The following is a 57,671-nucleotide window of genomic DNA, read 5'->3' as shown; positions in this document are numbered from 1 at the left end:
ACGCCTGTACGAGGAATCCAAGCAGCGGCCGTTGTACCTGGTTGACACCTGGCAGCCCCCGATCGTGGCAGACTCGGCCATGCATCCCATCGGTGGAGAGCAACGAGATGACCACGGTACGACAGCTGTTGGACGGCAAGTCCCCTGAGGTTTTCGCGGTAGGCCCGGAATCGGCGGTGATCGACGCGATCCGCCTGATGGCCGAAAAAGGCATTGGCGCCGTGCTCGTGATGGAGGGCCGGCAACTGGTCGGCATCCTGTCCGAGCGCGATTACGCGCGCAAGATCGTGCTGCATGAGCGGTCGTCGCGGACCACGCGGGTGAGCGACATCATGACCCCCAAGGTAGTGACGGTAGCGCTGTCCGAGCAGGTGGAGCACTGCCTGCAACTGGTGACTGATTACCGGATCCGGCACCTGCCGGTGGTGGACGGCGGCAGCGTGGTGGGCGTGATCTCGATCGGTGACCTGGTGAAATCGGTCATCGACGAGCAGGCGCAGAAACTGGACCAGCTGCAGCAGTACATCGTCGCGGGGTAAGCAAGTGCGGTTGGCGCGTTGCTGGCACGTGGCTGAGCCCATGGGCAGGCCGGTGCAGGACACGCCGTGAACCCATCCGTGGGGGCTCGTGGGCGGCATCCATGCCACCCAACGGTCCTGCACCGGCCTGCCCACGGGCTCTGGACAGTTCTCGAACGCGCGGTTGGAAGAGGGGCGGAGCGTGTCGACCAACGGTCGACACTACCTTGTGCGTAGTCCGGTCGCGCGATACACGCGCGATCAGGATGTCCCGATACACGCACACCGCTACCGGTAGGTACCGACCGGTGGTCGGTACGCTGACCTGGACGCACTCACTTGGCGTAACGACCGCCGCAGTTCGAATCCTTGCCCGGGCCGGTTTCAATGGTGGCCAGCAGCGCGGCGGGCGGGGCGATGCTGCCCAGGGTCAGCGCGATCGCACCGCGGATGCCGAGCGCCTTGAAGTCGGGGCGGAACGACGGGTCCTTGAAGCTGCCGCCGATGCGCAGCGGCGAGCGCAGGGCGAGGATGCTGATGTCCTTCGGCCGCGGGCGCAGCAGCAGGTCCAGCTGTTCCTGTTTGAGGTCCACGGTGCCCTCGCCGACGATCAGCGTGTCGGTGGTATCGAAGGCAAGCGCGCGCGAAGTCATCACCCCGTTGGCCACGCCGAAATCACCGAACGCGCAGCGCAGCGGAATCTGCTTGTCGCCGGTGAACAGGAACTTCAGCGATTCGGCCACGTCCAGCCCGGCCAGCTCCATGATCAGGTTGCCGACATGGCCGCGGCCGATGCCCACGGCGACGTTGCCGTCGGAACTGCCCAGCATCGCCGCGACGGAGTTGCCGGTGCCGGCCAGGGTCAGGTCGCCGCTGATACCGCCGGAGGCCTGTTCGGCCAGTTTGGAATCGGGCATCAGCTTGCCGAGCTGGATCTTGCGCAGGCTGGCCTGCAACTGGGTGGCGATGGTGTCCTTGCGCGCGTCCATGCGGATGGTGCTGCGGATGTCGCCGCCGGCCACGCCGAAGTTCAGCGGTTCCAGGCGCAGCAGGCCGGCCTCCAGCTTGAGGTGCGCGTCCATGTCGTCCAGCGGCAGCACCGGCGAGTTGATCCGCTGCGCCTTCCAGCGCACATCGGCGTCCATGGCGCGCAGCTTGGTGAGGTTGTACGGGGTGTCCGGCAGCACCTTGGCGCGCGCGGCGAGGGCGGCGGCCTTGGCCTTCTGTTCGGCGTTGGCGGTTTCGCCGGCGCCGGTCTTCGGGGGCGCGCCGATGAAGCCGGCCAGATCATCGAAGTCCAGGCGCTTGGACACCAGGTCGGCTTTCAGGAACGGACGTTCGCCGCCGACGTCGATCTGCGCGGTGCCGCCCAGGTCGCTATCGCCGGCGGTACCGGTGAAATTCTCGTAGCGCCAGATGTCGTTGTTGCGCTTGAGCCGGCCCTTCAGGCGGTACGGCGGCGTGGAGGGCATGGCCACGCCGATCAGCGGGAACAGGTCTTCCATGTCCTGCCCACTGAGCATCAGTTCAAGATCGAAGGTGCGCAGCGCGAAGGGGTTGGTCAGGGTGCCGCTGGCGATGGCATGGGTACCGCCGGCGCGCCCGTCCAGGTGGATGCGGAACGGGTGGTCGCTGTTGGTCAGTTCGAGCGGCGATTCGGTGCTGCCGTCCAGGGAGAACGGGTTGCCTTTCCAGCGGCCCTTGCCGTTGACCAACAGGGGCGGCGCGCTGTCGGCGCTGCGCGGTTTGCCGCTGTTGAGGGCGACCAGGATGTCGGTGCGTCCGGCGGCATCGAGGAACTTGAGGCGGCCATCGTCGATGAGCAGGCGCTGCAGTTGCGGCGGGTTGCCGGTGGACGGGCCGAGGAAATCCCAGTTGCCGGGGGTGTCCTTGCCGGGACCGGTTTCGAGCAGCAGGTCGGGGCGGGTGAGGCGGACTTCGGGGATGTGGACCTGGCCGCGCAGCAGCGGCCAGACGCGGATGGCGACTTCCGCGCGGTCGGCGCTGGCCATCTGCGGGGTCTTGGCCCAGCTGGCATTGGCGAAGGTGAGGCGGTCGGCGCGGACGGTGGTGGTGCGGCCGAGGTCGACGTCGAGATCACCGTTGATATGGAATTCGCGCCCGGTTTTTGCCTGGACCGCGCGTTCGACGGGGCCTTTGAACCAGTTCCAGTCCCACAGCGCGATGAGCAGGAGGACGGCGGCGAAGAGGAAGACGAGGATCGCCAGCCAACGCTGTCCGCGTTTGCCGGGACGACGCCAGCGCCAACGGCGCGACACGGGGGATGGGGCAGGGGAGTCGACAGTGTTCACGTGCTCCATCCTTGCCTGTTCATCGTGCAGGGGGTGCGAAGCATTGGTAAGGATGGTGTCAGGGTTGGGTGTTTTTTCTTTTTTAGAGGCGTTGGAGCGGGATCAAGAGCAAGTGCAACTGCAAGCGCAATTGCAACAGCATGTGCAACTGCAACGGCCATGGGCTGCGGGTTTCGCTGGTTGGCGCGGCGCGGGTGGGTTTACGGGACACGCTGCAAGTACGTCCATGTAAGCTCGGGAGCGCCATCCATGGCGCCCAACGGTCCCGTAAACCCACCCGCACCACGCCCCGACACGCCCCGGTCTGCCACGGTAGAGCCACCCCATGGGTGGCTGTGCCTGATGGATCTCGAGATGCCTGGGTCGTCGATGCTGGGTCGGGAATTTGGGGGGGTTAGGGGGAGAGGAAGAGATGAGGGGCGCCGGCCGCTGCCTCGCCGTTGCTCTTGCACCTGCCCAGTGCCGACCTCCGGTCGGCATGCCCTTAACCCCTCCCACCCCAGCGGCAATAGCTCAGCTCCGCTCCACCGCTTTTTACCAAGAGGCCCACAAAACTGTCAGGGGGCGGGGCGGGTGGGTTTGCGGGACCCTGAGGCGCATGGATGCGCCGACGGAGCCTACAGGGGTGAGGGCGCATTGCTTGCGAGGCACTGCCTCGCATGCGTCCGAACGCACAGCCGCCAGCGGCTGGGCCGGGCCGCGGAGCGGGACTTGCGGCGTGTCCCGCCAACCCACCCGCCCCGACCCAGCCCGACAGCACGGACCAACCGGCTTCAGCAGTTGAAGTTGAAGTTGAAGTTGAAGTTGACCTTGACCTTGACGTTAAAAAGCCGCCAAAAAAACTAACACCCTCAAAGAATCTGCGCAGTCACCGCAACGAAATGGCACACGCTGCCGCCGATCACGAACAGGTGCCAGATCGCGTGCGAATAGCGGATCGACTCGCGGTGGTAGAAATAGGTGCCCAACGTATAGGACAGACCGCCGGCCAGCAGCCAGCCCAGCGTCCAACCATCGATCGACGCCCACATCGGCTTGATCGCCACCATCACCATCCAGCCCATCGCGATGTAGATGATCGTCGACAGCAGCTTGAAGCGGCCGGTGAAGAACAGCTTGAAAATCACCCCGGCCAGCGCCAGCGCCCAGATCGCCGTGAACATCCCCCAGCCCCACGGACCGCCGCGCAGCCCGATCAGCGTGAACGGCGTATACGTGCCCGCGATCAACAGATAGATCGCGCAATGGTCGAACACCTTCAGCCGCCCCTTCGCCACCGGGTGCTGGATCGCGTGATACAGCGTCGACGCCGTATACAACAGCAGCAGCGCCACCCCGAACACGATCGCGCTGGCCAACTGCCAGCCGTCGCCGTAGATGGCGGCAAGGGTGATCAGCACCGCACTGGCGGCGAGTGCGGCAACCGCGCCCAACCCGTGGGTCAGGGCGCTGGCGATTTCTTCACGAACGGAAGCAACTGTAGTCATGGCCATCGACAGTGCGGGGAGGGGGACCCGCTCCCCCCTATCATCGCCGCGTTGGCACGCGCATGCACGCGTGCCTGTTCAGCCGGTGTCTCAGGACACCGAAATGCTGTGTGCCGCCTCGCGCGTGGCCGCGAACCGCACGTCCGGCGCGCGCTCCTGCGCCAGCTGCAGGTTGACCCGGGTCGGCGCGAGGTACACCAGGTGGCCGGCCGCATCGATGCTCAGGTTGCCCGCGTTCTTCTCGCGGAACTCCTCCAGCTTCTTCTCGTTGCTGCAGCTTACCCAGCGCGCCGTGGTCACGCTCACCGGCTCGAAGGTGGCTTCCACCCCGTACTCGTCCTTCAGACGGTAGGCTGCCACGTCGAACTGCAGCACACCCACCGCGCCCAGGATCAGGTCGTTGCTCATCAGCGGACGGAAGAACTGGGTGGCGCCCTCTTCGGACAGCTGCGCCAGGCCCTTCTGCAGCTGCTTGAGCTTCAGCGGATCGCGCAGGCGTGCGCGACGGAACAGTTCCGGGGCGAAGTTCGGGATGCCGGTGAAGCTCACCGCCTCGCCTTCGGTGAAGGTGTCACCGATGGAGATCGTGCCGTGGTTGTGGATACCGATCACATCGCCCGGCCACGCCTCGGCGGCGATCTCGCGGTCGCTGGCCATGAAGGTCAGCGCGTTGGCCAGCTTCATCTCCTTGCCGGTGCGCACGTGGAAGGTCTTCATGCCGGCCACGAAACGCCCCGAACACACCCGCATGAAGGCCACGCGGTCGCGATGCTGCGGGTCCATGTTGGCCTGGATCTTGAACACGAAGCCGGTCAGCTTGTTTTCCTGCGGGGCGATCACCCGGCCCGTGGTGGCGCGCGGCTGCGGCGAAGGCGCGTGCTCGACGAAGAAGTCCAGCAGCGGCTGCACGCCGAAGTTGTTCACGCCCGAGCCGAAGAACACCGGAGTCTGCTTGCCGGCCAGGTAGGCCTCCAGGTCGAACGGATGGCTGGCGCCCTGCACCAGTTCCAGCTCGTCGCGCAGGTCGGCCAGCATGCGCTCGCCGATCTTTTCGGCCAGGCCCGGCGAATCGATCGACGGGAAGATGGTCGAATCCTGGCGGGTGAAGTTGCGGCCCTGCTCGTACAGGTGCACTTCGCCGCTGATCAGGTGGACCACGCCCTTCAGGCGCTGGCCCATGCCGATCGGCCAGGTCACCGGGGCGCACTGGATGCCCAGCACGCTCTCCACTTCATCCAGCAGATCGATCGGCTCCTTGCCTTCGCGGTCCAGCTTGTTGATGAAGGTCATGATCGGCGTGTCGCGCAGGCGGCACACTTCCATCAGCTTGATGGTGCGCTCTTCCACGCCCTTGGCCACGTCGATCACCATCAGCGCCGAGTCCACCGCGGTGAGCACGCGGTAGGTGTCCTCGCCGAAGTCGGCATGGCCGGGGGTGTCGAGCAGGTTGACGATCTTGCCTTCATACGGGAACTGCATCACCGAGGAGGTGACCGAGATCCCGCGCTCCTTCTCCAGCGCCATCCAGTCGGACGTGGCGTGGCGGGCAGCCTTGCGGCCCTTCACCGAACCGGCCATCTGGATCGCACCGCCGAACAGCAGCAGCTTTTCGGTCAGCGTGGTCTTGCCGGCGTCAGGATGGGAAATGATGGCGAAGGTACGGCGGCGCGCAGCTTCGGTAGCGACTTCGGACATGGCGTGACGCGCCCGCCCGGGGCGCTTTTCATGGAGATAAGCCGCCCAGTATAGCGGGGGTGGGGGGCGGCCGGGGTCAGGGCTGCCCGGCGTCGCCGCCGGCGGCGGCCTCGCGGGCGAAGTGCAGCTCGCCCTGCGGGGTCACGATGCGCACCGGCACCGAGCGCAGTTGCATGCCGCTGTTGGCCTGCACCACGAAGTGAAGGTGCGGGGCGGTGCTGTAGCCGGTGTTGCCCGACACCCCGATGCGCTGGCCGGCTTCCACCCGCTGGCCGCTGCGCACCAGCACGCCATTGGCCTGCAGATGGGCGTAGACCGCCATGCTGCCGTCCTCATGCAGGACCCGGATGAAGTTGGCCCGGTCGCGATCGCGCTGCGGGTCCAGGCCGTGGTCGACGAAGTTGCCCTGCACCTGCATCACCCGGCCGGCCCGCGCGGCCAGCACCGGGGTGCCCTCGGGGAGGGCAAAGTCGATGGCATCGCGGTTCTCGGCATCGCTATGGCTGAAGCGGCCCTGCGGGGCCTGGCTGACCTGGAAGCGTTTGGCGTCGAAGGGCAGCGCGTACGCTACGTCCTGCGGGGTGGCGGTCGGGTCGCCCGGCACGGCGTCCAGCAGCAGGTCCAGGCGGGGCACGTCGCCGGGCAGCTGCAGGCGGCTGACCACCACGCTGGCCGAGCCTGCCAGTACGGTCTGCAGCGGCAGCCCAGGCAGGGCGGTTGCCCCGGCCGGCTGGCGCAGCGCCACCTGCACCGGCCCCAGCAGGTGGTTGTCCACCCGTGCCTGCCAGCGACTGCCGCCGCCCTCCAGCCTGACCGTGGCGATGCCTGCGCTGACCGGCGCCGCGGGGGCGTTGGCCGGAGGCGTCCCGACCAGGCCCCAGCCGGCGCGCCAGCCCGCGCCGCCGGGCACGGTGGCGGCCTGCAGGGCCAGGGGAACAAGCAGCACGGTCAGCAGCAGGGTACGGCGCATGGCAGGCATCCAATGACGATGGGCGCGACTGTACGCAACACGGTTCATTCAGGAAAGCTGCCGCTGCTGGAGGGCCTGGAGGACTGATGAGAAAAAACTATATCGCTTCATCCCGATGAAAGGATTGACATGCCCCGAAAGGGCTGGCATCGTGGCTCCACCATCGAGACCGGCAGAGGGACAGGCCCTTTGAAGCCGGGGCAGCCCGCAGACGCGCAAGCGACCTGCGTAGGTGCCAAATCCTGCGGAGACCGTTGGCGTCTTCCGAAAGATGGTTCGAATCGTGCACCGTGCGTGCGCTTCGAACGCGAGCTCCGCGAAAGCTCGATGGCCGTTTTCCTACTTTGGATACCGCCATGGGTTTCGCCACTGCCGCCGCTGTTGCCACCGACTCTTTCGCCCCTGTCAGCGTCCCGCTCGACGCCGGATTGCACGCCGTGCGCGGCGAAATCGCCGCCGTGCTGTCGATGCGTCACAACGGCCCGCGCCCGGTGCGGTTGCGCTATGAACTGGTCGGGCGCGGCGATGCGCCGGTGGTGGTGCTGGCCGGCGGCATTTCTGCGCACCGCCACGTGGCCGCCAATGCCGAATTCCCGGAAAAGGGCTGGGCCGAGGGCCTGGTCGCGGCGGGGCGCGCGCTGGATCCTGCGGTGCAGCGCATCCTGGCGTTCGACTTCATCGGGGCCGATGGCGCACTCGACCTTCCGATCGACACCGCCGACCAGGCCGACGCGCTGGCGCTGCTGCTCGATCACCTCGGCATTCCCCAGCTGCAGTGCTTCGTGGGCTACTCCTACGGCGCGCTGGTAGGGCAGCAGTTCGCCATCCGCCACCGCCAGCGCCTGCTCAAGCTGGTGGCGGTCAGTGGCGCGCATCGTCCGCATCCTTACGCCGCCGCGTGGCGCGCGCTGCAGCGCCGTGCCGTGGCGCTGGGCCAGCTGCAGTGCGCTGAAAGCCACGGGCTGGTACTGGCCCGCCAGTTCGCGATGCTCAGCTACCGCACGCCGGAAGAATTCGGCGAGCGCTTCGATGCGCCGCCGGAAGTGGTCAATGGTCGCGTACGCGTCGCCGCCGAAGACTACCTGGATGCCGCAGGCGCGCAGTACGCCGCGCGCACCCCGGTGGACGCCTACCTGCGCTTGTCCGAATCGATCGACCTGCATCGCGTCGACCCGGCCGCCATCCGCGTGCCGACCGTCGTGGTGGCCGTGGAAGGCGACCGCCTGGTGCCGCTGGCCGACTGCGTCGGCCTGGTCGAAGGGCTGGGTCCGCGCGGCAGCCTGCGCGTGCTGCGCTCGCCCTACGGGCACGACGCCTTCCTCAAAGAAACCGATCGCATCGACGCGATCCTCGCCAACGCCATCCGTTCCCTGGGAGAAACCGCATGAGCCTGTCCACCGGTACCGAGCCGTCCTGTAGCCGTGTCACCGCCGCCGTGCGCGCCGGCATCGACCGCGACACCGCCCACGGCGCGGTGACTCCGCCCATCGTGCTGTCCTCCAATTTCAGCTTCGATGGCTTCGGCAACAAGCGTCAGTACGACTACACCCGCAGCGGCAACCCGACCCGCGACCTGCTGGGCGAGGCATTGGCCGAACTGGAAGGCGGCGCCGGCGGCGTGATCACCTCCACCGGCATGGGCGCGATCAACCTGGTGCTCAATGCGCTGCTGCAGCCGGGTGACACGCTGGTAGTGCCGCACGATGCCTACGGCGGCAGCTGGCGCCTGTTCAACGCACTGGCGAAGAAGGGCCACTTCGGTCTGATCACCGCCGACCTCACCGACCCGCGGTCGCTGGCCGATGCGCTGGCGCAGTCGCCCACGCTGGTGCTGGTGGAAACCCCGTCCAACCCGCTGCTGCGCATCACCGACCTGCGCTTTGTCATCGATGCCGCGCACAAGGCCGGGGCCAAGGTGGTGGTGGACAACACGTTCCTGTCGCCGGCCCTGCAGCGGCCGATCGCCTTCGGTGCGGACCTGGTGCTGCATTCCACCACCAAGTACATCAATGGCCACAGCGACGTGGTCGGCGGCGCGGTGATCGCCCGTGACCCGGCCGTGCACGAACAGCTGGTGTGGTGGGCCAACGCGCTGGGCCTGACCGGCTCGCCGTTCGACGCGTTCCTGACCCTGCGCGGCCTGCGCACCCTGGGCGCACGCCTGCGCGCGCACCAGGAAAACACCAGCGAGGTGGTCAACCTGCTGGCCGCCAGCGACGCGGTGGCCAAGGTCTATTACCCGGGCCTGGCCGACCATCCTGGCCATGCCATTGCCGCCCGCCAGCAGGACGGCTTCGGCGCGATGCTGTCCTTCGAACTGGCCTCCTGCCCGGGCGACGATCCGCATGCGGCGGTGCGCGCGTTCGTGGACGGCCTGCGCTGTTTCACCCTGGCCGAATCGCTGGGCGGTGTGGAAAGCCTGGTGGCGCACCCGGCCACCATGACCCACGCGGCGATGACGCCCGAAGCGCGCGCGCATGCCGGCATCAGCGAGGGCCTGCTGCGCCTGTCGGTGGGCATCGAATCGCCGGAAGACCTGGTGGCCGACCTGCAGGCCGGGCTGGAGCGCGCGCAGGCGGTGCTCGACCTGAACGCCCAGGCCGTGGTGCGCAAACAGGTGGATGCATGAGCGCGGTCCTGACCCTGGCGGCCGCCCCCGCACGCCGCCTGGCGCTGCTCGGTACCGGCACCGTGGGCACCGCGTTCGTGCAGCGCTACCAGTCGCTGCAGGCACGCGGGGTGGCCTTGCCGGCGTTCTCGTGGCTGGCCAATTCGCGCACCGCCCGTGCCTGCGCGCAGGCACCGGACCATGAACTGCAGCAGGCCAACCTGGCGGTGCGCGGGGCACCGGCGCTGCAACCGTGGGCGGAAGCCGAAGGTCTGCAACGGGGCGACGTGGTGGTGGATGCCACGGCCAGCGACGACGTGGCCAACTGGCACGAGCACTGGCTGGCGCGCGGCGTGCACGTGGTCACCGCCAACAAGCTGGGCCAGGGGGCGCAACTGGCGCGGGCGCAGGCGATCACCGACGGCCGGCTGGGCGGCGGTGCACAGTACGGGGACAGCGCCACGGTGGGTGCCGGACTGCCCCTGCTCAGCAGTCTGCGTGCGCTGGTGGCCGGCGGCGACCGCATCCACCGCGTGGAAGGCGTGCTGTCTGGTTCGTTGGCCTGGCTGTTCCACCACTACGACGGCCAGCGCGCCTTCTCAGCGTGGGTGCGTGACGCGGCCCGCGCCGGGTACACCGAGCCGGATCCGCGCGTGGACCTGTCCGGCGAGGACGTGCGCCGCAAGCTGCTGATCCTGGCGCGGGCCAGTGGCATCGCACTGCGCGGTGAGCAGGTGGCGGTCACCTCGCTGGTGCCGACGGCACTTGCCGCGCTGCCGAGCGATGCCGCGTTGGCGCAGCTGTCGTTGCTGGATGCACCGCTGTATGCGTTCTGGCGGCAGGCACAGGAACAGGGCGGCTGCCTGCGGTTCGTGGGCGGCTTCGACCATGACGGTGCAACGGTGGGCCTGCGCATCCTGCCGCTGGACCATCCGCTGGCCGGTGGCGGGCAGACCGACAACCGCGTGGCCATCCACAGCGATCGGTATCCCGCCCAGCCACTGCTGATCCAGGGGCCGGGCGCAGGCGCGGACGTTACCGCCGCGGCATTGCTGGATGACGTGCTGGCGATCGTCCGACCCCGGTAGAGCCGACCGTTGGTCGGTTGCTCTTGAGGTCGTACATCGCGCGCATGGCAGCCGACCAACGGTCGGCTCTACCCGGGGCGGGCGCAGAGCGGCAGCCGACCAACGGTCGGCTCTACCGGGGCAGCGAATGGAAGCCGACCAACGGTCGGCTCTACCGGTGTGATCAGGGCGTGGTGGACAGGGCGTTCAGCAGCGCGGCGTTGAACCGTGCGGGGGCTTGGACCTGCGGGGAATGGCCCAGGTCGTCGAAGGTCACCAGGGTGGCGCCGGGGATGGCGGCAGCTGCGGCCTTGCCCAACGCGGGATAGTCGCCGAGGGTGGCCTTGAGTGCCGGGGGCGCGAGGTCGCGGCCGATCGCGGTGCGGTCTTTCTGCCCGATGAAGAGCGTGGTGGGTACGCGGATGTTCGGCAGTTCATGGACCACCGGCTGGTTGAAGACCATGTCCGAAGTCAGGGCCTGGCTCCAGGCCACCGCCTGTTTGCCGGGGCCGTCGTACATGCGCGACTGCATGCGCGCCCACTGCTCGTACGCCGGCGTCCAGTCGCCGTTGTAGTACACATCCAGCTGGTATTTCTTGATGCTGTCGAAGGTGGTCTTCAGTTCGCCCGCATACCATGCATCCACGCTGCGCCACGGCACGCCCTTGGCCTTCCAGTCCTCCAGTCCGATCGGATTGACCAGCGCCAGCCGGCGCAGCTGCTGCGGGTACATCAGCGCATAGCGCGCGGCCAGCATGCCGCCCATCGAATGGCCGACCAGGTCGACCTGGGCCGCCTCCAGGCCCAGGTGGGCGAGCAGCGCGTGCGTGTTGGCGGCCAGTTGGCCGAACGAGTACTGGTAGCGCTCGGGCTTGCTGGATTTGCAGAACCCGATCTGGTCCGGCGCGATCACCCGGTAGCCGGCCGCGCTGAGCGCGGTAATGGTGTCTTTCCAGGTGGCCGCGCAGAAGTTCTTGCCGTGCAGCAGCACCACCGTACCGACCACCGCCGTGCCGGCCGGTGGGACATCCAGGTAGGCCATCTGCAGCGGCTGCCGCTGCGACTCAAGGTCGAAGGTCTTGACCGGCCACGGGTAGTCGAAGCCTTCCAGGCGGGGCCCGTAGGTGTCGGCGGCAAGCGAGGTCAGTGGCAGGCAGGCAAGCAGGGCGGCAGCCAGGATGCGCATGGCGGTCTCCGGAACAGGGGAGTGACGACTGTACGGGAGGTCGGGTGCCGGTGTCGCGCCACTGTCGTGGTGCTGTCGTGGCCTTTCCGGTGCCCGGGGCGGCACACTGGGGCCCTGTCCATGCAGGAGCAAGGCGATGGCGATATCTGCCGCGAAGGTCAAACAGCTGCGCCAGCAGCGCGGTTGGTCACAGGAACACCTGGCCAGTGTGGCCGGACTGAGCGCGCGTACCGTGCAGCGCCTGGAAGCGGACGGGCGTGCGTCGGGCGAGACCGGCATGGCCGTCGCCGCCGCGTTCGAGCTGCATCTGGATCAGCTGACGGAGGATCCACCGGCGCCGACGCCGGCCGGCAGCGATCTGCTGACCATCCTGCTGACCCTGTTCATCGTGATCATGTTGATGCTGGCCGGTGGGTACCAGGTCGGCAAGGATCTGGCCGTGCGCGACAACGCGCGTGCGTCCAGCGGCCGTTGAGGCGGCCGCTGCAGTCGATCAGCATTCGATGACGTTGACCGCCAGCCCGCCGCGGCTGGTTTCCTTGTACTTGTCCTGCATGTCGCGGCCGGTGTCGCGCATGGTCTTGATCACCTTGTCCAGCGAGACCTTGTGCTTGCCGTCGCCGCGCATGGCCATGCGGCTGGCGTTGATCGCCTTCACCGCGCCCATCGCGTTGCGCTCGATGCAGGGAATCTGCACCAGTCCGCCGATCGGGTCGCAGGTCAGGCCAAGGTTGTGCTCCATGCCGATTTCGGCGGCGTTCTCGATCTGGCTGGGGTTGCCGCCGAGCGCGGCGACCAGGCCGCCGGCCGCCATCGAGCAGGCCACGCCCACTTCGCCCTGGCAGCCCACTTCGGCGCCGGAGATCGAGGCGTTTTCCTTGTACAGGATGCCGATGGCCGCCGAGGTCAGCAGGAAGTCGAAGATGCGTTGTTCATTGGCGCCGGGGCAGAAACGGTCGAAGTAATGCAGCACCGCCGGCAGTACGCCGGCCGCGCCGTTGGTCGGCGCGGTGACCACGCGGCCACCGGCGGCGTTTTCTTCATTGACCGCCAGCGCGTACAGATTCACCCAGTCCAGGGTGGTCAGCGGGTCGCGCATGCCCGCTTCGGGCTTGGACGACAGTTCGCGGTACAGCGCCGGGGCGCGACGGGACACATGCAGGCCGCCCGGAAGGGTGCCCTCCTGGCGGATGCCCCGGGCCACGCAGGCCTGCATGGCGCTCCAGATCTCGCGCAGCTGCTCGCGGATCTCGTCTTCGCTGCGCCAGCACTTCTCGTTCTCGAACATCATCTGGGCGATGCTCAGCCCGCTGCGCGCGGTCTGCGCCAGCAGTTCGTCGCCGCTCTTGAACGGGTAGGGCAGCGGGGTTTCATCGGGCACGATGCGGTCGTCGGCGGCATCGTCCTGGTTGACCACGAAGCCGCCCCCGACCGAGTAGTAATCGCGCGTGGCGATGACCTGTTCGTCGGCGTCATAGGCGGTGAAGCGCATGCCGTTGGTGTGGTAGGGCAGCTTCTGGCGCTTGTTCAGGCCCAGGTCGCGCTTCTCGTCGAAGGCGATCTCGTGGGTGCCCATCAGGCGGATCCGCTTGCTGCCGCGGATGCGCTCGAGGGTCTCAGGGATGATGTCCGGGTCGATCAGGTTCGGGCGCTGGCCCTCCAGCCCGAGCAGCACCGCCTTGTCGGTACCGTGCCCGCGCCCGGTCAGGGCCAGCGAGCCGTATACGTCGGCGCGGATGCGCACCACGTCCTGCAGGCGGCCCGGGTCCAGCAACCAGCGGTGCACGAAGCGTTCGGCGGCCTTCATCGGTCCCACGGTGTGCGAGGAGCTCGGGCCAATGCCGATCTTGAAAACGTCGAACGTGCTGACAGCCATGATTGCCAAACTGCGGGTATCGGATGGAGTACTATTCTATGCTGTCGCAGCCGCCAGCCTTGAGTGCGGCGCAACATTTCCCAAGGCGGGTGGGCCGGTGTTTACCTTGTTCCAGCGTGATGACTGCCATCTGTGCGACCAGGCCCTGGCGGTCCTGGCCCAGGCCCGGGTGCCCGGCCTGGACAGTGTGTTCGTCGATGACGATGCGGCCCTGGAGGCCCGCTACGGCCTGCGCGTGCCGGTGCTGCGCGACGCGCAGGGGCGCGAACTGGACTGGCCGTTCGATGTGGCCGCGGTAGAAGCCTGGATCCGGTAGAGCCGACCGTTGGTCGGCTGCGCGGGGGATCATCGTTGCGGCAGCCGACCAACGGTCGGCTCTACCTGTAGCCGGCGCGGCTTATTTTGCTTTCAGTACGACCTTGGTGCTGATCGCGGTTTCGTTGGGGATGGTCTTGGTGTCGGCCCAGTCGCCGCCGCCCACGCCGAAGTCCAGGCGCTTGACCGTGGCCTTGCCGTTCAGCACCGGCTGCGCCCCCGGGGTCCAGGTGAAGGTGAGGGTGACCGGCTTGCTGATCCCGCGCAGTTCCAGGGTGCCGTCGGCGGCGTACTGGTTGTTGCCCAGCGCGCGGAACTTGCTGGCGCTGTACTTGGCCTGGGCGAACTTGCCGACGTTGAAGAAGTCCGCGCCCTGCAGGGTCGAGTCGCGGTCGCTGTTGCCGCTCTTGGCACCGGCCAGCGGGATGGTCACTTCCAGCTTCGATCCTTCCAGCTTGGCCGGGTCGAAGCTGAGCTTGGTGTCGAAACCGGGGAAGCTGCCGGTGAACACTTCACCGTCGTACTTGGTGGCAAACACCAGTACCGAACCGGGGGCCTGCACGTAATCGGCGGCCAGCACCGGCGCGGTGGCCATCAGCCCGGCCAGGGCGGCGGCCACGGCCGCGGGAGTGGAGAGCTTGATGTTCATGGTCAGTCCTTCTGGGGGGAGGCAAGCCAGCGCTGCGGCAGCATGCGCGCAAGGGTGGCATCGCGTTGGTAAAAATGGTGGTAAAGCGCGGCGCCGGCGTGGGCCAGCACCACCGCGATGAGCAGCCAGAAGCCCCATTCGTGGATGGCATGGGACAGCTGGGTGGTGCGTTCATCCGGACCGCTGAGCTTGGGCACGTTGACCAGCCCGAACCAGCGGAACGGGCGCAGCCCGCTGGCCGAGTCGTACAGCCAGCCCGACAGTGGAAGGGCGAACATCAGCACGTACAGCAGCCAATGCGTGGCCGAGGCGATGCGCTCCTGCCAGGTCGGCGTGCCGGGCACCGGGGCGGGGGCGCCGGCGTACAGGCGCCAGCCCAGCCGCGCCACCACCAGTGCCAGCACGGTGATGCCTACCGACTTGTGCAGGGTGTAGATCCAGAAGTACTTGGGTGTCTTGGGGAACTCGCCCATGGTCAGGCCCAGGATGCCCATGGCCAGGATCAGCAGGGCGATCACCCAATGCAGGGTCTGGCTGACGCCGCCCCAGCGGGTCGCGGTGTTCTTGGCAGTCATGGCGTGGTCTCCTCGACCGGCTGTGGGGATGGAACCTGGGAGTCGTCGCGCGGCGGCGGAGTTCCCGTGGCGTCGACCGGCGGCGTGTCGGCCGGATCGGCGGCATTTCTGTCGCGAACGGCTTCTGCTTCGATCCGCAGCTCCACCGCGTCGCCGATCATCGACGGCCAGCCGGATACCCCGAACGCGCTGCGGCTGAGCGTGGCGGTGGCGGAGAAACCGGCGGTGCGGCGGAACGGGGGCAGCGGGTGACGCTTGAGTGCATTGAGGGTGACCGCCAGGGTGACCTCGGCGGTGACGCCATGCAGGGTCAGCTGGCCGGTGACGTTGGCGTGGGTGTCATCGATGGGCTCGACCCGGGTCGAGACGAACCGCGCCTGCGGGAAGCGTTCGGCATCCAGCAGGTTGCGTGCGAGGGTAGCCGTGTTCCATTTTGCATCGCCCAGGTCCAGCCGCTGGATCGGCACGCTGACGCTGAGCGTGGCGGTTCGCCAGTCCTGCGGATCGAACACCAGCACGCCTTCGCTGCCGGACACCGTGCCCAGCGCGTGGGAGAAGCCGGCATGCTCCACCGCAAACAGCACGCGGGTGTGGACCGGGTCCAGGCGGTAGGTATCGGGCGCGGCCTGCGCTGCCCACGGGGCGGTGCACAGCAGCAGGGCGAGGGTCAGGCGCAGGATCATGGCCGGGCTCCGGGAAGGTCAGGGCCGATCATACGCACAGCACCGTCACCGGCAGCAGTGTCATGGCTGCAACAGATCGTGGTGCAACTTTCCGTCGGCGGCGGCCCAGAGGCTGCGTCGGGCCGCGCGCGGCCGCAGGGGCTGTGGGACAATCAGCGGCTACAGGGAGATCTGGATGGCGATGGGAACGCGTGGCTGCTGCGCGGGCATCGTGCTGCTGGTACTGGCAATGTGCCTGGTGCCGGCGGCGGCATGGGCCGCAGGAACAACGGCAGGTACATCGGCAGAAACGCCGCGCATGCGCCGCCTCGGTGCCGCCGACGGCATGCCGTCGCGCATGGTGCTGGCGCTGGCGCAGGATCGCCAGGGGTACATCTGGGCGGCCACCGACGACGGCCTGGCACGCGTGGATGGCGTGGGCCTGCGCGTATGGCGGCATGACCCGGCCGACCCCGGCTCGATTCCCGGCAATGAAGTGGAAACCCTGCTGGTGGACCCGATGGACCGGGTCTGGGTGGGGGTGAACGGGGTCGGTCTGAGCATGCTGGCCCCCGGGCGTGCAGCCTTCCAGCATTTCACCGACCTCAATGCCCGCTGTGATGGCCAGTTCTGGTCGCTGGCCTATGCGGCCAAATCGCTGTGGATCGGCACCAACCGGCACGGCATCTGCCGGCGGGGGGAAGACGGCAGCCTGGTGCAGTACCACGCCGATCCCAACGACCCGACCAGCCTGCCCGACGACACCATCTATGCCTTGCTGGCCGACCCGACGGGGCAGGTGTGGGTGGGCACCGGCAGTGGCGTGGCGCGCTGGGACGGACAGCGCTTCCATCGCATCGCACCGGCGTTGCTGGGCGGCAAGAGCGTGTTCCGCCTGACCCGCGAACCCGACGGCACCCTGTGGGCCGGTACCGAAGGCGGCCTGTTCCGCATTGGTGCCGATGGCAGCGTGCGCAAGGCGCCGTGGACGCTCAGCGCCGATGTGCGTGCGGCCACCGTCATCCATGATCGCAACGGCGGCTACTGGCTGGGGACGGCCGATGGCCTGTACCGCGGCGACGATGCCGCGGTGCATCTGCTGGCCGGTGATGCCGGCAGCGGCTTCCTGACCGCGCGCAGCGGCGTGCTGGACATGCTGCAGGACCACGAAGGCGGCTTGTGGGTGGCCATGCTCACCCAGGGGCTGGCCTATCTGCCGCCGGGATGGAAGCGCTTTTCCACCTGGTACCAGCTCGACGGCAAGCCGCTGGACAGTGTGTACCTGCTGAGCGCCGCCGCGGCCGGCAACGATTTCTACATCGGCGGTGCGCACGGCATCTACCGGCTGGACACGCAGGGCACGCTGCGTCAGATCGCCGATGACAGGCAGTTGGGCGTGGGCGCCATCTGGTCGGTGCTGCCGCGTGCCGATGGCGCGTTGTGGATCGGTCGGGGCGGGCGGCTGGGCCTGTACCAGCCACACACCGGCCAGCTGCGCGAATGGAAGATCGGGGGCGGTTCGGACGTGCGCCAGCGCATCGACCTGATCCGTCAGGCACCCAATGGTGAGTTGTGGATGTCGGTCATGAGCCTTGGCATCCAGCGGCGCGATGCGCAGGGCAACCTGCTGGACACCATCCGCATCGAAGAAGGCCGCGGGCTGACCGAGAACCCGGTCGAGCAGATGCTGTTCGACCCGCGCGGGCAGCTCTGGATCATGGGCGGCATGGGCCTGCTGCGCTGGACCGAGGACCGCTTCGAGCAGGTCCCGGGCATTTCCCGCGGCAGCATCTACGACCTCACCTGGACCAGTCCGAATGAGCTCTGGCTGGCACGCAACGGCGCGCTGGAGCGGTACAGCTGGGACGGTCTGAGCATGACCCTGCGCGAGCGGGTGGGCGCTGCGCAGGGCCTGCCGGCGGTATCGATGGGCGGGGTGGTCACCGGCCGTCAGGGCCAGGTCTGGGCCACCACGCCGCGCGGGCTGGTGCGCTGGGATGGCGCGCTGCGCCGGTTGCGCGTCTATGGTGAGCGCGACGGGTTGCCCGATGTGGAGTTCAGTGGCCGGCCGCCGGTGCGTGCGGCCAACGGGCGGATGCTGGCGGTGACCGCCACCGGGCTGGTCGGTTTCGACCCGGATGCCGCCGATGTGCCGCTGCCGCCCTCGCAACTGGTGATCGACAACGTGCAGGTTCGCCGCGACGACGCCGAAGGCCAGCAGTCGCTGCCGCCGGATGCACCGATCGTGCTGGGCCCGCAGGACCGCGACCTGATCATCACCGCACGGCTGCTGTCGTTCGCCAACCCGCAGGGCAACCGCTATCGCTATCGCGTGTCCGGCTATGACCAGAACTGGGTGATGCAGGCGGCCGATGGCGAACGCCTGCTGTCGCGTCTGCCCTCGGGCCACTATGCCATCGACGTGCAGGCGGCCACGCCGCAGGGGGCGTGGACGCCTGCACGCACGCTCAGCGTGGAAGTGCTGCCGCCGTGGTGGCGCAGCAGCTGGGCGATCCTGGCGTACCTGCTGCTGTGGCTGCTGCTGGTGGCCGTGGTGGTGTACGTGGCACGCGTGCGCCTGCGCCGCCGCCAGCAATGGCAGCTGACCGTGCACAAGCAGCAGATCGCAGAGCAGGCCTCGCAGGCCAAGAGCCAGTTCCTGGCCACCCTGGGCCATGAAGTGCGCACGCCGATGACCGGCGTGCTGGGCATGAGCGAACTGCTGCTGGCCACGCCGCTGGATGAACTGCAGCGTGGCTATGCGGCCTCGATCCAGCACGCCGGCACCCACCTGCTGCGGCTGGTCAACGATGCGCTGGACCTGGCCCGGATCGAAGCGGGGCGACTGGAACTGGACATCCGTCCGTTCGACCTGATGTCGATGCTGGCCCAGGTACAGGCCCTGATGGAGCCGATGGCGCACCACCGTGGCCTGGCGTTCGAGCGCAGCTTCAATCTGCCCGGCCCGATCCTGGTCAGTGGCGACGAAATGCGCGTGCGGCAGATCCTGATGAACCTGCTGGGCAATGCGATCAAGTTCACCGAACGCGGGCACGTCAGCCTGGGGGCCGAACTGCTCGATGGCGGCATGGGAATCATCTTCGAGGTGGCCGACACCGGGCCGGGCATCAACACCGACCAGCAGCAGCGCCTGTTCCATCGCTTCGAACAGGCCGATGGCCCGCGTACCGCATCGCGCTATGGCGGAAGCGGGCTGGGCCTGGCGATCTGCCAGGAGCTGGCGGTGGCGATGGGCGGGCGTATCGACATCGACAGCCGTCTTGGCCACGGCGCACGTTTCAGCGTGCAATTGCCGCTGCCGTGGACGCAGCAGCAGGGAAACTTCGCCAGCCACGCCTCGGACACCGCGCGGATCCAGTTGCCGCCGTTGCGACTGCTGCTGGTGGAAGACGACCCGACCGTGGCCAATGTGATTGCCGGCCTGCTGCAGGCGCGTGGTCACGAGGTGGTGCACGTGCTGCACGGATTGGCTGCGTTGTCGGAAGTGGCTGCCGGCCGCTTCGATGTGGGGCTGCTCGATCTGGATCTGCCCGCATTGGACGGCATCGCCATCGCCGGCCAGCTACGTGCAATGGGCTATGAGTTGCCGCTGATCGCCGTCACGGCCCGGTCGGATGCCTACGCCGAACAGCAGGTGCTTGAGGGCGGTTTCGACGGCTTCCTGCGCAAGCCGGTCACCGGTGATCTGCTCATCGATGCCATCGCCCAGGCGCGTGCACTGCGCCAACGAGAGAGTTGAATGCCGTTTGTGATTGATCGCATCAGTCGATAAGCGCCATTCGATCCGATCTGGAATTCTCCAGACTGTGATCTCGCAGCAAAGCCGGCGCTGTGTTCCGGCCGCCGCGGCTTTATTGTTCCCGCGATGAATTGGTTGCCGTTTGATTGACAGGTGCGTTGGAGCAGGACAGGGCGGCGCATTGGCGGCCGCTGGCTGGCGGCACTGGTGCTTGGGTGCTGGCCATGGGCCGTGCTGGCCGCGGTGCTCGATCTGCCCTGGCCCCGTCAGCTGGGGGTCATCGATGGCCTGCCGACCACCGGCATCCAGGCCATCGCCGAAGATGCCACCGGCTATCTGTGGATGGCCAGCAGTGAAGGCCTGCTGCGTTTCGATGGGCGGCGGTCGCGGGTATGGGGAGACGAAGACGGGTTGCACGACACTACGCTGCGCGCGCTGCATGTCGATGCCGCCGACAGGGTATGGGTCGGCACCACCTCGCAGGGGCTGTTGATGCTGGGAGGCGACCGTCGCCGCTTCGAGCGCGCCGGTACACAGATACCGTTGGCCGTGCGCAGTGGCACCATCCACGCCATTGTCGGCGGGGGTGGCAGCCCGCTATGGGTGATTGGATCGGATCATCGCCTCTACATGCTGCCGGCGCTGGAGGCGCACTGGCAGGGGGTGGATGCCGCTGCGGACACCATTACCGCCCTGGCCATCGACCATGCCGGGCGTCTGTGGGTGGGAACATCGCAGGGGCTGCGCCGCTTCGCCGACGGCGGCCTACAGCGCGCCGGTACCGCCCCGGACGCCGACGGCCCGATACAGGCCTTGTGGCCCGATCCCCAGGGAGGCATCCATGCCAGCAACGGCGTGCGTACCTGGGCGGAAGGCATGGGCACGCGGTCGGGCACCGCGCCGGGGACCGGCCGACCGCTGCTGCGCAGCGCCGATGGAGCCTTGTGGACCCAGCGCGGCACGGGGTTGTACCTGGCGCGCGGAACGCGCAGCCAGCGCGTTCCGCTCCGGCCCCTGCAGGGGCCGTCAACGCGCGCGGTGGAGATGTACGCGGCGGTGCAGGATCGGCATGGCGACATCTGGTTCCTGAGCAGGGCCCACGGCGTGTGGCGGCTGCCGGCGCGGTGGCGTGAGTTCACGGCGTTGCCGATGGCGGGCGAGGGACTTCCCGGCCTTCGCAGCCACGACGCGCTGGCCCTGGCCGGGGCGGCCGATGGCCGGCTGTGGGTGGCGGGCAACCAGGGCCGGCTGCAGCGGATCGACCTGCGCACCGGCGCCAGCAGCGATCATCTTGACCTGCCCCACGCCGGGTCCGGCACGCAGCCAGTGGGCATGGCAGAGGACCGGCAGCAGCGTCTCTGGATCGCCAGTGGCGGGCAGTTGACGCGCTACGATCCTGCACGTGGCGAGGTGCGTCGATGGCCGCTGCGCTGGTCATCGACCGACGCTGCCCTGCATCTGCAGGTCTGCCCGGATGGCACCGTGTGGTTGGCCGATAGCGGGCAGATCCAGCAATGGTCGGCGCAGGGCAGGCAACAGCGGGCGCAATCGCCGGACAGCCTGGGCCTGAGCGCGTCGATGCCGCGACGGCAGCTGTTGTGCAGCCGCGACGGCGTGCTGTGGGCGACCGATCGCGACGGACTCAAGACATGGGATGCACCCCGTGGCCGCTTCGTGGCGGCCGAAACCACGGGCGGTGCAGTGGCGGCGATCGCCGAGGCCGACGATGGAAGCCTCTGGCTCAGCCGCCAGGACGCGCTGGAACAGCATCGCTGGGACGGACGTGCGCTGCAGCGGCTGCGCCGGTTCGATGATGCGCACGGCTACCCGCTGCTGCGCGCCGAGGCACTGGTGGTGGATGGCCAGGGCGTGGTGTGGGCCGGCGCCGCGCGCGGCATGGTGCGGCTGGACCCGGCGGAGGGTGGGGTGCGCGTGCTGGGCAGCGCCGAGGGCCTGCCGGTGCAGGAGGTCCTCGCGCACCGGCTGGTCCGGCTTGGCACCGGGGCACTGGCCGCCGCCGTGCGCGAAGGCGGCCTGCTGCTGATCGAGCCGGCCGCCGGGGTCGCGCGTGGCCCGCCGCCGGTGTTGGTGGTCAACGCGGTGCGCGTGGAGCGCAACGGCACCCCGGTGACCGTGCGCGCCGGTGGCGGGAACGTGCCGTTGGCCAGTGGCGACCGCAACATCCAGATCGCGGTCAATCTGCTGGGCCTGGGCGATGCGGATCGCATCCAGCATCGGTTCCGTCTGCACGGGCATGACCGGGACTGGGTGGAGACCGGGCCGGTTGCGCTGCGCACCTTTGCGCGGCTGCCGGCGGGCGAACACCGTGTGGTGGTACAGGCACGGCATGGCGACGGCGCGTGGTCGGCGCCTGCCGAGCGGCGGCTGCAGGTTGCGCCGGGATGGTGGGAGACGGCCGCAGGCAGAAGTGTGGTGCTGGTGACCGCGGTGCTGATGGTGGTGCTGCTGGGGCGGCTGGTCACAAGTGGATTGCGGCAGCGTGCCGCGCTGCGCGAGGCACGCGCCCAGCGTTGCCTGGCCGAGCAGGCATCGGCGCGCCGCACGCGGTTTCTGGGGCGCCTTGGCGGGCGCATCCGCATCCCGATGACGATCATCGCCGGCTGGAGCGAACTGCTGCTGCAAGGACCGCTCTCGGCGCAACAGCATGCACAGGCCGACAGCCTGCGCCGCGCCGGGCTGCACCTGGTACAGCTGGTCGATGACGCCCTGGATCTGGCCAGTATTGAAGCCGGGCGCCTGCAGCTGGACCAGGTGGCGTTCTCGCCGGCGCTGTTGCTGCACGAGCTGCACGCGCTGATGGCGCCGGCAGCCGATGCCAAGCACGTGCAACTGCAGTGGTGCAGCCACCTGGACCCGCAGCGGTGGCTGCTGGGCGATCCGCGCCGGTTGCGCCAGATCCTGTTCAACCTGGTCGGCAATGCGGTGAAGTTCACCGCGCGCGGCAAGGTCGAGGTCTCGGTGCACGCCGGGCCGGGAGGGACGGGTCTGCAGCTGGTGGTCGCCGACACCGGGCCGGGCATGACCGCAGCCCAGGTGCAGCGGTTGTTCCAGCGCTTCGAACAGGCCGATGGGGCCGCGACGATGGCGCGCCATGGCGGCAGCGGCCTGGGCCTGGCGATCAGCCGCGAACTGGCCCAGGCGATGGGGGGCGATATCACGGTGGACAGCCGACCGGGCCTTGGCACCCGGTTCGAGGTGCACCTGCCGCTGGCAACCACATCGCAGCCGGCACTCGTGCCGGCCACGGACGCGCTCGCCGGCGAGGCGGTTCTGGCAGGAATGAGGGTCCTGGTGGTGCTGCCGGATCCGGACATCGCCGAGGTGGTTGCGGCGCTGTTGCGCGCGCAGGGCTGTCGGGTGGTCGTAGGCAGTGATGGTGCGCCGGACCTGCCAGGCGGACCGGACGTGCCTTGGCACCTGTTCGCAACCGATCCGGATCTGCGGATCGGGGATGTACTGGCCGGCGCGTGGCTGGCGCGGCACTGGCCCGGGGTACCGCGGCTGGCGCTGACCGCGCGTGCGGATGCCGAGGCAGAACGTGATGCGATGGCGGCCGGCTACGCGGCCTTCGTCCGGCTGCCACTGGGCGATGCCGCCCTGCGTGCGGCGCTGCTGCAGTGCCGGACAGGACGATGATGCGACGGTCGGCATGCCGGTGCATGGTCCTGTTGCTGCTGGCAGTGATCGCATCGGCCGCGGCGGCGCGCTTGCCCGAGGCCGCCCGTTTCACTACCGCCGATGGCCTGCCGTCCAACGCCGTGCACCAGGTCGTCCAGGATCGGCAGGGGTACCTGTGGTTCGCCACCGACGACGGGCTCGCGCGGTTCGATGGACGTCAGTTCCGCCTCTGGCGCCGCGAACAGGGATTGGCCGACAACGCGCTGCTCAGCCTGGCCGTAGACACCCAGGACGAGCTCTGGATGGGCACCGGCTACGGCACGCTGATGCGGATGTCGGCCGACCGCAGCCGGATCGACCGGTTTGGTGGCGGCAGCCATCCGGCCCTGGCCGGGGTGCCGATCAGCGCGGTGCTGCCCGATGCAGAGGGCGGGGTGTGGTTCGGTACGCGTGGCGCGGGACTGTTCCGGCTGGACCGGCAGCAGCGCATCCGCCATTTCCTGCCGACCCAGCGCGATGACGGCGTGCCCGCGGGGGATGTCGGGTACCTGCTCGACGATGCCCGCGGCACGGTGTGGATAGGCACCTCGCATGGGCTGGCGTGTTGGCGCGGCGGGCGCTTCCATCGGCCGCCCGATCCACGCCTGGCGCACGCGTCGGTCACCGGATTGAACCAGGACAGCGCGGGCGTGGTGTGGGCCAGCACGGCCGCGGGCCTGTGGCATGGCACGACGTGCAGCACGTTGCAGGCCGTACCGGTGCCGTTACAGCGTCGCCTGCTGGGCATCGGTTCGGATGGAGCGCACTGGCTGGCCGAAGCCGACCGGATCTGGCACCAGCCTGTGGACGGCGGAGCCGCAACGCCGGTGTCGCTCGCCGCGGTCGGGCGCGGCGCACCGCCCCGCCTGCGAGGTGTCTTCGAGGACCGGGACGGCGGCGTGTGGCTGCTGGGACGCCGCCTGGGCATCTGGCGCTTGCCGCCGCGCTGGTCGCAGTTCCCAAGGCAACCGGCGCCAGTGCGGCGGTTGGGGCTGGACGGTTTTCTGCCGGCATCGGCGCTGGCAGGCGAGGAACTGGCCTGCGACGACGCGCGCTACTGGCGCATCCACACCGGCATGCTGGAGGGCCGCGGACCGGCGCGGCGCCGCCCGGTGCGGTGGCCGCTGCAGGGGGTCGGTCAGGCACCGCTGCGCGGGCCGGTGTCGCTGCACTGTGCCGACGACGGTGGCGTCTGGCTGGGCAGCCGCGATGGGTTGATGCGCTGGAACGGCGCGCAACTGCAACCGGTCGCCGGCGCCCCCGCGGCGATCAGTGCGTTGCACGTTGCCGCCGATGGGCAGTTGTGGGTGGCCAGCGCGGGCGCGCTTCATCGCTACCAGTGGCAGGACGGACGCCTGCTGCGCAGCCTGCGGCTGGAGGAGCGCGACGGCGTGCCGGCACAGGCGGTGCATGCATTGGCCACCGACGCCGACGGCGTGCTGTGGGGCGTGTCCAGCCATGGCCTGTTGCGGGTTGCGGCCCCTTGGCGCGAGGTGCGCATGTACACCCGCGACGACGGCATCCCGGCCGCGCTGCTGAAGGGCCGGCTGCAGGCGCAGGGGCGGCAGATGCTGGCCATCGATGCAGAGGGCGCGATCGCGTTCGATCCGGCCCTGTTGGCGCACCCGCCCACGCCGTCGGCGCTGGTGATCGAGCGGGTGCAGCTGCGGCGCGACCAGCGCCTGCTCACGCTGCCACCGGCGGCGACGCTGCAGCTGCATGAAGGTGATCGCGAGATCCAGATCACCGCCAGGGTGCTGTCGGCCCAACTCGACCGGGGCCAGCAGTATCGGTTCCGGCTGCGCGATGGCAGCGGTGGATGGCATCGCACCCGCAGCCGTGGGACGGTGGACTTTCCGACGCTGGCGCCGGGTCGGCATGTGCTGGATTACCAGGAGCGCAGCGGCGAGGGGCGTTGGTCGGCCGTGCAGAGCCTGGTACTCGACGTGCAGCCCGATGGCTGGACCTACCGGCAGCTGTCGGTGGCGCATGCCGCCAGCGGGGTCGCGATGCTGGGGCTGCTGGCCTGGCTGGGCGGGCGCAGTCTGGCGCGTTCGCGCGCGCGTCGCGCCGCGCTGCAGCGGCACGCGTGGGCGCAGCAGTCGGCGCAGGCCAAGGCGCATTACCTGGCCACGTTCGGGCACGAGGTGCGCACGCCGTTGACGGGCGTGCTGGGGATGACCGAACTGCTGCTGGCCTCGCCGCTGGACGCGCAGCAACGGCAGCGCCTGCAACGGATCGACCGGGGCGGCCGGCAGTTGCTGGCGATCGTGAACCAGGCGCTGGAGGACGCGCGCATGGATGCGGGCCGGTTGCCGCTGCAGTGCGGCGAGGTGGATCTGGCCGCGCTGCTGCAGCGCTGGCGGCAGTGCGCGCAGCTTGACCTGTGCGCGCAGGGCAGCAGCCTGGCAGCGTGCGTGGACCTGCCCGGTGCGGCGCGCGTGCATACCGATCCGGAGCGCGTTCTGCAGGTGCTGCAGCGGGTGGTGGATGTGATGGTGCAGACGCTGGGCGCGTGCAGGATGTCGATGCGCGCCAGCTGGCTGCCAGGGCGCAGCGGCGTGCTGGTGGATATCGACGCGTTCGCCACCTTGGCAGCGCCGCTGCCGCCCACACTGGTATCCGGCGACGCACTGGCGTCCGCGCAGGCCGGCGCGCACGCGTTGGGGGGACGCGTACAGCTGGTCAGCGCCGGGGGCGGGTCGGGTGGGCGCGTGCTGCTCAGCCTGCCGATGTCGGCGGGCACCGCATGCGCCACCTGCACGCCGGCCCGTTCCGGCGCGGCCGAGGACACGCCGAAGGTGTGCCCCGGTGAGCGGGTTCTGCTGGTCGAAGACGAGCCATTGGTGGCCGACGTGCATGCCGGCCTGCTGGCGGCCGCCGGCGCACAGGTGGTGACCGCGGCACATGCGCTGGCCGCATTGGGCGAACTGGCGGTGGCGCCGTTCGACGTGGTGCTGCTGGACCTGGACCTGCCCGGTGTGGACGGGTGGCAGCTGCTGGACATGCTGGGCGCACAGGGATGCCCGGTGCCGGTGGTGGTCTTCACTGCGCGCCGCGACCCTGATCTGGCCCAGCGGTCGGCGGCGGCAGGCGCTGCAGGATGGCTGCACAAGCCGGCCAGCGGCCAGCAGTTGCTGGCAGCGGTGCGCGCCGCGCGGCAGGCCTGAGCGGATCGTCGCCGCGTAACGAACCGTTTACCATGCGGACTGGCCCAGGATCGGCGCGCCGGCAACACCGCGCGCCCATAGCCCCTGGGGTGCATCCATGGACGATGGGGAGATCCACCAGTGATGTCATTGCGTTGGCTGCTCCTGATCGGGATCGCATGGCTGTGGCCGACCGTCGGCCTGGCCCAGCCCGTGCCACCAACGCCACGCCAGCTCACCGTGTTCGATGGCTTGCCGTCCAACACGGTCAACCGCATGGCCGAAGATGGCTACGGCTACCTGTGGATCGCCACCAACGACGGGCTGGCCCGCTACGACGGACGCAACTACCGGGTCTGGCGCGCCGAGGACGGGCTGCGCGACAACCACGTCTGGAGCGTGCATGTGGATGCGCGCAACCAGCTGTGGATCGGCACCGAGAATGCCGGCCTGGCGATGATGTCGGCCGATCGCCGCGAACTGCGCTTCTTCGACCGGGCCAGCCACCCGCAGATCGGCAGCAACACCATCTGGTCGATCACCTCCACTGCCGATGGCAGCGTGTGGTTCGGCACTTACGAAGGGGGCCTGCACCGCCTGGACCGTGACGGCAAGGTGACCCGCTTCATGCCCGAGCGCGGTAACCCGCGCAGCCTGCCGGCCGCGTCGGTGACCCAGCTGGCCACCACCCGTGACGGCAGCCTGTGGGTAGGCACGCAGGCGGGTCTGGCACGCTGGACCGGCACGGATTTCGAACGGGTGCCCAGCCGCGACGTGCCGGCGCAGGTAATCAACGGCCTGACCGCCGAGATCGATGGCAGCCTGTGGATCGGCACCAATACCGGCGTACTGGTTCGTCGACCGGATGGGCGCTTCGAACCGGCACCGTGGAAGGTGGCCGCCGGCGACCAGGTGCTGGGCATGATGCTGCGCGACGAGCAGGGCGGTTACTGGCTGGACACCCGGTCCGGGCTGGGGCGCGCCTACGACAACCAGTTCCAGCAGGTGCCGCTGTACAGCGCGGTGGCGCGTGGCCAGGTGCGCCCGAACTGGACCGGCGCCTATGAAGACCGCGAAGGCGGAATCTGGCTGGCCAGCGTCAATGGCGGGTTGTGGCACCTGTTGCCGCGCTGGTGGCAGTTCTCGGTGCTGTCGCGCCTGGAGGACGATCCGGCGTCGCTGCGCAACGGGTACGTGCTGGGCATGTCCGCCGCCGCCGACGGCGGGGTCTGGGCAGTGGGCACACACGGGGCGCTGGACAAGTTCGATCCGGTCAGCGGCCGTGTGACCCAGCATCGGACCGGTGTGGACGGGACGCAGTGGCTGCAATCGGTACAGGAGGACCCCCGCGGCCAGGTCTGGATCGGGTCGGCGTCGGCCTTGCTGCGCTATGACCCGCGGGATGGATCGATCCGCCGCTGGGGGCACGATGCTGCCGTCGACGCGGCGATGGAGGGTCAGCTGGAGTCGTTGGTGGTCTGCGATGGCCAGCGCCTGTGGAGCGCGGCGTCCACCGGGCTGCAGCAACGCGACCTGGACGGTCGCGTGCTGCACCGGGTGCCGGCCGGGCATGCCGGACTTGCGGCCGGGCAACTGACCCTGGACCTGCTGTGCGGACCGGACGACACCCTGTGGGTGGCCACCAACCAGGGCCTGCTGCAGTGGATGCCGGGCCGTTCCCGATTTGAGCCCGTGCCGGGCGGGCCAGCGGCGGCGATCCACGCGCTGGCGCGCGCCGACGACGACAGCCTGTGGCTGTCCGAAGAAGGGCGGCTGAGTCAGTACCGATGGCAGGACGGGCGGCTGTTGCTGCAGGCCGTCATCGGCGGTGGCGCCGGCTATCCGGAAGTGTCGGCGACCGGACTGGTGGTCGATGCGCAGGGCGTGGTCTGGGCCGCCAGCGCACGTGGCCTGATCCGGGTCGACCCGCAGATGGGCAACGTGCGCCTGTATGGCGTGCACGATGGCCTGCCCAGCCAGGAGTTCCGTCGCAGCACGCTGAGCCGCACCGGCAGCGGCCGCATCGTCGGCGGCACGCCGGCGGGCGTGGTGGTGTTCGACCCGCGCCAGGTGCGGCCGTCCAACCGGCGTGCGCCGCTGGTGATCGAGCGCGTCGAGGTACGCCGTGGCGACCGCGTCGCCGACCTCACCCACCTGACTCCGCTGGAGGTGGCCGACGCCGACCGCGACCTGCGCATCGTGGCGCGGCTGTTGTCGTTTGCCGATTCGTCATCCAACAGCTACCGCTACCGACTGGCCGGCTACGATCCGGACTGGGTGGAAGTGGGGCCAGCGGGCGAGCGCGTGTTCTCGCGGTTGCCGCCGGGCCGCTACCGGTTGGAAGTGCAGGCACGTTCGGCCGACCAGGTGTGGTCGCGGGTGCAGTCGCTGGAATTCCGGGTGATGCCGCCGTGGTGGCGGAGCATGTCCGGGCTGCTGGTGCTGACCTCGATGACGCTGCTGTTGATGAGCCTGATTGCGTGGTTGTACCGGCGCCGGTTGCAGCGGCGGCATGCCTACCAGCTGGCCCTGCAGAAGCAGGAACTGGCCGAGCAGGCATCGGCGGCCAAGACCCGCTTCCTGGCCAACCTGGGCCACGAAGTACGCACGCCGATGACCGGCGTGCTGGGCATGAGCGAGTTGCTGCTGGGCTCGTCGCTGGACCCGCAGCAGCGCAGCTGGACCGCGTCCATCCGGCATGCCGGCGAGCACCTGCTGCACCTGGTCAACGATGCGCTGGACCTGGCGCGCATCGAGTCCGGACGGTTGCAGCTGCAGTCGCAGCCGTTCGACGTGCACAACGTGGTGAGCGATGTCTGCACCTTGATGGCCGCGCTTGCCGAGCAGAAGCACGTGCGGTTCGTGGTGGACAACCAGCTGCCGCCGGGCCTGGCCAGCGTGGGCGATGCGGTGCGCGTGCGGCAGATCCTGCTCAACCTGCTGGGCAATGCGGTGAAGTTCACCACGCATGGCGAAGTGCGGCTGAAAGCCACCACGCTGTCGTCCGAGCGCGGCCTGCATTTCGAGGTATCCGACACCGGGCCGGGCATCAGCAGCGACCAGCAGCAGCGCCTGTTCCGGCGTTTCGAGCAGGCCGACGGCGCGCGCACGGCGGCGCAGTACGGTGGCAGCGGGCTGGGCCTGGCGATCTGCCGCGAGCTGGCGCTGGCCATGCAGGGCCAGATCGGGGTGGAGAGCCAGCTGGGCGTGGGCACGCGCTTCAGCGTGAGCCTGCCGTTGCCGCTGCACATCGCCGCGCTGCCTACCGGCGGCGAGCCGGGCAGTGAGCGCGCGCGCCTGCCACCGCTGCGCATCCTGCTGGTGGAAGACGATGAAACGGTGGCCAGTGTGATCACCGGTCTGCTGGGCGCGCGCGGGCATGACATGGTGCATGCCGAGCACGCGCTGGCGGCCCTGCGCGAGGTCAGCGGGACCCCGTTCGACGTGGCGCTGCTCGACCTGGACCTGCCGGGCCTGGGCGGCATCGAGTTGGCCGGGCACCTGCGCAACCAGGGCTACGAGATGCCGATGATCGCGGTGACGGCGCGTACCGACCCGGGGATCGAGCAGCAGGTGCAGGCAGCCGGTTTCAGCGGATTCCTGCGCAAGCCGGTGACCGGCGATCTGCTGGAGGAGGCGATCGCGCGGGCGCTGCGGCAACCCCGCGGGTAGCAGCGCACCGTGGGTGCGCTGGGCTGGGTGGTGATCGCACGAACCAGGTAGAGCGCACCGTTGGTGCGCTGTTTGATCATCGGACCAACGGTCCGATGCCACCCGGAGGTCGCCTATTCGGCGACCTCCTCTACGTCGCGCGGGGACGGGCGGGTGTCGGGCAGCTGCCAGAAGATGAGCGTGGAGGTCAGGGTGATGGCGCCGACGCAGACGAAGGTGGCGTGCAGGGCGGCGGTGGCGCCGTGCAGCTGGTCCAGGTGCGCGAAGGCGGCCAGCAGGCTGCCGGCCGCGGCAGCGCCGAAGCCGGTGGCGAGCATCATCACCATCGACAGCAGGCTGTTGCCGGCGCTGGCGAAGTCGCGGTCGAGGTCGCGCAGGGTGACAGTGTTCATCACGGTGAACTGCAGCGAGTTGACCGCGCCGAACAGGGCCAGCTGGACGACGCGCACCCACAGCGGCTGGCCGGGGGTCATGAAGATGAAACTGGCCATGGCCAGGCCAACCAGCACGGTGTTGACCATCAGCACGCGGCGGTAGCCGAAGCGTTCGACCAGTTTGACCGCGTAGCGTTTGGAGACCATGCCAGCGGCGGCGACCGGGATCATGAGCAGGCCGGCATTCATCGGGCTCATGCCCATGCCCACCTGCAGCAGCAGTGGGATGAGCAGCGGCATGGCGCTGCTGCCGATGCGCGAGAACAGGTTGCCGAGGATGCCGATGCGGTAGCTGGGGACATGGAACAGGGCCAGCGAGAACAGCGGGGCGGTGGAATTGGCGGCGTGCAGCCAGTAGCCGACCAGGGCGGCCAGCCCGGCCACGGTCATGAGCATGACCAGGGCGTGCGGGGTGGCCATGCCGGAGATGCCGTCGAGGGCGAGCGACAGGACGACCATGCCGAAGGCGAGCATGAGGTAGCCGGCGATGTCGAAGCGGGTGCGGTGTTCGGCGTAGTGGTCGGGCATGACCTTCATGGCGGCGATGTAGCCGATGACGCCGATGGGGAGGTTGATCAGGAAGACCCAGTGCCAGGAGGCGACTTCGACGAGCCAGCCACCGAGGGTGGGGCCGATGAGGGGGCCGATGAGGGCGGGGATGGCGATGAAGCTCATGGCGCGGAGGAATTCTTCGCGTGAGACCGAGCGCATGACGGCGAGGCGGCCGACGGGGAGCAGCATGGCGCCCCCGATGCCCTGCAGGACGCGGGCGCCGACGAGTTGGTGGAGGGTCTGGGCCAGGGCGCAGGCGAGCGAGCCGAGGGTGAACAGGATGATGGCGACGAGGAAGGTGCGCCGGGTGCCGAAGCGGTCGGCGATCCAGCCGGAGGCGGGAATGAAGGTGGCGACGGCGAGGGCGTAGCTGAAGACGACCGACTGCATCTGCAGGGGGCTTTCGCCGAGGCTGCGGGCCATGGCGGGGAGGGCGGTGTTGACGATGGTGGAGTCCAGCATCTGCATGAAGATCGCCAGCGATACGAGCCACAACAGGGGCCGGATCGAGGCGTAGCTGCTGGTCGTCATCGTGGGTGCCTTCATCAACGAGGCGCACATGATCGCCGATGTGGGATCAGGGTGCGGTCAAGAGGCGGTTGTGGACTGGATGGGCAAAGTTTTTTCGGAGGTGGATGCAGAGCTAGAGCCAGAGCCAGAGCCAGGGCCGAAGCCGAAGCCGAAGCCGAAGCCGAAGCTGTTGATGTGGTGGTGACCTGGCTGGGCTGGCGTGGGTAGGTTGGCGGGACACGCCGTGAACCCGTCCCTGGGGGCTCGTGGGCGCCCTCCATGGCGCCCAACGGTCCCGCCAACCCACCCACGCCAGCCCCCGACACGGTGTCGGTGCGCATGGCAACAGCGGTAGAGCCGCGGCATGCGTGGCTGATGGTTTTTTGGGGTTGCGTGCAGCCACCCATGGGGTGGCTCTACCGGTTGCGGGGTGGTCGGGTGTGACCGCCGGTTGCGGGGTGCTTGGGGGGTAGAGCCGACCGTTGGTCGGCTGCCCTCCACGCCGGTTGATCAGCGCTTGCTCAAGCGGTGCACGGCGTCGACGAGGACGCCTACGTGGTCCGGGTTCATGTCGGGGGACATGCCGTGTCCGAGGTTGAACACGTGGCCTTCGCGGGAGCCGCCGTTGCCGTCGGCGTAGCTGTCGAGCACGCGGGCGGCGGCGCGTTCGATGGCCTCGGGGTTGCCGTACAGGGTGGCGGGGTCCAGGTTGCCCTGCAGGGCAACCTTGCCGCCGGTGCGGGCGAGCGCGTCGGACAGGTCCAGGGTCCAGTCCACGCCGAGGGCGTCGGCGCCGGTGTCGGCCAGTGCGCCGAGGTGCAGGCCGGTGCCCTTGCCGAACAGGATCAGCGGGGTGCGCTCGGCGCCCTGGCCGCGTTCGAGTTCCTGGGCGATGCGGGTCAGGTAGCGCAGCGAGAATTCGCGGTACATGCCCGGGCTGAGCACGCCGCCCCAGGTGTCGAAGACCTGCAGTACCTGGGCACCGGCGGCGCGCTGGGCGGCCAGGTAGGCGATGACCGCGTCGGTGACCACCGACAGCAGCTGGTGCAGGGCGGCCGGCTCGTTCAGGGCCATCGCCTTGATGCGGGCGAAGTCCTTGCTGCCGCCGCCTTCGACCATGTAGCAGGCCAGGGTCCACGGGCTGCCGGAGAAGCCGATCAGCGGCACGCGACCGTCGAGTTCACGGCGGATCACGCGGACTGCGTCCATGACGTAGCGCAGTTCGGTTTCCATGTCCGGCACGGCCAGTCTGGCGATGGCGGCGGTGTCGCGTACCGGGTGGCGGAACTTGGGGCCTTCGCCATCGACGAAGTACAGCTCCAGGCCCATCGCGTCGGGAATGGTGAGGATGTCCGAGAACAGGATCGCCGCATCCAGGTCGAAGCGACGCAGCGGCTGCAGGGTCACTTCGCAGGCGATATCGGGATTCTTGGCCATGGCCAGGAAGCTGCCGGCCTTGGCGCGGGTGGCGCGGTATTCGGGCAGGTAGCGGCCGGCCTGGCGCATCAGCCAGACGGGGGTGCAGTCCACCGGTTCGCGGCGCAGGGCGCGCAGCAGGCGATCATGGCGGGAGGGGCTGGTCACGTAACGCTTCCTTGGACTCTGGTGGCGCGGGGCCGGGATGAAAGAGCGGGGCGGTGCCGACGCTCAGCGCGGCGCGACGCCGCTGGTGTAGGTGATGTGGTAGCCACGTTGCAGGTGGATATCGCGCGTCTTTTCGAAGGCGCGCTGGGCAGGCTCGGCCTGCGCGAACACCTCGCAACGCAACCGCGCGCGACCGCCCACCACGCCCGATTCGTGCAGCAGTTCCCAGCTGCCGAACAGGTCCGGCTGCAGGGTCAGCTGCAGGTAGCGGGCCGGTTCAGTGCCGCCGGGGTGGTGCTGCAGGAAAACGCGCATGGCCGCGATTGTAGCCGTGAACGCCGGGACAGGCCGTGGCGGCCCACCCCACCTGCGGCCAACGGTCGCAGGTCAGGCTGCGGCCAGTACGCGCAGCACGTCGGCTTCGTCTACGTCGGCCACCACTTCGGCGCGGCCGATGCCCCGCCACAGCACCAGCCGCAGACGCCCGGCGATGTTCTTCTTGTCCAGGCGCATGCGCGCCAGCAGTGCCTCGGGGGCCAGCCCGGCGGGAATTTCCACCGGCAGTTCGTAACGCAGCAGCAGGTCGCGCAGCTGCGCGGTGTCGGCCTCGCTGCTCATACCCAGCTGGGCCGACAGACGCGCCGCCAGCACCATGCCCACCGCGACCGCTTCGCCGTGGTTGAGGTTGTCGTTGCCGGGCGCGCCATAGCCTTGTTCGGTTTCAATGGCATGGCCGAAGGTGTGGCCCAGGTTGAGCAGGGCGCGTTCGCCCTTTTCATGCGGGTCGCGGGCAACGATCTCGGCCTTGTGCTCGCAGCTGCGCGCGATTGCCTGGGCCAGCGCGGTATCGTCGCCGGCCAGCAACGCGGCGTGTTCGGCCTGCAGCCACTGGAAGAAGAGCGGGTCGCGGATGGCGCCGTACTTGATCACCTCGGCCAGCCCGGCGCGCAGTTCGCGCGCTGGCAGGGTCCGCAGCGCGGCCGTGTCGGCGATCACCGCGCGCGGCGGGTGGAACGCACCGACCAGGTTCTTGCCTTCGGGAATGTCCACGGCGGTCTTGCCGCCCACCGAGGAGTCGACCATCGCGAGCAGCGAGGTGGGCAGCTGCACGCAGTCGACGCCGCGCATCCAGCAGGCGGCCGCGAACCCGGCCAGATCGCCGGCCACGCCGCCGCCCAGGGCCAGCACGCAGGCATCGCGGGTCGCACCCAGCGCGGCCAGGGCGGTGATGGCCGCACCGAAGTTGGCCAGGGTCTTGGACGCTTCGCCGGCCGGCAGCACCAGTTCGCCGATCAGCAGCTCCGGGCGCGCGGCGAGCAGCGCCGCTTTCACGTCGGCCAGGTACAGCGGAGCCACCGAGGAGTCGCTGAGCAGCAGCACGTGGCGGCCGCGCACGTGGCGGGCGAGCAGGTCACCCTGGCCCAGCAGGCCGGGGCCGATATGGATGGTGTAGGGCGTGTCGCCGCCAACGGCAACGGTACGGGGGGCGGGGGTCATGCGGGTGGGTCCTGTCGCTGCCATTGGGCGGCCAGCCGCAGCACCAGCTGCGCGGTGGCCTCGGCGGGGGTGTAGAGGTCGGTGTCCAGGGTCAGGTCGGCCAACGCGCGGTACAGCGGGTCGCGCAGCGCGGCCATGTCGTGCAGCACCTGCTCGCGGTCCGGACGTTGCAGCAGCGGCCGGGTGCGGTCGCGGGCCAGCCGTTCCAGCTGCCCGGCCACGCTGACCCGCAGGTACACCACGAAACCGCGTTCGGCGATGATGGCGCGGTTGTCGGGGTCCAGCACGGCGCCGCCGCCGGTGGAGACCAGCTGGTTGCGCCCGCGCAGCAGGGTCTGCAGCGCCTGGCGTTCGTACTGGCGGAAGCCGGCCTCGCCGGAGTGCTCGAAGATCGCCGGGATGCTGGCCCCGGCGGCGTCCACGATGGCCTGGTCGGCGTCCACGAAGTCCAGCGTGAAGCGCTCGGCCAGGCGGCGCCCGATGCAGGTTTTGCCGGCGCCCATCGGGCCAATCAGGATCAGGTTCGGAGCAGGGTTCATTACCCCCGATCCTAACATTTCCGTGCCGTGGCCTTTACGCACCGGCCCCCATGGTGGGGGCTGCGGAATGTCCCGCAGGCAGCCGGAGCGTGCCCATGTCAGTGGCCAAAATCATCGAGATCAATGCGTCCTCCAAGACCAGCGTCGAAGACGCGGTGCGCAGCGGGCTGAAGAAGGTGTCCGAAACGGTCAAGGGCATCCAGGGCGCATGGATCAACGAAACCAAGGTGGTCACCGACGGGGAGGGCAACATCACCGAATGGCGGGTCAACCTGCGCGTGACCTTCGTGGTCGGATGAGGGCAGCCGATGGCCGCCCGGTCGGTTCGACCGGGACCGGCATCGGTGCCGCTTACGCAGGTGCCGTGACCACCTGCCGCTGCTCGTCCAGCGCGATGATCCGGTCGGCCAGACCGGGCAGGGTGCGCAGCGCCTGCCGGCTCACCCGTTCGTAGTACTGCACGAAGCGCTCCAGCTGGGCGCGGCTCATGCTGCTGCGTTCGGGCTGCGCAGCCTGCAGGTTCTGTTCCTGCTGCCAGCGCCAGCGCGGCACGACCGCGAAGTCCGGCGGCTGCAGGAACCACAGGCGATCGCAGCGCTGCCACAGCGCGGGGTAGTGCGCGGCCAGCGCCTGGTTGCACCACTGCCGCCAGCGTCCGTCGGCGTCGGCGTCGCGCTCCAGGGCGTTCAAGGGCGGCTGCAGGTCCGCCTCGGGCTGCGCGGGCGTGCCCAGGAACCAGCCTTCGAACACCAGCAGGTCCAGTGGGCCGTCCACCTGTGGCCAATCGGCCTGCGCCACGCGTTCGTCGGCCAGCTTGTCGAACCGTGGCAAGGCCACCGGCTGGCGTGCGGCGATGGCGTCCAGGGTGGCATGGGCCAGCGGCAGGTCGTGGGTGCCCGGCGGGCCCCGGGTGAGCAGCAGCGGATGCACCTGGCGGGCCAACCGTTGGCGTTGGCTGCGGGTGAGGTAGAAATCGTCGATGGACAGGGCCGCTGCGCGCAGTCCGCGCTGCCCGGCCAGCGCCACCACCTGGGCGGCCAGCGTCGATTTGCCGCTGCCCTGCAGCCCGCTGATCGCCAATACTGGTACCTCCGTACCCGCTGCCAGCGCATCCTCCAGTGCCTGGGCGACCAGTGCATCGGGAAAACCTTTGTTGCGGGGCATGTACGCGGTAGCAGGCATGCGGTGACAATAAACCCAAATCGAATGGCAAGAAACCAACCATGACCGATCTGTATACCGAAGCGCTGTCGACCTTTGCCGCGCTGTTCGAGGAAGCCAAGCGCAGCGCGGAAATCGAACCCAATGCGATGACCGTGGCCACGGCCGACACCAGCGGCCAGCCGTCGGCACGCACCGTGCTGCTGAAGGCCTTCGACGCGCGTGGGTTCGTGTTCTACACCCACCTGGACAGCCACAAGGGCCGTGAACTGCGCAGCAACCCGCGCGCTGCCCTGCTGTTCCTGTGGCGCAGTCTGCGCGAGGCAGGCATCCAGGTGCGGATCGAAGGCCGTGTCGAGCAGGTGGACGATGCCGAAGCCGATGCCTACTTCGCCTCGCGGCCGCGCATGAGCCAGATCGGCGCATGGGCGTCGCTGCAGTCAAAGACACTGGCATCGCGCGAGGAGTTCGACGCGCGCGTGGCCACCACCGAGGCCAGTTTCGCCGACCGCGAGGTGCCACGCCCGGAGGGATGGAGCGGGTTGCGCGTGGTGCCGCAGCGGATCGAATTCTGGTACGGCGCACAGTTCCGGCTGCACGAGCGCTGGTGCTATGAGGTCGATCACGACGGGCAGTGGAGCAAGCGATTGCTGTTCCCGTAAGGGCGCATCCCTCGCAAACCGCGCGGGGCGCGCCGGGTGGGAAGACGCCGGTTAGGATCGGGCGGACGACGATGTCTGCCTCGGAACCGCCCTGCCATGTTTCCTTTTGTCCTGCCTGCTGAATCCCGTATCGCCCCTTCGATGCTGTTACTGCTGTCGCGCATCGCCGCGGGCACCATGTTCGCCGTATCGGGATGGAACAAGCTGTTCACCGACGACGGCAGGGATCGCATGCTGGCCACACTGGTGGAGGCGGGCATCCCGTGGCCGGCGGCCAGCGCCCCTGCAGTGGCGATGGTGGAATGGGTGCTGGGCACCACCCTGGTGCTTGGCGTGCTGCCGCGCCTGTCGGCCGCAGCGCTGATGATGATCTGCGCGGTAGCGGCCTTCACCGATGGTATCGGGCGCATCCCGGCCGGCCTGGGGCCTTTGGATTGGCTGAGCTGGTTCCTGTATCTGCCGGAGGTGCCACTGGGCGTGGTCCTGGCGTGGGTGTGCGTGCTGGGCGCGGGGCGTTATGCGCTGTGGACGGGACGCGGCGCTTCGCCGACGGCGTGAACTGTGGCGCGAAGCGCCCGCGATGCGGGCTCCTGCATACTTGCGGAGGAATCCACCTGTGCACGGACCTGTTACATGACGACCGCATCCGCTTCTTCGCCCGCCATCGATCTGTGCGCCGCCGCCTTGGCGGCCGACGTGGCGACCGTGCAGGCCGGCCTTGCGGCGGGCGCCGATGTCAGCGCAGAAAACGCCTACGGCTTCACTGCGCTGGAATGTGCGGCGCGCGCAACCCATGACACCCCGGGGGCCCAGCATCTGCAGGTACTGCGTTTGCTCATCGATGCAGGAAGCCCGCTGGAACACCTCGGTGGCGGCGGGCGGACCGCGTTGTACCTGGCCGCTGAATTCGCCCTGGAGTGCGCGCCGGTGCAGATGCTGCTCGACGCCGGTGCGAACCCGGCGGTGCACGACGGCGGTGGCAACCCTATCGTCGTCAACGCGATGGTGCCGGAGGTGCAGGCGCTGCTGTCTGCGGTGACCGGCTACCCCATCCCGGTGGAGGCCGAGCCGCGGCCGCCGCAGAAGATGCGGGCCGCCGACTGGCGCGCCGCGCACGCCAGGATCACCGCGGTGTTCGCCCGTCTGGAAGACCAGGGCATCGTCACCGCGCAGGACGTCGGCCTGACCCAGGACGATGGCTTCACCGACACCGCTCAGCAGTTCATCGAACGCGGCGGCATGGAGGCCGGCCTGCTCGGCCTGTGCTTCTACACCCGGCAGGACCTCAACCGCGCCAAGCGCAGCAGCGATCTGAGCCTGGGCTTCTGGGCCGGGCCGGAGGGCGCCAGCGCTGCCATGGAGCAGGTCGGGCGCAGGATCGTGGACGCGTTCACCGCAGCGGGGCTGGCGGTGGACTGGGATGGCTCGGCAGCGCACCGGCCCACGGTGGACCTGCGCGGGGTGGCGTAAGCCGCGTCCTTACCCGGCGGTGCTGCGCAGCCAGCGCCACAGCGTGGTACGCGACACGCCCAGCGCCTGGGCGACCTGCTCACGGTTTCCGCCGTGGGCATCTAGCAGCTGCTGCAGCGTGTCGTTGCCGGGGCGCGTGGCCGCGCGCTGGGGCAGGCTGTCCGGCGCTGCGTCTGCCACGGCGCGCGCGGCGACGGGCGAGGACGCCAGCTCCGGCAGCCAGGCCTGCATCTGCGCCAACGGCAGTTCGCCGCGCCCGTGCGGCCAGTGGATGCGCAACCGGTCGACCATGTTGCGCAGCTCGCGCACGTTGCCCGGCCACGGGTAATCGCACAGCCGCTGCAGCGCCGGGGCGGCGAGCGGGGACGACGTGCCGCCCAGCAGGCTGAAGAAGTGTTCCAGCAGCAGCGGCACGTCCTCGCGGCGTTCGTGCAGGGTCGGCAGCGCGATGCGCAACGCAGCCAGGCGGTAGTAAAGGTCACGGCGGAAGCGCTGCGCCTCCACCAGCGATTCCAGCGTCTGCAGCGTGGCCGCCACCACGCGCACGTCCACCGGCGTGGGTTCGGTGGCACCCACGCGCAGTACTTCGCGTTCCTCCAGTACCCGCAGCAGCCGCGTCTGCAACGGCAGTGGCAATTCGCCGATCTCGTCCAGGAACAGGGTGCCGCCATCGGCCGCCTCGACCAGGCCGACGCGGCCGCCGCGCCGCGCGCCGGTGAAGGCGCCTTCGGTGTAGCCGAACAGCTCGGCTTCCAACAAGGATTCACTGATGGCCCCGCAGTTGAGCGCGACAAAGCGCCCGCGCCGGCCACTGGCGCCATGCAGTTGCCGGGCCACCAGCTCCTTGCCGGTGCCGGTCGCGCCGGTTACCAGCACCGTGCTGTCGTGCGGGGCATACAGCGCGATGCGGTCGCGGACCTGCTGCATCGCGGCGCTGTCGCCGAGCAGCGCGTGGTCGGCCTCGCGGCGCCGGGCCGGCGGGCGACGCCGCGGCGAGGGGGCGCCCACCCGCGCCAGGGTCTGGGTGAGTTCCAGCGCGTGCTCGAAGGCCTGGCGTACCGAATCGGCCGAGTACAGCAGCACCCCGGGCAGGCCCACCTGTTCGGCATGGTCGATGGCCATGCCGGTGCCGACGATCACCTCGATGCCGTTGGCGCGCATGTCGGCGATGCAGTCGCGGGCGTCTTCTCGGGTCACGAAGCGGCGGTGTTCGATGTCCAGCCCGAAGCTGTGCTGGAAGCTGCCGAAGGTGGGCACGTCGGTGGCGTGGGTCACCAGCCCGATCCGGGGCGCGATCCGGCGCGCGCGCGCCAGCGCCTCCATCAGGTCGAAGCCGTTGGCCTGGATCGGCACCAGCGGCACCTCCAGCCGGCTGCGCAGGTACGCCGCGTTGGAGCCGCCGGCGATCACCACGTCGCAGTGCTCGCGGCGCAGGCGCTGGCCGATCACGTCCACCGCTTCCTCGAAGCCCAGGTTGATCGGCACGATCCGGGCGCGGCGGTCGAACTCGGGAATCACATCGCCCAGCAGCCCGGTCAGGCGCGAGACGCTGACGGTCCAGATCACCGGCAGGCTGCCGCCGTCCGGGTCGGGCAGGCGGGAACGGTGGCGGGGCAGGCTGATCGACATGGTGGCGTTTCAATGTTTCAGTTCCATCCATGTTACAGGTGTTTCAATGTTGCACGGTGAAACATGTGTGTTGCCGCACTGTCTCAATCAAATCAGACACTTGGCACTTGGCACGGCCCTTGCGCCTTCACTCCCGTCAACCACCCTGGAATGCTGCCCGATGAGCACCCCTGTTTCTTCCGCTGGCGCCCGTTTCCGCGCTGCACTGGCTGCCGAATCGCCCCTGCAGGTGATCGGCGCGATCAACGCCAACCACGCCCTGCTGGCGCAGCGCGCCGGCTACCGCGCCATTTACCTGTCCGGTGGCGGCGTCGCCGCCGGTTCGCTGGGCCTGCCGGACCTGGGCATCAACACCCTGGAAGACGTGCTGATCGACGTGCGCCGCATCACCGATGTGTGCGACCTGCCGCTGATGGTGGACATCGATACCGGCTTCGGCCCCAGCGCGTTCAACATCGCGCGGACCGTGAAGTCGCTGATCAAGGCCGGCGCGGCCGCCTGCCATATCGAAGACCAGGTGGGCGCCAAGCGCTGCGGTCATCGCCCGGGCAAGGAAATCGTCACCCAGGGCGAGATGGTTGATCGCGTGAAGGCCGCCGCCGACGCCAAGACCGACCCGGACTTCTTCCTGATCGCGCGCACCGATGCCATCCAGGTGGACGGCGTGGATGCGGCGATCGAACGTGCCATCGCCTGCGTCGAGGCCGGTGCCGACGGCATCTTCGCCGAGGCCGCCTACGACCTGGCCACCTACCGCCGCTTCGTCGACGCGGTGAAGGTGCCGGTGCTGGCCAATATCACCGAGTTCGGCAAGACCCCGTTGTTCACCCGCGACGAACTGGCCTCGGCCGGCGTTGCCATCCAGCTGTTCCCGCTGTCCGCGTTCCGCGCCGCCAACAAGGCCGCCGAGAACGTGTATGAGACCATCCGCCGCGACGGCCACCAGCGTAATGTGGTCGATGCGATGCAGACGCGCGAAGAGCTGTACGACCGTATCGGCTACCACGCCTTCGAGCAGCAGCTCGATGCGCTGTTCGCCGCCAAGAAGTAACGTCGCACCACTTGTTTTCTGGAGGGATCATGAGCGAAGCAGCAACCACCGCCCCCGGCTTCAAGCCGAAGAAGTCCGTCGCCCTGTCGGGCACCGCTGCGGGCAACACCGCGCTGTGCACGGTGGGCCGCAGCGGCAACGACCTGCACTACCGGGGCTACGACATCCTGGACCTGGCCAATACCAGCGAGTTCGAGGAAATCGCCCACCTGCTGGTGCACGGCAAGCTGCCCACCCGCGCCGAGCTGGTGGCCTACAAGGCCAAGCTGAAGTCGCTGCGCGGCATCCCGGCCGCGGTCAAGGCCGCGCTGGAAGAACTGCCGCCGTCGGCGCACCCGATGGACGTGATGCGCACCGGTGTGTCCGTGCTGGGCTGCGTGTCGCCGGAAAAGGATGACCACAACCATCCGGGCGCGCGCGACATCGCCGACAAGCTGATGGCCTGCCTGGGCTCGATGCTGCTGTACTGGTACCACTGGAGCCACAACGGCCGCGCCATCGACGTGGAAACCGACGATGACTCCATCGGCGGCCACTTCCTGCACCTGCTGCATGGCGAGAAGCCGCAGGATTCGTGGGTGAAGGCGATGCACACCTCGCTGATCCTGTACGCCGAGCACGAGTTCAACGCCTCCACCTTTGCCTGCCGCGTCATCGCCGGCACCGGCAGCGACATGTACAGTTGCATCACCGGCGGCATCGGCGCACTGCGGGGTCCCAAGCACGGCGGCGCCAATGAAGTGGCCTTCGAAGTGCAGAAGCGCTACGACAGCCCGGACGACGCCGAGGCCGACATCAAGGCCCGTGTCGAGCGCAAGGAAGTGGTGATCGGCTTCGGCCACCCGGTGTACACCGTGAGCGATCCGCGCAACAACGTGATCAAGGAAGTGGCGCGCGACCTGTCGGCCGAGCAGCAGAACGTGAAGATGTTCGACATTGCCGAGCGTCTGGAAACGGTGATGTGGGACATCAAGAAGATGTTCCCGAACCTGGACTGGTTCAGTGCGGTCAGCTACCACATGATGGGCGTGCCGACGGCGATGTTCACCCCGCTGTTCGTCATCGCGCGGACCTCCGGCTGGAGCGCGCACATCATCGAGCAGCGCATCGACGGCAAGATCATCCGCCCCAGCGCCAACTACACCGGCCCGGAAGACCAAGCCTTCGTACCGATCGACCAGCGCAAGTGATGTGTTCCTCCCGCACCCGGTAACGGGTGCAACGCGGAGCGGGCTGGCCATGCCAGCCCGTCTCCGTTGCGGCGTCGCCACTCCCTTTTTGCCGGTGTCACGACGCCCCGGCCCGCCAACAAGCAGCTATCGCCAGCCATGAATACTCAGTACCGCAAGAATCTCCCCGGCACCGCGCTGGACTATTTCGATACCCGGGCCGCGGTCGATGCGATCCAGCCCGGCGCCTATGCCACGCTGCCGTATACCTCGCGTGTGCTGGCGGAAAACCTGGTCCGCCGCTGCGACCCGGCGACCCTAGAGGCCTCGCTGCGGCAGCTGATCGAGCGCCGCCAGGACCTGGACTTCCCGTGGTTCCCCGCGCGCGTGGTGTGCCATGACATCCTCGGCCAGACCGCGCTGGTGGACCTGGCCGGCCTGCGTGACGCCATCGCCGATGCCGGTGGCGACCCGGCGCAGATCAACCCGGTGGTACCGACCCAGCTGATTGTCGATCACTCGCTGGCGGTGGAGTTCCCCGGCTTCGACAAGGCCGCGTTCGAGAAGAACCGCGCCATCGAGGACCGTCGCAACGAAGACCGGTTCCACTTCATCAACTGGACCAAGAAGGCGTTCAAGAACGTCGACGTGATTCCGCCGGGCAACGGGATCATGCACCAGATCAACCTGGAGAAGATGTCCCCGGTTGTGCAGGTGCGCGACGGCGTGGCCTTCCCCGATACCTGCGTGGGCACCGACAGCCACACCCCGCACGTGGACGCCCTGGGTGTGATCGCCATCGGCGTGGGCGGGCTGGAAGCCGAAAGCGTGATGCTTGGCCGCGCCTCGTGGATGCGCCTGCCCGACATCATCGGCGTGGAACTGACCGGCCGCCCGCAGCCGGGCATCACCTGCACCGACATCGTGCTGGCGCTGACCGAGTACCTGCGCAAGGAGCGCGTGGTGGGGGCGTGGATCGAGTTCTTCGGTGAAGGCGCCACCGCGCTGACCATCGGCGACCGCGCCACCATTTCCAACATGACCCCGGAGTTCGGCGCCACCGCGGCGATGTTCTCCATCGACCAGCAGACCCTGGACTACCTGCGCCTGACCGGCCGCGAGGAAGTCCAGGTGCAGCTGGTGGAAACCTACGCCAAGGCCACCGGCCTGTGGTCGGACGACCTGGCCAACGTGCAGTACGAGCGCGTGCTGCAGTTCGACCTGTCCAGCGTGGTGCGCAACATGGCCGGCCCGTCCAACCCGCACAAGCGCGTGGCCACCCGCGACCTGGCCGCACGCGGCATCGCCGACGAAGCCAAGCTGGCCTCGGGCAAGCTGGAACAGGAACAGGGGCTGATGCCCGATGGCGCGGTGATCATTGCCGCCATCACCAGCTGCACCAACACCAGCAACCCCCGCAATGTCATTTCCGCCGCGCTGCTGGCGCGCAACGCCAACCGCGCCGGCCTGACCCGCAAGCCGTGGGTGAAGAGCTCGCTGGCGCCCGGTTCCAAGGCCGTGCAGCTGTACCTGGAAGAGGCCGGCCTGCTGGGCGACCTGGAACAGATGGGCTTTGGCATCGTGGCCTTCGCCTGCACCACCTGCAACGGCATGAGCGGCGCGCTGGACCCGAAAATCCAGCAGGAAGTGATCGACCGCGACCTGTACGCCACGGCGGTGTTGTCGGGCAACCGCAACTTCGACGGACGCATCCATCCGTACGCCAAGCAGGCGTTCCTGGCCTCGCCGCCGCTGGTGGTGGCCTATGCGATCGCCGGTACCGTGCGCTTCGATATCGAGAAGGACGCGCTTGGCCATGATGCCGATGGCAACCCGATCACGCTGAAGGACCTGTGGCCCAGCGACGCCGAGATCGATGCGGTGGTGAAGGCCTGCGTCAAGCCGGAACAGTTCCGCCAGGTCTACGACCCGATGTTCACCTTCAAGGTGGAGCACGGCGCGCCGATCAGCCCGCTGTATGCGTGGCGCGCGCAGAGCACCTACATCCGCCGCCCGCCGTACTGGGAAGGCGCACTGGCCGGTGCACGCTCGCTCAGTGGCATGCGGCCGCTGGCCGTGCTCGGCGACAACATCACCACCGACCACCTGTCGCCGTCCAACGCGATCATGGCCAGCAGCGCCGCCGGTGAATACCTGGCCAGGATGGGCCTGCCGGAAGAGGACTTCAATTCCTACGCCACCCACCGCGGCGACCACCTTACCGCGCAGCGCGCCACCTTCGCCAACCCCAAGCTGATCAACGAAATGGCCGTCGTCGATGGTCAGGTGAAGCAGGGCTCGCTGGCGCGCGTGGAGCCGGAAGGGCAGGTCACCCGCATGTGGGAGGCCATTGAAACCTACATGGCGCGCAAGCAGCCGCTGATCATCATCGCCGGTGCCGACTACGGCCAGGGCAGCTCGCGCGATTGGGCCGCCAAGGGCGTGCGCCTGGCCGGCGTGGAGGCGATTGCGGCCGAAGGGTTCGAGCGCATCCACCGCACCAACCTGATCGGCATGGGCGTGCTGCCGCTGGAGTTCAAGGAAGGCGTGAACCGCAGGACGCTGGGCATCGACGGCACCGAGACCTTCGATGTGATCGGCGCGCGGGTGCCGCGCGCCGAGCTCACCCTGGTGATCCACCGCCGCAACGGCGAACAGCTGATGGTGCCGGTCACCTGCCGGCTGGACACCGCCGAGGAGGTGTCCATCTACGAGGCCGGCGGCGTACTGCAGCGCTTCGCCCAGGACTTCCTGGAAGCTGCGCAGGTGGCGTGATGGCAACACGGGCGCGCATCCGGTGTGCGCGCCCGCAGCGTCGCTGGCATGGGGCCGGCGACGCGCTGGCAAGCGCTTCCAGACAGGATCATCGGCGACATGTTCTACACCGTGGCGGGCATCATCAACACCGCGTTCATCCTGCTCAGCCTGGTCGGTGTATGGGCGCAGCTGCGCAAGGTCCGGATGCGCCGCCGCGCAGGCGCGGCCAACGGTGCCGCCACCGACATCCTGTCGCTCAACCAGTTCACGGTCAGTTTCCTGGCCTATCTGTCGTTCTTCGTCTACGGCTACACGATCCAGCCGTTCAACCATTTCATTGTCTGGCCACGCCTGCTCGCCTCGGTGCTGGTGCTGCTGATCCTGCGCGAGATATGGACGGACCGGCGCAGCCGTGCGGCCACCACCGCTCTGGCGCTGGCCGGCCTGGCACTGCTGTGCGCGCTGGCCGGGCTGGTCTGGGGGCAGCGCCACGTGGACGAAGGGCGGGTGCTTGCCTCGGCGATGATCGTGGCGATCACCGCGCTGCTGGCGCAGGGCTACGCCCACCAGATCCTGCTGATCTGGCGCTCCGGCCGCACCGGTGCGGTATCGCTGCGGATGAGCCAGCTGATCCTGCTGATGGATGTTTCCACGGTCGTGTTCGCCTTCGCGATGGGGCTGCACCTGGGCTGGCCGCTGTTGCTGCTGGCCGTGGTCAGCGGCAGCACCAAGCTGGCCATCCTGTGGCTGTTCCGTTGGGAGCGCCGCAGCGCCCTGGCCGCGTACAAACGTCAACCTCTTCCCGCGCTGGTCGCCCAGCGCTGATCTTCCCGAGACTTTCGAGGCATCCGTTATGACCTTCCTCCCCCAGCTCCGCATTCCCGCCACCTACCTGCGTGGCGGCACCAGCAAGGGCGTGTTCTTCCGGCTGCAGGACCTGCCGGTGCCGGCGCAGGTATCGGGCCCGGCCCGCGATGCGCTGCTGATGCGCGTGATCGGCTCGCCCGACCCGTATGGCAAGCACACCGACGGCATGGGCGGGGCCACCTCCAGCACCAGCAAGTGCGTGATCATCGCCGCCGCGTCGGTGCCCGATCATGACGTGGATTATCTGTACGGCCAGGTCGCCATCGACACCGCGTTCGTCGACTGGAGCGGCAACTGCGGCAACCTCAGCACGGCGGTGGGCCCGTTCGCGATCAGCAACGGCTTCATCGATCCGGCACGCATTCCGCACAACGGCACCTGCACTGTGCGGATCTGGCAGGCCAATATCGGCAAGACCATCCTCGCGCACGTGCCCATCGTGGACGGCCAGGTGCAGGAGATCGGCGATTTCGAACTGGACGGGGTGACCTTCCCGGCGGCGGAGATCCAGCTGGAGTTCCTCGACCCGTCCGATGATGGCGACGGCGAGGGCGGGTCGATGTTCCCGACCGGCAACCTGATCGACACCCTGGATGTGCCCGGCGTGGGCAGCATCCAGGTGACGATGATGACTGCCGGCATTCCCACCATTTTCCTCAACGCGGCCGACCTGGGCTACACCGGGACCGAACTGCAGCCGGCGATCAACGAGGACAAGGCCGCACTGGCCCGCTTCGAGGCGATCCGCGCGCACGGTGCGGTACGCATGGGCCTGATCGACAGCATCGACCAGGCCGCCACCCGCCAGCACACGCCCAAAGTGGCCTTCGTTGCGCCGGCGCAGGACTACGTGTCTTCCAGCGGCAAGCCGATCGCGGCCGGCGCCATCGACCTGCACGCGCGCGCGCTGTCGATGGGCAAGCTGCACCACGCGATGATGGGTACCGCAGCGGTCGCCATCGGCACCGCTGCCGCGATCCCGGGCACACTGGTCAACCTGGCCGCCGGTGGCGGCGAGCGCGAGGCGGTGACCTTCGGGCATCCGTCCGGCACGTTGCGGGTGGGTGCACAGGCGGCGTTCGTTGACGGGCAGTGGACGGTCACCAAGGCCATCATGAGCCGCAGTGCCCGCGTGCTGATGGAAGGTACGGTGCGGGTACCCGGCGACACCTTGTAGGTTCAACAGGAGATCACGATGTCCGGTCACGACAACAGCAGCAACCAGCGACCGCCGTGGGATGCGGTCATGACCGACATCGTGGATTACGTGCGCGACTTCCGGGTGGAGTCGCCGTTGGCCTTCAGCACCGCGCGCCACTGCCTGATCGACACCCTGGGCTGCGGCCTGGCGGCCCTGGCGTTTCCCGCCTGCAGCAAGCTGCTGGGTCCGTTGGTGCCTGGCACCCGCGTGGTCAATGGCGCGCGCGTGCCGGGCACGCGCTTCGAACTGGACCCGGTGCAGGCCGCCTTCAATATCGGCGCGATGGTCCGCTGGCTGGACTTCAATGACACCTGGCTGGCCGCCGAATGGGGCCATCCGTCGGACAACCTCGGCGGCATCCTGGCCACGGCCGACTGGCTCAGCCGCAACGCCGAAGCGCTGCGACGGCCGCCATTGACCATGCGCGACGTGCTCGCGGCGATGGTCAAGGCGCATGAGATCCAGGGCTGCCTGGCGTTGGAAAATGCCTTCAACCGGGTCGGACTGGACCATGTGGTGCTGGTCAAGGTGGCCTCCACCGCCGTGGTCGCGCACCTGCTTGGCCTGGACCGCGAGCGCATGCTCAACGCGGTGTCGCTGGCCTGGGTGGACGGGCAGGCGCTGCGCACCTACCGGCACGCGCCCAATACCGGATCACGCAAGAGCTGGGCGGCCGGCGATGCCACCAGCCGCGCGGTGCGGCTGGCGCTGATGGCCGCGGCGGGCGAGATGGGCTACCCGAGTGCGCTGACCGCGCCCACCTGGGGCTTCTACGACGTCAGCTTCGGCGGGCAGCCGTTCCGCTTCCAGCGCCCGTATGGCAGCTACGTAATGGAAAACGTGCTGTTCAAGATCAGCTACCCGGCCGAATTCCACGGGCAGACCGCCGTCGAGGCGGCGATGCAGCTGCATGCGCGGATGCGCGCGGCCGGCAAGCGCAGCGAGGACATCGCCCATATCACCCTGCGCACCCAGCAGGCCTGCCTGCGCATCATCGACAAGCCCGGCCCCCTGCATAACCCGGCCGACCGCGACCACTGCGTGCAGTACATGGTCGCCATCGCGCTGATCTTCGGCCGGCTGGTGGCCGAGGACTACGAGGACGACGTGGCTGCCGACCCGCGCATCGATGCCCTGCGCGCGAAGATCACGTGCGTCGAGGAGCCGCGCTACACCGCCGACTACCTGGACCCGGACAAACGCAGCATCGCCAACGCGCTGGCGGTGGCGTTCACCGACGACAGCACCCTGGATGCGGAGGTGGAGTACCCGCTGGGCCACGCCCGCCGCCGCGCCGAGGGCATCCCGCTGCTGGAGGACAAGTTCCGCGCCCACCTCACCGCCACTTACCCGACCCAGCAGCAGCGCCGCATCCTGGACGCCTCGCTGGACCCGGTAGTGCTGGAAGCGATGCCCGTGCACGACTACGTAAACCTCTACCTACCCGGGTAGAGCCGACCGTTGGTCGGCTGCCGCACCACCCACCGTTGCCCCGCCACTCGCCGGACACCGCTCAAGGCGGGTCGGCCTCTATACTGGCCGCCTTGATCAAGGAGCGACGTCATGGCTAGCCGCAGTCGGGTCGGGCAGTGGAGCTGGAAGGGAATCGCGGGCCTGGCGCTGGTCGCCGGCCTGGCCATGGGCATCGGGGGCTGCAACCGCAACAACAGCGGGCAGCTGCCCACCCCGTCCGGCGCACCGATCGCGGCCAAGGCCGAGAAGGTGAGCGAGTTCACCCTGGTACGGGCCTACCCCGACCAGAAGGGCGACGGCGTATCGCTGGCGCTGGAGTTCTCGCGCCCGCTGGTGGGCACCCAGGACTTCGATGCGCTGGTCCGCTTTGCCGAGAAGGTGGGCACCGAGGACAGCAGCTGGACCCTGTCCGATGACGGCCTGACCCTGCGCTACCCGTTCGTGGAGGCGGCCAAGGAATACAACCTGATCGTCTCGCCCGACCTGCTGGCCGCCGATGGCAGCCGGATCGGCAAGGAACTGCGGCAGAAGGTGTTCACCGGCGAACTCAAGCCGGTGGCCGGCTTCGCCTCGCAGGGCAGCGTGCTGCCGGCCAAGGACAGCCGGGGCCTGCCGGTGGTGTCGGTGAACGTGCAGGAAGTGGACGTGGAGTTCCTGCGCGTGCGCGAGAACCAGCTGCCCACCTTCTTCAGCCAGTACCAGCGCGGCGGGCGCCGCGGCAGCTGGGACCTGGACAGCGACTACAACGATCGGGTGCCGATGTCCAAGCTGGCCGAGCCGGTGTACGTCAACCGGTTCGTGCTGGGCGGCAAGCAGAACGAACGTGTGCTGACCTACCTGCCCACCCAGGAGATCAAGCAGCTGCAGGAGCCCGGCCTGTACTTCGCGGTGATGAAGCGCAGCGGTTCGTTCGAAAGCGAATTCGACACCGCCTTCTTCACCGTCAGCGACATCGGCCTGCACACCCGCGCCTACAAGGACAAGCTGTTCGTGCACACCGCTTCGCTGCAGAGCGGGGCGGCGCTGAAGAAGATCGAGCTGCGCATCCTCGACGGCAAGGGCGAGGTGGTGCTCAAGGGCAACACCGACGGCAACGGCAATGCGCTGCTCAACTACACGCTCGATGCCAGTCACGTGCTGATCGCCAGCAGCGGCGCCGACACCTCGATGCTGCCGTTCAACCAGCCGGCGCTGGACCTGAGCGAGTTCGCGGTGGCCGGGCGCGACAACGCCTGGTTCGACGTCTTCGCCTGGTCCGGCCGTGACCTGTATCGCCCCGGCGAAACGGTGCGCATCTCCGCGCTGCTGCGCGACAACGATGGCAAGCCGACCAAGCCGCAGCCGGTCTTCCTGCGCCTGAAGCAGCCGGACGGCAAGACCTTCCGCGAAACCCGCCTGCAGCCGGGCGAGCAGGGCTACTTCAGCTTCGAACAGACCATCCCCAGCGAGGCCCCGACCGGGCGCTGGCAGGTGGAGTTCCGCACCAACCCGGCCAGCAAGGAAGCCATCCAGGGCATGACCCTGCGCATCGAGGAGTTCCTGCCCGAGCGCATGAAGCTGGACCTGGACAGTGCCCAGAAGACCCTCAAGCCGGGTGAGCCGCTCAAGCTGATCGCCGACGCGGCCTACCTGTACGGCGCGCCCGCCGATGGCAACCGCTTCACCGCACGGCTGGCGGTGGCGGCCGAGCAATCCCCGGTGGAATCGTTGCCGGGCTACTTCTTCGGTGACCCCACCATCGCGCTGCCGCGCGAGGCACGCGACATCATCGACACCGAATTCCCCGCTGACGGCAAGCTGCGCCAGGACGTGGCGCTGCCTGACGAGGTCAAGCCGACCGCCCCGATCGCGGTGGTGGTGTCCGGCAGCGTGTACGAAACCGGTGGCCGCACCGTCACCCGCACCCTGAAGCGGGTCATGTGGCCGGCGCCGGCGCTGGTCGGCGTGCGTCCGCTGTTCAATCCCGATGACGGCGCCGATGCCAACAGCACCGCGCGCTTCGAACTGATGCGCGTGGACGCCGCGGGCAAGCCGCAGCCGGCCAAGGGCCTGAAGATCACCCTGGTGCGCGAGCTGCGCGACTACCACTGGACCTTCAACGACAACCGCTGGGATTACGACTTCACCCGCCGCTTCGAGAACAAGGACACCCGCACCGTCGACGCCGGTACCGCGGCCACTACGGTCGACCTGCCGGTGGAGTGGGGCGAGTACCGCCTGGAGGTGTTCGATCCGGGCACCGGGCTGACCAGCCGCTACCCGTTCCGCGCCGGTTGGAGCTGGAACGACGACAACCGTGGCCTGGATGCACGCCCGGACAAGATCAAGCTGGGCCTGGACAAGGCCGGCTACAAGGCCGGCGACAAGGTCCGCGTCACCGTCACCCCGCCGCATGCCGGCAAGGGCATCCTGATGGTGGAAAGCGACAAGATGCTGTACGTGCAGGAGATCGACGCCAAGCCGGGCAGCACCTTCGACATTCCGGTCACCGCCGAGTGGGAGCGCCACGACGTCTACATCACCGCGCTGGTGTTCCGGGGCGGCAGTGCGCCGAGCAAGATCACCCCGGCCCGTGCGGTCGGCGTGGTGCACGTGCCGATGGACCGCAAGGCGCGCCAGATCGCGGTCGGCCTGTCGGCGCCGAAGCAGATGCGCCCCGAGCAGACCCTGCCGGTGACGGTGAGTGCGCCGCAGCTGGCGGGCAAGGTCGCGCACGTGACCGTGTCGGCGGTGGACGTGGGCATCCTCAACATCACCCGCTTCCCGGTGCCCGACGCGGCCGGCCACTTCTTCGCGCAGCGCCGCCTGGACGTGGATGCCTATGACATCTACAGCCGCGTGATCGAAAGCTTCGACGGCAGCAGCGGCAAGCTCAAGTTCGGCGGCGACATGGCACTGGCGGCGATGCCGCAGGCCAAGCGTCCCACCGCGCGCGTGCAGACCGTGGACCTGTTCTCCGGCCCGGTGAAGCTCGATGCCAAGGGCATCGCCCGGATCGCGCTGAAGGTGCCGGACTTCAACGGCACCCTGCGCGTGTCGGCGGTGGTGTATTCCGATGACCAGTACGGCAAGCGCGACGTGGAAACGGTGGTGCGCGCGCCGATCCTGGCCGAAGCCAGCATGCCGCGGGTGATGGCGCCGGGCGACCGCAGCACGGTCACCCTGGACGTGCAGAACTTCACCGGCACGCCGGGCGAGTTCAAGGTGCAGGTCGACGGCATCGGTCCGCTCGCCCTGGGGGAACCGACCCGCACGCTGCAGCTCAAGGCCGACGCCAAGACCACCCTCAGCTTCCCGCTGACCGCGCGCGAGGGCTACACCGTGGCCAAGGTGCGGGTGCGGGTGGACGGCAACGGCTTCAAGGTAGACCGCCGTTACGACCTGCCGGTGCGCGCGGCCTGGCCGCAGATCCTGCGCTCGCAGACCCGCACGCTGGACCCGCTGGGTGCGGTGGAGATGGGCAGCGGCCTGGCCGATGGCCTGATGACCGATTCGGTGACCGCACGCATGCTGGTCAGCGCGCTGCCGCCGATTCCGTTTGCCAGCGCGCTCAACGATGCACTGAAGTACCCCTATGGCTGCGCCGAGCAGACCACCAGCAAGGGCTACGCGGCGCTGATGCTGGACGAGGCGACCTCGGCCATGCTCGGCGCCGATGGCCTGGATGCCAAGACCCGCCGCGAGCGCATGGAAGGCGCGTTCGGGCGGCTGGCCTCGATGCAGGTGGCCAACGGCAACTTCTCGATGTGGGGCGACGACGGCTATGTGAACCCGTGGCTCACCCCGTACATCGCCGAGTTCCTGCTGGATGCCAAGGACGGTGGTTTCGCGGTGCCCGACACCGTGCTGCAGAAGGCGCTCAACCGGCTCAGCGAAGACCTGCTGTCCGGTGGCAACCAGTTCTACGGTGAAGATCGCCGCGAGAACCTCAAGTTCGCCAACCAGGCGTATTCCGGTTACGTGCTGGCCCGGGTCAACCGCGCGCCGCTGGGTACGTTGCGCGCGCTGTACGACAACGAACGCAGCAAGGCGCTGACCGGCCTGCCGCTGGTCCACCTGGGCATCGCGTTGTCGCTGCAGGGCGACCACAAGCGCGGCGATGCGGCCATTGCCGCCGGTTTCGCCAAGCCCAGCAGTGAGCGCCCGCAGTACTTCGGTGACTACGGCAGCGCGGTGCGCGACGATGCGTTGATGATCGCGCTGCTGCACGAGCGCAAGCTGTCCAAGCCGGGCTATGACGCCCGAGCAGTCGACCTGGGCCGCGCCCTGGATGCACGCCGCAGCAGCAGCGGGTTGTGGTTGAGCACGCAGGAGCAGGTGGCCATCGCGCGCCTGGGCAAGGCCCTGTCGGCCAACCAGAAGAAGCTGGTGTCCGGCGAGCTGGCCGTGGGCGGCGAGGTGGAAGCCATCGCCGCGCGCCGCCTGTTCGGGCGCAGCTTCGACTACGCCGCGCTGGCCAAGGGCGTGCGCTTCACCCCGCAGGGGGAGCCGCCGATGTTCGCCAGCCTGGACGTGGCCGGCATTCCGCGCACCGCGCCGGAGCCGGACAGCCGCCACCTGGGCGTGGAACGCACCTGGTACACCACCGACGGCAAGCCGTGGACGCCGCGCGCGTTGAAGGAAGGCGAGGCGTTGATCGTGCGGGTCAGCATCACCCCGAACGTGGACATGCCCGACGCGCTGCTCACCGACCTGCTGCCGGCGGGCCTGGAGATCGAGAACTTCAACCTGGGCGATGCCAAGCAGTGGGCCGACGTGGTGGTGGACGGGCTCAACGTCAACGACCGCGGCGACGCCGCCACGCTGCGCCACGAAGAGTTCCGCGACGACCGCTACGTGGCCGCGCTGAAGCTGTCGCGGGGCAGCACCGCCAAGGTGTTCTACCTGGTGCGCGCGGTCAGCCCGGGCACCTACACGGTGCCGCCGCCGCTGGTGGAAGACATGTACCGCCCCGACCTGCGTGGGGTGGGCCGCAGCTACCCCACCACGTTGACCGTGGTCCAACCGTGAGCCGGGTGCGGGCCATCGCCACCGCGATGGCCCGCACCGCGCTGTCGTTCAGCCGATGACGTCCTTCCCCTTCAAGCGCCTGGCACGACGGGCGCGGCCGTGGCTGTTGCCCACGCTGCGCTGGGGCACCGTGGCCGTGCTCAGCCTGCTGCTGGTGCTGGACCTGGCGTTCCCACCGCCGCTGCCGAAGCTGCGTGACACCAGCACATTGGTGGTCGCCCGCGACGGCACGCCGCTGCGCGCGTTCGCCGATGCCGACGGTGTGTGGCGCTACCCGGCGTCCATCGACAGCGTATCGCCGCTGTACCTGCAGGCCCTGCTCAATTACGAAGACCGCTGGTTCTGGCGGCACCCGGGGATCAACCCGTGGGGGCTGCTGCGTGCCGGCAAGCAATGGCTGCTGCAGGGGCGGATCGTGTCCGGTGGGTCCACCCTCACCATGCAGGTGGCGCGTATCCTCGACCCGCATACGCGGACGCCGTGGGGCAAGGCCAAGCAGATGCTGCGCGCGGTGCAGCTGGAAGTGCACCTGAGCAAGGCGCAGATCCTGGCGCTGTACCTGGAACGCGCACCGTATGGCGGCACCATCGAAGGCGTGGAGGCGGCCAGTTGGGCCTATCTGGGCAAGCCGGCCGCACGGTTGTCGCAGGCCGAAGCGGCGTTGCTGGCGGTGTTGCCGCAGGCGCCCAGCCGGCTGCGCCCGGACCGCCACCCCGACGCCGCGCAGCGGGCGCGCGACAAGGTGCTCGAGCGCATGGTCGCGCTCGGCGTGTGGAGCCGCGCCGAGGTGGACGATGCCCGCATCGAGCCGGTGGTCACCCGCGCACTGCAGCCACCGTTGCATGCCGCGCTGCTGGCGCAACGGCTGCGCTCGGCGCAACCGCGTGCGGCGCGGATCGAAAGCACGCTGGACATCGGCCTGCAGCGCACGCTGGAAGAACGGGTGTCGTCGTACTTCTCGCAGCTGCCCGAACGTACGTCCGCTGCGTTGCTGGTGGTCGACAACCGCACCCTGGAGGCCCGCGCCTACGTGGGTTCAGTGGCCTTCGGCGACAAACAGCGGCTGGGCCACGTGGACATGGTGCAGGCCTGGCGCTCGCCCGGCTCGACGCTCAAACCGTTCCTGTACGGCATGGCGCTGGATGACGGGCTGATCCATTCGGAAAGCCTGATGGTGGATGCACCGCAGGCGTTCGGTGGTTACCGCCCGGGCAATTTCGATGCGGCGTTCAACGGCCCGGTCAGCTCCGCCACGGCGTTGCGGTTGTCGCTCAACGTGCCGGCGGTGGACCTGCTGGACCGGGTCGGCTCGGCCCGCTTTGCCGCCCGGCTGTCGCACGCTGGCATCAACCTGCGCTTCCCGCATGGCAGTGCGCCCAACCTCTCGCTGATCCTGGGTGGCACCGGCGCCCGCCTGGAAGATCTCGTCGGTGCGTTCGCCGGATTCAACCGCAACGGCATCGCCGGCCGTGTGCGCTATACCGCGGCCGACCCGGTGATCGAACGCCGCCTGATGTCGCCGGGCGCGGCGTGGATCACCCGCGAAGTGCTTGAGTCCAACCCGCGGCCCGGATATGGCAGCGGCACCTTCGATGTCACCGGGCGGCCGCGCGTGGCGTGGAAGACCGGCACCAGTTACGGCTACCGCGATGCCTGGGCGATCGGCAGTACCCGCCACTACACCGTGGGGGTGTGGGTGGGCCGGCCCGATGGCACGCCGTTGCCCGGGCAGTACGGCGCGGTGACCGCGCTGCCGCTGATGTTCGAGGTGGTGGACAGCCTGCCGCGCCAGGCCGGCGACGCCAGTGGCGCGCCGATGCCGGCCAACGTGACCCGCGAGGCGATCTGCTGGCCGACCGGGGAGCTGGCCGAGCGCACCGAGGAGGCGTTGTGCCAGCGCCGCCTGGATGCGTTCGTGCTGGATGGCGTGGTGCCGCCCACCTTCGCCGAGCGCGACGCGCGGCTGTGGCAGCCGGGGCGCCAGCGCTTCAACGTGGACGCACGCAGCGGCCTGCGGGTGTCGCCGGACTGCCGCCTGCCGCACGAGACCGAGGTGCGCGAGATCGCGCGCTGGCCGGCGCTGTTGTCACCGTGGCTGCCCCTGGCGCAACGGCGCGCCGCGCAGTTGCCGGCGTTGTCGCCGGACTGCAGCGACGATGGTCGCGAGAGCGGCGGCAGCCTGCACATTGAAGGCCTCAACGACCGCGCCACGCTGGCCCGCGCGCCCAATGCCGAACACGGCGTGCGCCTGCAGCTGCGCGCGCTGGGCAACGACAACAGCATCGACTGGCTGCTGGATGGGCGCTGGATCGCACGCACCGAGGGCGCGCGCCTGTTCCAGCGCGATTTCGACGAAACCGGCGAGCACACATTGACCGCGCTGGCCGCCGATGGCGCCTGGACGCAGGTGCGGTTCCGTATCCTGCGCTGACGTCGCGCCGCGAAGACGCCGGTAGTGCCGGCCGCTGGCCGGCATTGCACCCTGACCGGTAGTGCCGGCCGCTGGCCGGCATTGCAGTGCGTTCGGATCCTGTGCGGAGCCGGCCAGCGGCCGGCACTACTCCCCGATCCACCCATCCAGCAGGTCGGCGAATTCGTCGGCGTGTTCCTCTTCCTGGGCCAGGATTTCTTCGAGGATGCGCTTGGTGGTGGTGTCCTTGTCGCCGACGAAGTTGATCATTTCGCGGTAGCTGTCGATGGCGATGCGCTCGGCGATCAGGTTCTCACGGACCATGTCGCGCAGGTCCTTGCCTTCCTTGTACTCGGCATGCGACCGCGCGGTCAGGGTGTCCGGGTTGAGGTCTGGTTCGCCGCCCAGCTGCACGATGCGCTCGGCCAGCTTGCCGGCATGCGCCTGCTCCTGCTGGGCGTGCTCCAGGAATTCGGCCTTGACCGCATCGGCGAGCATGCCCTTGGCCATGAAGTAGTGACGGTAGTAGCGCAGCACGCACACATACTCGGTGGCCAGTGCATCGTTGAGCAGCTTGATCACCGCCTCGCGGTCGGCGCTGTAGGTCGGCGTGATCGCGCCGTCCTCGATGTCCTTGCGCGCGCGGGCACGCAGGGTGGCGGTATCGCTGATGCCGTCAGGACGCGCGCTGGGAGTGGCGGGGGCGGAGCTGGGTTGCTTGGCTGGCGTTGACATGGCTGGCCGGGTTCCTTTGTTGCGTGGGATCAGCTGGGCAGATGCTCCAGCACGTAAGTGGCCGAGGACACCTCGAACTGACCGGGTTCCTCGATGAAGGTCTGGCGCACCACGCCGTCCTCGACGTAGAGCGCGAAGCGGCGCGACCGCAGGCCCATGCCCGAACTGCTGGCATCCATTTCCAGGCCGAGCGCGCGGGTGAACTCGCCGTTGCCGTCGGACAGCAGCTGCAGGCCGTCGGGCACGTGCTGGCTTTCGCCCCAGGCCTTCATCACGAACGGGTCGTTGACCGCCATGCAGAACACGTCGATGCCGCGGTGGCGGAAATCGGCAAAGTGCTCCACATAGCCGGGCAGGTGGCGGGCCGAACAGGTGGGCGTGAACGCACCGGGCACGGCGAACAGCACCGCCCGGCGTCCGTCGAACAGGGCATGGGTGTCGATGGTCTCCATGCCCTCGCGGATGCGCTTGAGGGTGACTTCGGGAATGCGGTCGCCAACGTGGATGGTCATGCGGACTCCTTGAACACGGACAGGGTAGTAAGCGCGGTGGGAGGGTGGCGTCAAAACGTTGAAAAAATCGCGTGGACACCCATTTCAACGGCAGAGCAGCGCTGCCGGGGCCAGCGTAGCCGCCGCCCGTGGGCGGCGCATTGCGCCGGATCAAGCCTGCGCGTCACGGCAGCGGCGGCGCCAGCAGCTAGAATTGACGGGACGGTGCCCGCCGGCGCGGGCGACCGAACTTATTCGAGGTGTATCGATGGAATTCAAGGATTACTACG

Annotated in this window: 42 protein-coding genes and 1 riboswitch (2 of these 43 cut by a window edge); of the genes, 24 read left to right on the top strand and 18 right to left on the bottom strand. The window is 68.9% G+C overall.

Features of this window, described 5'->3' with window-relative positions:
- Positions 1–148: the final stretch of a glycosyltransferase family 2 protein gene (locus tag ABIA71_RS16100; RefSeq protein WP_354286526.1), read on the top strand. 872 nt of this gene lie to the left of the window's left edge; only the last 148 of its 1,020 coding nucleotides appear in the window; its start codon lies beyond the left edge, outside the window; it ends in the stop codon at positions 146–148.
- The gene (locus ABIA71_RS16095; protein ID WP_354286524.1) at positions 108–539 is read left to right on the top strand and encodes a CBS domain-containing protein; all 432 of its coding nucleotides are present in this window, start codon (positions 108–110) and stop codon (positions 537–539) included. The genes ABIA71_RS16100 and ABIA71_RS16095 overlap by 41 nt, the downstream gene beginning before the upstream one ends.
- Positions 540–853: 314 nt before the next feature.
- On the opposite strand, the gene ABIA71_RS16090 is transcribed toward ABIA71_RS16095, so the two are convergent.
- The 4 genes from ABIA71_RS16090 to ABIA71_RS16075 form a co-directional block, all read right to left on the bottom strand.
- Entirely contained in the window at positions 854–2,839 is a 1,986-nt protein-coding gene (locus tag ABIA71_RS16090; protein WP_354286522.1) for an AsmA family protein, read from the bottom strand.
- An 842-nt stretch (positions 2,840–3,681) separates the two neighbouring features.
- A complete protein-coding gene (trhA, locus tag ABIA71_RS16085; protein ID WP_128096811.1) occupies positions 3,682–4,323 on the bottom strand; it encodes a PAQR family membrane homeostasis protein TrhA in 642 nt (213 codons plus the stop codon).
- 84 nt (positions 4,324–4,407) lie between these two features.
- The gene (locus tag ABIA71_RS16080; RefSeq protein ID WP_159497584.1) at positions 4,408–6,012 is read right to left on the bottom strand and encodes a peptide chain release factor 3; all 1,605 of its coding nucleotides are present in this window, start codon (positions 6,010–6,012) and stop codon (positions 4,408–4,410) included.
- 76 nt (positions 6,013–6,088) lie between these two features.
- Complete coding sequence (locus ABIA71_RS16075) at positions 6,089–6,982, bottom strand: M23 family metallopeptidase (RefSeq protein WP_354286519.1); 894 nt, start codon at positions 6,980–6,982, stop codon at positions 6,089–6,091.
- A 157-nt stretch (positions 6,983–7,139) separates the two neighbouring features.
- Positions 7,140–7,260, top strand: a riboswitch (SAM riboswitch).
- 78 nt (positions 7,261–7,338) lie between these two features.
- On the opposite strand from ABIA71_RS16075, the gene metX reads away from it, so the two are divergent.
- Genes metX through ABIA71_RS16060 form a run of 3 tightly spaced genes read left to right on the top strand, consistent with a single transcriptional unit; the run spans position 7,339 to position 10,678 of the window.
- Entirely contained in the window at positions 7,339–8,370 is a 1,032-nt protein-coding gene (metX, locus tag ABIA71_RS16070; protein WP_354286517.1) for a homoserine O-succinyltransferase MetX, read from the top strand.
- Complete coding sequence (locus tag ABIA71_RS16065; protein ID WP_354286516.1) at positions 8,367–9,611, top strand: O-succinylhomoserine (thiol)-lyase; 1,245 nt, start codon at positions 8,367–8,369, stop codon at positions 9,609–9,611. The genes metX and ABIA71_RS16065 overlap by 4 nt, the downstream gene beginning before the upstream one ends.
- Positions 9,608–10,678: a homoserine dehydrogenase family protein gene (locus ABIA71_RS16060; RefSeq protein WP_354286514.1), complete on the top strand. Its 1,071-nt coding sequence runs from the start codon at positions 9,608–9,610 to the stop codon at positions 10,676–10,678. Before ABIA71_RS16065 ends, ABIA71_RS16060 begins: the two co-directional genes overlap by 4 nt.
- A 163-nt stretch (positions 10,679–10,841) precedes the next feature.
- Here ABIA71_RS16060 and ABIA71_RS16055 read toward each other — a convergent pair whose 3' ends face one another.
- Complete coding sequence (locus ABIA71_RS16055; RefSeq protein WP_354286512.1) at positions 10,842–11,843, bottom strand: alpha/beta fold hydrolase; 1,002 nt, start codon at positions 11,841–11,843, stop codon at positions 10,842–10,844.
- Positions 11,844–11,979: 136 nt separating this feature from the next.
- On the opposite strand from ABIA71_RS16055, the gene ABIA71_RS16050 reads away from it, so the two are divergent.
- Positions 11,980–12,318: a helix-turn-helix domain-containing protein gene (locus ABIA71_RS16050; RefSeq protein WP_354286510.1), complete on the top strand. Its 339-nt coding sequence runs from the start codon at positions 11,980–11,982 to the stop codon at positions 12,316–12,318.
- Positions 12,319–12,336: 18 nt separating this feature from the next.
- Here ABIA71_RS16050 and ABIA71_RS16045 read toward each other — a convergent pair whose 3' ends face one another.
- Positions 12,337–13,719, bottom strand: coding sequence for an L-serine ammonia-lyase (locus ABIA71_RS16045; protein WP_354286508.1), 1,383 nt, complete (start codon positions 13,717–13,719; stop codon positions 12,337–12,339).
- A gap of 97 nt (positions 13,720–13,816) precedes the next feature.
- Here ABIA71_RS16045 and ABIA71_RS16040 point away from each other — a divergent pair, with 97 nt between their 5' ends.
- A complete protein-coding gene (locus ABIA71_RS16040; RefSeq protein WP_137191676.1) occupies positions 13,817–14,035 on the top strand; it encodes a glutaredoxin family protein in 219 nt (72 codons plus the stop codon).
- Between the two features lie 81 nt (positions 14,036–14,116).
- Here ABIA71_RS16040 and ABIA71_RS16035 read toward each other — a convergent pair whose 3' ends face one another.
- The 3 genes from ABIA71_RS16035 to ABIA71_RS16025 are packed head-to-tail and all read right to left on the bottom strand — an operon-like array spanning position 14,117 to position 15,941.
- Positions 14,117–14,683 carry a YceI family protein gene (locus tag ABIA71_RS16035; RefSeq protein ID WP_354286506.1) on the bottom strand — a complete coding sequence of 189 codons (567 nt, stop codon included), beginning with the start codon at positions 14,681–14,683 and terminating at the stop codon, positions 14,117–14,119.
- Positions 14,684–14,685: 2 nt separating this feature from the next.
- On the bottom strand, positions 14,686–15,258 hold the full coding sequence (locus ABIA71_RS16030; protein ID WP_354286505.1) for a cytochrome b: 573 nt from the start codon (positions 15,256–15,258) through the stop codon (positions 14,686–14,688).
- Entirely contained in the window at positions 15,255–15,941 is a 687-nt protein-coding gene (locus ABIA71_RS16025; RefSeq protein ID WP_354286503.1) for a YceI family protein, read from the bottom strand. The genes ABIA71_RS16030 and ABIA71_RS16025 overlap by 4 nt, the downstream gene beginning before the upstream one ends.
- A gap of 175 nt (positions 15,942–16,116) precedes the next feature.
- On the opposite strand from ABIA71_RS16025, the gene ABIA71_RS16020 reads away from it, so the two are divergent.
- From ABIA71_RS16020 to ABIA71_RS16005, 4 genes are all read left to right on the top strand, one after another.
- The gene (locus ABIA71_RS16020; RefSeq protein WP_502961267.1) at positions 16,117–19,680 is read left to right on the top strand and encodes a hybrid sensor histidine kinase/response regulator; all 3,564 of its coding nucleotides are present in this window, start codon (positions 16,117–16,119) and stop codon (positions 19,678–19,680) included.
- Positions 19,681–19,833: 153 nt separating this feature from the next.
- Positions 19,834–23,337: an ATP-binding protein gene (locus ABIA71_RS16015; RefSeq protein ID WP_354286501.1), complete on the top strand. Its 3,504-nt coding sequence runs from the start codon at positions 19,834–19,836 to the stop codon at positions 23,335–23,337.
- A gap of 23 nt (positions 23,338–23,360) precedes the next feature.
- Positions 23,361–26,528 (top strand): two-component regulator propeller domain-containing protein, encoded by a 3,168-nt coding sequence (locus ABIA71_RS16010; protein ID WP_354286499.1) that lies wholly within the window; start codon positions 23,361–23,363, stop codon positions 26,526–26,528.
- A gap of 123 nt (positions 26,529–26,651) precedes the next feature.
- Positions 26,652–30,179: a hybrid sensor histidine kinase/response regulator gene (locus ABIA71_RS16005; RefSeq protein WP_354286497.1), complete on the top strand. Its 3,528-nt coding sequence runs from the start codon at positions 26,652–26,654 to the stop codon at positions 30,177–30,179.
- 113 nt (positions 30,180–30,292) lie between these two features.
- On the opposite strand, the gene mdtD is transcribed toward ABIA71_RS16005, so the two are convergent.
- The 5 genes from mdtD to ABIA71_RS15980 all read right to left on the bottom strand — a co-directional run bounded on the left by mdtD (position 30,293) and on the right by ABIA71_RS15980 (position 35,295).
- Positions 30,293–31,696 carry a multidrug transporter subunit MdtD gene (gene mdtD / locus ABIA71_RS16000; RefSeq protein WP_159497573.1) on the bottom strand — a complete coding sequence of 468 codons (1,404 nt, stop codon included), beginning with the start codon at positions 31,694–31,696 and terminating at the stop codon, positions 30,293–30,295.
- Positions 31,697–32,185: 489 nt separating this feature from the next.
- Positions 32,186–33,259: a uroporphyrinogen decarboxylase gene (hemE, locus tag ABIA71_RS15995; protein WP_354286496.1), complete on the bottom strand. Its 1,074-nt coding sequence runs from the start codon at positions 33,257–33,259 to the stop codon at positions 32,186–32,188.
- Positions 33,260–33,322: 63 nt separating this feature from the next.
- On the bottom strand, positions 33,323–33,574 hold the full coding sequence (locus ABIA71_RS15990) for a WGR domain-containing protein (RefSeq protein WP_354286494.1): 252 nt from the start codon (positions 33,572–33,574) through the stop codon (positions 33,323–33,325).
- 72 nt (positions 33,575–33,646) lie between these two features.
- Positions 33,647–34,756, bottom strand: coding sequence for a 3-dehydroquinate synthase (aroB, locus tag ABIA71_RS15985; RefSeq protein WP_354286492.1), 1,110 nt, complete (start codon positions 34,754–34,756; stop codon positions 33,647–33,649).
- Positions 34,753–35,295: a shikimate kinase gene (locus ABIA71_RS15980; RefSeq protein ID WP_354286490.1), complete on the bottom strand. Its 543-nt coding sequence runs from the start codon at positions 35,293–35,295 to the stop codon at positions 34,753–34,755. The genes aroB and ABIA71_RS15980 overlap by 4 nt, the downstream gene beginning before the upstream one ends.
- 95 nt (positions 35,296–35,390) lie before the next feature.
- On the opposite strand from ABIA71_RS15980, the gene ABIA71_RS15975 reads away from it, so the two are divergent.
- Positions 35,391–35,594: a dodecin family protein gene (locus ABIA71_RS15975; protein ID WP_038686896.1), complete on the top strand. Its 204-nt coding sequence runs from the start codon at positions 35,391–35,393 to the stop codon at positions 35,592–35,594.
- 52 nt (positions 35,595–35,646) lie between these two features.
- Here the strand turns inward: ABIA71_RS15975 and ABIA71_RS15970 are convergent, their stop codons facing one another.
- Positions 35,647–36,477, bottom strand: coding sequence for a kinase (locus tag ABIA71_RS15970; RefSeq protein WP_354286489.1), 831 nt, complete (start codon positions 36,475–36,477; stop codon positions 35,647–35,649).
- Positions 36,478–36,518: 41 nt separating this feature from the next.
- On the opposite strand from ABIA71_RS15970, the gene pdxH reads away from it, so the two are divergent.
- From pdxH to ABIA71_RS15955, 3 genes are all read left to right on the top strand, one after another.
- A complete protein-coding gene (gene pdxH, locus ABIA71_RS15965; protein WP_354286487.1) occupies positions 36,519–37,118 on the top strand; it encodes a pyridoxamine 5'-phosphate oxidase in 600 nt (199 codons plus the stop codon).
- 96 nt (positions 37,119–37,214) lie between these two features.
- Positions 37,215–37,676, top strand: a complete 462-nt coding sequence (locus tag ABIA71_RS15960; RefSeq protein ID WP_354286485.1) for a DoxX family protein — start codon at positions 37,215–37,217, stop codon at positions 37,674–37,676.
- Between the two features lie 75 nt (positions 37,677–37,751).
- The gene (locus ABIA71_RS15955) at positions 37,752–38,588 is read left to right on the top strand and encodes an ankyrin repeat domain-containing protein (protein ID WP_354286483.1); all 837 of its coding nucleotides are present in this window, start codon (positions 37,752–37,754) and stop codon (positions 38,586–38,588) included.
- A gap of 9 nt (positions 38,589–38,597) precedes the next feature.
- Here ABIA71_RS15955 and prpR read toward each other — a convergent pair whose 3' ends face one another.
- Positions 38,598–40,211 carry a propionate catabolism operon regulatory protein PrpR gene (gene prpR, locus ABIA71_RS15950; RefSeq protein ID WP_502961269.1) on the bottom strand — a complete coding sequence of 538 codons (1,614 nt, stop codon included), beginning with the start codon at positions 40,209–40,211 and terminating at the stop codon, positions 38,598–38,600.
- Between the two features lie 166 nt (positions 40,212–40,377).
- On the opposite strand from prpR, the gene prpB reads away from it, so the two are divergent.
- The 8 genes from prpB to pbpC all read left to right on the top strand — a co-directional run bounded on the left by prpB (position 40,378) and on the right by pbpC (position 56,176).
- A complete protein-coding gene (gene prpB, locus ABIA71_RS15945) occupies positions 40,378–41,268 on the top strand; it encodes a methylisocitrate lyase (protein ID WP_038686907.1) in 891 nt (296 codons plus the stop codon).
- A 29-nt stretch (positions 41,269–41,297) separates the two neighbouring features.
- Positions 41,298–42,458, top strand: coding sequence for a bifunctional 2-methylcitrate synthase/citrate synthase (gene prpC, locus ABIA71_RS15940; protein ID WP_354286481.1), 1,161 nt, complete (start codon positions 41,298–41,300; stop codon positions 42,456–42,458).
- A gap of 138 nt (positions 42,459–42,596) precedes the next feature.
- On the top strand, positions 42,597–45,212 hold the full coding sequence (acnD, locus tag ABIA71_RS15935) for a Fe/S-dependent 2-methylisocitrate dehydratase AcnD (protein ID WP_354286479.1): 2,616 nt from the start codon (positions 42,597–42,599) through the stop codon (positions 45,210–45,212).
- 99 nt (positions 45,213–45,311) lie between these two features.
- The gene (locus ABIA71_RS15930; RefSeq protein ID WP_354286477.1) at positions 45,312–46,019 is read left to right on the top strand and encodes a hypothetical protein; all 708 of its coding nucleotides are present in this window, start codon (positions 45,312–45,314) and stop codon (positions 46,017–46,019) included.
- A 28-nt stretch (positions 46,020–46,047) separates the two neighbouring features.
- Positions 46,048–47,238: a 2-methylaconitate cis-trans isomerase PrpF gene (prpF, locus tag ABIA71_RS15925; RefSeq protein ID WP_354286475.1), complete on the top strand. Its 1,191-nt coding sequence runs from the start codon at positions 46,048–46,050 to the stop codon at positions 47,236–47,238.
- Positions 47,239–47,256: 18 nt separating this feature from the next.
- The gene (locus ABIA71_RS15920; RefSeq protein ID WP_354286474.1) at positions 47,257–48,714 is read left to right on the top strand and encodes a bifunctional 2-methylcitrate dehydratase/aconitate hydratase; all 1,458 of its coding nucleotides are present in this window, start codon (positions 47,257–47,259) and stop codon (positions 48,712–48,714) included.
- A 186-nt stretch (positions 48,715–48,900) separates the two neighbouring features.
- Positions 48,901–53,745, top strand: a complete 4,845-nt coding sequence (locus ABIA71_RS15915) for an alpha-2-macroglobulin family protein (protein WP_502961268.1) — start codon at positions 48,901–48,903, stop codon at positions 53,743–53,745.
- Positions 53,746–53,800: 55 nt separating this feature from the next.
- Positions 53,801–56,176, top strand: coding sequence for a penicillin-binding protein 1C (gene pbpC, locus ABIA71_RS15910; protein ID WP_354286470.1), 2,376 nt, complete (start codon positions 53,801–53,803; stop codon positions 56,174–56,176).
- Positions 56,177–56,302: 126 nt separating this feature from the next.
- On the opposite strand, the gene ABIA71_RS15905 is transcribed toward pbpC, so the two are convergent.
- Entirely contained in the window at positions 56,303–56,890 is a 588-nt protein-coding gene (locus ABIA71_RS15905; RefSeq protein WP_354286468.1) for a ferritin-like domain-containing protein, read from the bottom strand.
- 29 nt (positions 56,891–56,919) lie between these two features.
- Complete coding sequence (locus tag ABIA71_RS15900) at positions 56,920–57,402, bottom strand: peroxiredoxin (RefSeq protein WP_038686925.1); 483 nt, start codon at positions 57,400–57,402, stop codon at positions 56,920–56,922.
- Between the two features lie 247 nt (positions 57,403–57,649).
- Here ABIA71_RS15900 and ABIA71_RS15895 point away from each other — a divergent pair, with 247 nt between their 5' ends.
- A protein-coding gene (locus ABIA71_RS15895) for a DnaJ C-terminal domain-containing protein (RefSeq protein WP_354286466.1) crosses the window boundary here: on the top strand, positions 57,650–57,671 show its beginning. The gene runs 875 nt beyond the window's last position; only the first 22 of its 897 coding nucleotides appear in the window; its start codon is at positions 57,650–57,652; its stop codon lies beyond the right edge, outside the window.

This window comes from Stenotrophomonas sp. 2619 (genome assembly GCF_040548725.1).
In the GTDB taxonomy this organism is placed as follows: domain Bacteria; phylum Pseudomonadota; class Gammaproteobacteria; order Xanthomonadales; family Xanthomonadaceae; genus Stenotrophomonas; species Stenotrophomonas maltophilia_AP.
The sequence above is the reverse complement of the archived record's forward strand: the minus strand, read 5'-3'. Positions and strand labels throughout refer to the sequence as shown.

Coding starts and splice junctions, on each gene's coding strand:
- ABIA71_RS16095 (WP_354286524.1), top strand. CDS start 108: ATGACCACGGTACGACAGCTGTTGGACGGCAAGTCCCCTGAGGTTTTC.
- ABIA71_RS16090 (WP_354286522.1), bottom strand. CDS start 2,839: ATGGAGCACGTGAACACTGTCGACTCCCCTGCCCCATCCCCCGTGTCG.
- trhA (WP_128096811.1), bottom strand. CDS start 4,323: ATGGCCATGACTACAGTTGCTTCCGTTCGTGAAGAAATCGCCAGCGCC.
- ABIA71_RS16080 (WP_159497584.1), bottom strand. CDS start 6,012: ATGTCCGAAGTCGCTACCGAAGCTGCGCGCCGCCGTACCTTCGCCATC.
- ABIA71_RS16075 (WP_354286519.1), bottom strand. CDS start 6,982: ATGCGCCGTACCCTGCTGCTGACCGTGCTGCTTGTTCCCCTGGCCCTG.
- metX (WP_354286517.1), top strand. CDS start 7,339: ATGGGTTTCGCCACTGCCGCCGCTGTTGCCACCGACTCTTTCGCCCCT.
- ABIA71_RS16065 (WP_354286516.1), top strand. CDS start 8,367: ATGAGCCTGTCCACCGGTACCGAGCCGTCCTGTAGCCGTGTCACCGCC.
- ABIA71_RS16060 (WP_354286514.1), top strand. CDS start 9,608: ATGAGCGCGGTCCTGACCCTGGCGGCCGCCCCCGCACGCCGCCTGGCG.
- ABIA71_RS16055 (WP_354286512.1), bottom strand. CDS start 11,843: ATGCGCATCCTGGCTGCCGCCCTGCTTGCCTGCCTGCCACTGACCTCG.
- ABIA71_RS16050 (WP_354286510.1), top strand. CDS start 11,980: ATGGCGATATCTGCCGCGAAGGTCAAACAGCTGCGCCAGCAGCGCGGT.
- ABIA71_RS16045 (WP_354286508.1), bottom strand. CDS start 13,719: ATGGCTGTCAGCACGTTCGACGTTTTCAAGATCGGCATTGGCCCGAGC.
- ABIA71_RS16035 (WP_354286506.1), bottom strand. CDS start 14,683: ATGAACATCAAGCTCTCCACTCCCGCGGCCGTGGCCGCCGCCCTGGCC.
- ABIA71_RS16030 (WP_354286505.1), bottom strand. CDS start 15,258: ATGACTGCCAAGAACACCGCGACCCGCTGGGGCGGCGTCAGCCAGACC.
- ABIA71_RS16025 (WP_354286503.1), bottom strand. CDS start 15,941: ATGATCCTGCGCCTGACCCTCGCCCTGCTGCTGTGCACCGCCCCGTGG.
- ABIA71_RS16020 (WP_502961267.1), top strand. CDS start 16,117: ATGGCGATGGGAACGCGTGGCTGCTGCGCGGGCATCGTGCTGCTGGTA.
- ABIA71_RS16010 (WP_354286499.1), top strand. CDS start 23,361: ATGGTCCTGTTGCTGCTGGCAGTGATCGCATCGGCCGCGGCGGCGCGC.
- ABIA71_RS16005 (WP_354286497.1), top strand. CDS start 26,652: ATGTCATTGCGTTGGCTGCTCCTGATCGGGATCGCATGGCTGTGGCCG.
- mdtD (WP_159497573.1), bottom strand. CDS start 31,696: ATGACGACCAGCAGCTACGCCTCGATCCGGCCCCTGTTGTGGCTCGTA.
- ABIA71_RS15990 (WP_354286494.1), bottom strand. CDS start 33,574: ATGCGCGTTTTCCTGCAGCACCACCCCGGCGGCACTGAACCGGCCCGC.
- aroB (WP_354286492.1), bottom strand. CDS start 34,756: ATGACCCCCGCCCCCCGTACCGTTGCCGTTGGCGGCGACACGCCCTAC.
- ABIA71_RS15980 (WP_354286490.1), bottom strand. CDS start 35,295: ATGAACCCTGCTCCGAACCTGATCCTGATTGGCCCGATGGGCGCCGGC.
- ABIA71_RS15975 (WP_038686896.1), top strand. CDS start 35,391: ATGTCAGTGGCCAAAATCATCGAGATCAATGCGTCCTCCAAGACCAGC.
- ABIA71_RS15970 (WP_354286489.1), bottom strand. CDS start 36,477: ATGCCTGCTACCGCGTACATGCCCCGCAACAAAGGTTTTCCCGATGCA.
- pdxH (WP_354286487.1), top strand. CDS start 36,519: ATGACCGATCTGTATACCGAAGCGCTGTCGACCTTTGCCGCGCTGTTC.
- ABIA71_RS15960 (WP_354286485.1), top strand. CDS start 37,215: ATGTTTCCTTTTGTCCTGCCTGCTGAATCCCGTATCGCCCCTTCGATG.
- ABIA71_RS15955 (WP_354286483.1), top strand. CDS start 37,752: ATGACGACCGCATCCGCTTCTTCGCCCGCCATCGATCTGTGCGCCGCC.
- prpB (WP_038686907.1), top strand. CDS start 40,378: ATGAGCACCCCTGTTTCTTCCGCTGGCGCCCGTTTCCGCGCTGCACTG.
- prpC (WP_354286481.1), top strand. CDS start 41,298: ATGAGCGAAGCAGCAACCACCGCCCCCGGCTTCAAGCCGAAGAAGTCC.
- acnD (WP_354286479.1), top strand. CDS start 42,597: ATGAATACTCAGTACCGCAAGAATCTCCCCGGCACCGCGCTGGACTAT.
- ABIA71_RS15930 (WP_354286477.1), top strand. CDS start 45,312: ATGTTCTACACCGTGGCGGGCATCATCAACACCGCGTTCATCCTGCTC.
- prpF (WP_354286475.1), top strand. CDS start 46,048: ATGACCTTCCTCCCCCAGCTCCGCATTCCCGCCACCTACCTGCGTGGC.
- ABIA71_RS15920 (WP_354286474.1), top strand. CDS start 47,257: ATGTCCGGTCACGACAACAGCAGCAACCAGCGACCGCCGTGGGATGCG.
- ABIA71_RS15915 (WP_502961268.1), top strand. CDS start 48,901: ATGGGCATCGGGGGCTGCAACCGCAACAACAGCGGGCAGCTGCCCACC.
- pbpC (WP_354286470.1), top strand. CDS start 53,801: ATGACGTCCTTCCCCTTCAAGCGCCTGGCACGACGGGCGCGGCCGTGG.
- ABIA71_RS15905 (WP_354286468.1), bottom strand. CDS start 56,890: ATGTCAACGCCAGCCAAGCAACCCAGCTCCGCCCCCGCCACTCCCAGC.
- ABIA71_RS15900 (WP_038686925.1), bottom strand. CDS start 57,402: ATGACCATCCACGTTGGCGACCGCATTCCCGAAGTCACCCTCAAGCGC.